Source organism: Pseudoalteromonas byunsanensis, assembly GCF_001854475.1.
Taxonomy (GTDB): domain Bacteria; phylum Pseudomonadota; class Gammaproteobacteria; order Enterobacterales; family Alteromonadaceae; genus Pseudoalteromonas; species Pseudoalteromonas byunsanensis.
The window spans coordinates 230,686-288,356 of record NZ_MNAN01000026.1; the positions used below are offsets into that span (position 1 = coordinate 230,686).

The following is a 57,671-nucleotide window of genomic DNA, read 5'->3' on the forward strand; positions in this document are numbered from 1 at the left end:
TCATAAAGCGCGTGCTGCAATTAACGCATTTGAATCAGCAGCTATTCATGAAGCTAAAAAGCAAGGGGTTGATGGCATTATCTGTGGTCATATACATCAGCCAGCAATCAAAGTACAAGATGGCATAGTGTACTGCAACGATGGAGATTGGATAGAGAACTGCACAGCTTTGGTTGAAGGTAAAAATGGTCGTATTGAACTGCTGCACTGGTCTGATATTCAACATGTTATGAATGTGGTTGAATTGGGTGAAGTTAAAGCTAATGACGCCAAAGCAGCCTAACTAAAAGTCGTAAAAGCGCAAAACGCATATTTTGCGCTTTCACATATGATTTTCTGCCGTCTATCTAAATAACACTTCCTCTTTTGAGAACCAGCGAACACAAAAAGCTAATAAGACTGTAGCTAATAAAGCTGACGCAATAACTATCATGGTTAGTAGGCCATAATCTACGGTTCCTTTGATGATTTCTTTAATCGCTAATGCTACGTTAGTTACAGGGATCAATGCTGTTTTTGCTGTCAACTCCATATTAGGCATTAGTGATACTACAATAGGCAAAAACACGCCCATGCTTAAAGGTGCCATATAATTTTGAGCTTCTTTAAAAGTGCGTGCATAGATTGAAATCGCTAACACTAAGGACGAAAATATCGCGGCAATCGGCACAAGCAACGCAAAAATCAGTAAAAAGTCAGTGCCTGTGACACTCGAAAACGCTGATTTTACCGTATCTAGCTTCACAAAGCTGATTGCGACCGACACCCACACTGCCATGCTTAATACCGTCACCGTCGCACACGCTAATGAACTCAGCAATACTGTTAAAAATTTACCGAGCACTAATTGGGTGCGAGTCACAGGTGTCAAAAGTAAGGTTTCGAGCGTCCCCCGCTCCTTCTCTCCTGCTCCCAAATCAATAGCTGGGTAACTTGCGCCCATCAATACCAATGGGATCAGCAAGTAAGGAATAAACGCCCCTAACTTTTCCCCCAAATTTTCACGCTTATCGGCCGTATCCACTTTACTGATCAAAATAGGCTGTAAAATCGCTTGTTGTTTTTCTTTTTCAATTCCTAGTTCTATAAGCGTTTGTTCACGTAGGTTTTCAGAAACCTCATTTGCCAATGAGCGCAGCCTGTCATAAATAAAATTAATGCTTTGTGCATCATTAAATACCACTTGCCAATTTGCCTGCTTACCTTTGCTCAGCTCTTTTTGCGGATCACTTTGTAAAAATATCCCCACATCTATGATGCCGCTTCGCACTGCCTGCTTTAGCTCTTCTACGCTAGAAAATGTCTCTTCGCCAGCGTATTTCTTAAAGCTCTTGTGGTAAAAAACACGCTCAGCATAGGCTTGTCCATGCTGCTCGTTGACAATGTAGTATGTATGTACCTTTTGTTCAGCCTTTAAAGTTGCCTGAGAGCCCAAAAAGCCAACTAGCGCCATGATCACCGGAAACACGAGCATAGGTAGCGCTAAAACAAAGAATAACGTTTTTTTATCTCTGATCAGCTCTAGTAATTCTTTTTTGAATACCTCAAACATGCGCGACTCCCTGTAACAAATTCAAAAATGCCTGATTGAGTTCTTGGCTTTGCCCTTTCACTTTAAAGTTCTCAAGAGTGTCATCGAAACAACTAACTCCTCTATCAATTACACATATCCTGTCGCACAGCAGCGCTACCTCATCTAAATGGTGAGTAGAAAAAATAACCGGTGTTCCTTTACTTTTAAGCTCACGAATAAAGTTGATAACGGTTTGCGTGGTCATAATATCCAACCCAGTAGTAGGTTCATCCAACACGACTACATCAGGTTGATGAACAACTGCTCTTGCGATATTTGCCTTTTGTTTCATGCCTGTTGAAAGGTGCTCAGCTCGCTTATTTAAAAAAGATCCCATATCGAGTACTTCAAATAACTCATCACAGCGCGTTTTTAGCGCTCGTCCCTTTAAACCATGAAGTTTTGCAAAATACTCTACGTTTTCTTTGGCGCTCAAACGCCCATATAAGCCCGTTGAACCCGATAGAAAACCGATTGATTTTCTACCTACAAGTGGCCTTGCTACGACATCTTGTCCATTGATATGGATTTGCCCACTGTCTGGTTTAAGTGCAGTAGAGAGCATGCGTAATGTGGTTGTTTTTCCTGCTCCATTGGGGCCTAGTAGACCCAGCACCTCTCCTCGATTACAAGTAAAACTAACATCTTGTACGGAATGGAAGTAACCATCTCGCTCTCTTACGTCAGTCGACTTACCCTTTTGTCTGTGTGCTTTGGTCAGCTTGAAGCGTTTTTTTAACGCTTTGACTTCTATCATGTGTGTTCCTTCGCTTAGCTCTGAAGTAGTTTGTATTGTTATAAAATTCTGGAGACTGATTAGCAGAGAACCAATTTGGGATGCCGAGTAAAGGCAAAGGCGATAACTGCGTGTTATCGTTAAGTACACCTTGATTCTCTATCATATCTACTAACAGTGTGTCTAAACATGCATATTGTGAGTGCAAGTCTAATTCAAAAAATGTCTCATCAACCTCAACACACAAAGCCTTTCCAGTTAGGCCGATAAATGGTTGAGTAAGCATTTCATAATTAGCATGGCCGAATATGAAAGCTTTAATTTCTTTGTCCCAACCTGATCTTTGAGCGACAAAAGCATCAACCCAACAGTGATTTTTAAGTTGCTCAGCGAAAGTGCCGTTTGTCATTGCTAACACAACACCACATTCATCAAACAAGGTTAATGCGTTTCTATGTTTACTGCGTTGCTTTAGACCATGTTTGTCAATTTCAACAATATGTTGCTTGTTTAACAACGCCTTAGTTTTAGGAAATAAGCACCAGATCATCACACCGAATAGATCATGCCAATTTTGTTCTCTGGTAGGAACTCGTCCTGTTTCATAAATGATTTGTTCATAATAACGAGTTTCATCTTGTAACAGAGCGTCGGGAACAAATTCTAGAGCTTTTCCATTGCGGTTTTGCACAGGGCCTAAAGCATTTAGCCACCCAAAGGTAGGCCAATTGTTGTGCTCATTTAACTTGAATATATGGTTTAAGTGCTCAAACGCTCCGCCGCTGAGCAATTGTGGATCGAAGGTTTCTGGTGGCGTGAACTTTTTCATTACTAACTACATAAAAATTCTTTGCGTCAGTTTACCCCAAGTTGCTCCAAGCGCCAACGCCAGATCCTGACGACTATCGCACTTGCTCGAAAGTTAGGGTTATTTATGTTTATACTTACGCCTCTTAACTAAATAACAAAAGAACAGCTATGAAATTAAAAATATCTCTCAGCGCTTTGGCTGTTGCTGTGCTTGCAGGCTGCGCAAGTACAACTTCTAACACCAATGCTGATGTGCAAGCAGCTTATGAAAGTATCAACGCTCAACAACTGGCTCAACATATCAAAACACTTGCTTCAGACGAGTTTGGCGGCCGCGCACCTTCTTCTAAAGGCGAAGAGTTGACGCTCGCTTATTTGAGTGACCAGTTTAAAGCATTAGGGTACCAACCAGGCAACGGTGACAGCTTCTTCCAAGAAGTTCCTTTAGTTTCTATTGAAGCTGACGCGAACATGACCTTAGATATTGGCGGTAAAGCATATCAATACAAAAATGACATGGTAATGGGTACCAGTCGTATCAGCCCATTGGAATCTATTCAAGAATCTGAGTTAGTGTTTGTTGGTTATGGTGTTAACGCACCAGAATACAATTGGAATGACTACGACGGCCTAGATGTAAAAGGTAAAACCGTCGTTATGCTGGTTAACGACCCGGGTTTTGCGACTAAAGATCCTAGTATGTTTACTGGTGAAGCAATGACCTACTATGGTCGATGGACCTACAAGTTCGAAGAAGCAAGCCGCCAAGGAGCTGCTGGCGCCATTATTATTCACGAAACGGCACCGGCGTCTTACCCATGGAGTGTGGTCGAGAACTCTTGGAGTGGTGAACAATTTGGTTTCCAAAAAGCTAATAACAACATGGACAGAGTAGCTGTTGAAGGCTGGGTCACCACAGATGTAGCCAAAGAGTTATTCAGCAAAGCCGGCCTTGACTTTGAAACAGCCAAAGCCAATGCGGCAAAAGGCGCTTATCATGTTGATATGGGCGATCTAACAGCCTCTGTAACTGTTAAAAGTAAAATTAAAACTTCAACGTCTTACAACTTCATCGCCACCCTGCCTGGCAGTGAAAAACCTGATGAGCACGTGATTTACTCAGCTCACTGGGATCACTTAGGTACAGATAAGAACCGTAAAGGCGACCAAATCTACAATGGTGCGCACGATAACGCTACCGGAACTGGCGGTATGATTGAAGTAGCTGAAGCATTTGCTAAGTTGCCAACTCGTCCGCAGCGCTCTATTACCTTCTTGGCTGTTACCGCTGAAGAGCAAGGGCTATTAGGCTCTAAGTTTTACGCTGCAAACCCAGTGATCCCAGCAAATAAAACCGTCGCAAACATCAATATGGATAGCTTAAACCTGCTAGGCAAAGTAAAAGATATTAGTGTTGTCGGTATTGGTAAATCATCTCTTGACGATATGCTTGCCGATGCTGCAAAACAGCAAGGTCGAGTTGTTTCTGGCGATCCTAAACCGGCTTCAGGCGGATACTACCGCTCTGATCACTTCGCATTTGCCAACATGGGTGTACCTGCAATGTACGCAGGCGGTGGTACAGAAGCGATTGATGAGCAAACCGCGGATTATCGTAAGCGCATGAGCCTTGTGCTTCGAGGCTGTTATCACCAGCCATGTGACCGCTACCGCGACGAGTGGGACTTAAGCGGTGCAGTGCAAGACTTACAGTTGTTTTACAAGGTAGGTTACGAAATTTCTCAACAGCCTCAGTGGCCAACTTGGAACGCAACCTCTGAGTTTCAACGCAAATGATATTGATTATCATTTAGATTGATATATAGTGTGACTAAGTTTTTTAATTTGGTCACACTTATGTTGCAGCTAGCGCGTTTAACTACATTTCAACTCAATTCCCATTTACGTATCTCGTTTAATATTAAGCGATTAATTTTTCCTCTACTGCTCACTCTGGCATTAATGACTGAATCGCTTGGAGAGCTAACCAGAACGACATTAGCCGACGCATATTTTCAAGTAACCGTTTTTGTTGCAAGTACACTTTATGTCTATTTTATTTTTGCTAAAAAGTTTCCCAATTTAGAACTGTCTCGTATAAAACAAAAATCCCCGCTACTTGAAATGTGCTATGCCTCGGTATTAGGTGCTCTCCCAGGCTGCGGTGGGGCAATTATCGTTGTTACTCAATATACGAAACAGCAAGCCAGCTTCGGTGCACTCGTAGCTGTGTTAACAGCCACCATGGGCGATGCTGCGTTTTTGCTGCTCGCTAAACAACCTATGACGGCCATCTCGATTATCGCCATTGGGATTGTCGTTGGTATTTTAAGTGGCTTAACAGCCAACGCATTACCAGCAAAATTTCAACCCACATTGTTAGCAAAGCAAACTAAAAGTGTAATTGAAAGCCTTGAGCAGGAAAAAACAACCTGTATTATTCGCTGTTCTCAATTCTTATTGTGGCCAAGTCTAATGTTCGCTCTACTCATAGCATTTAACTTTGAATTTGGACAATCGCAAGCGCTGCTTGAATACTTAGGCTGCACTTTGGCACTGTTGGTGGTTTTCTCTTGGGCTGTAATTCCTACCAAACAAAAGCAAAAAACTTGTGTAACTGCTCATAACAATTACTTTGAGCGTGTTATAAAAGACACTCAGTTTGTTAGTGTTTGGGTTATAGCAAGCTTTATGGTCTATGAAGTGTGCGTAAGTACATTTAAATTGGATATATCACTTTGGTTTGGCCAAATTGGTTTATTTGCACCTTTAGTCGCTATCTTTGTCGGCTTTATTCCTGGCTGCGGCCCTCAAATAGTTGTGACCAGCCTTTACCTTCAGGGCAGTATTCCATTTAGTGCATTAGTGGGTAACGCAATTTCTAACGATGGCGATGCGCTATTTCCAGCAATTGCCATGGCACCATCAGCAGCTTTAGTCGCCACTGCATACTCAGCAATCCCTGCTGTAATTGCCGCCTACATCTTTCATATATTGGTATAAAAGTGTAATGCCATGTAATTCACATTTACCAGCTAGATGACTACATTTTGTTTGTCTTCGTGCAGCACTCGACCTTCAAAAAAAAGGTGTGTTGTGCTGTTCACGAGCTGACAGAGATTAATTTACGAATTACAAAGGAATATAATTATGTCTACACAAACAGTTGGCCTTTCAAGCCCGGTTTATCAATTTCAACGCGTTCTAGCATATACATTGGGTCAGTCTGCATCAGTGATAGTTTCAGATTTAGACAGCTCAACAAACACTGTTAATGTTATTGCAAGTTCAGCAGCAACTGCGCAAGCCCTGGCTCAAATCGTTAAACCAGAGCAAAGCTTTGGCAATCTAAAAGTAGCAATTACTGTCAAAGACATTAGTGGCAATACGTATCAACCGACACAGTCTAGCTGCACAACGGACACGCTTGTTGAGTCTGCTAAAACAGCACTTATCAACAACCCTCTTATTTTTGATGTGCGCACTGTAACCGATTTCAGCGGTAAACTTGTTGCGGGGATCTCAATTGTGCCAACTGCCATTCAATTTTGGAACGACAACTTAGCAAACCCATCTTCCTTTACAACATTACTCGCTGAAAATGGATTTGAGCAGGTATTAATAGAACAGTTTAAAGTGTTTAGTGAAGGTAAGCATATTGGCAACAATTAAGACACTATTTAACATAGGAGAGTACATACCTGCTCTCCTATTACCACTCAAAAATATATGCCATCTTGCTGATGGTTTTCAGTGCCACACCATGAGTGTTTCGCTTTGCGTAAAGATGCTGCATTGATTTATCTTTTACTTCGCCAACGATGACTTCTTTGACCTGATAGCCTAATGCCGTTGCCGCCGCACTATATGCAACAAATTCCCACTTTTTGATATTGGTATTATCAACAATCACCAGAGGGATCCCCTCGCCCAGCCCATTTATAAAGCGAGCTAAATTAAGGTTGTGATATTGTGGCAGCTTAAACTTCTCAAAATGATACTCACCCGCATCATTATAAAAGTAGTCATCAGTTGAGCAGATCAAATATTGGCTTTCATCACCTGCTACTAATTCATCAGCCAGCGTTTGCGCGTAATGTGTCTTACCACACCCGGGTAAGCCCCTTAATATAAAAACTTGTTTCATCGACAATTAACGTTACCTAAGTCGTGAGCAATCAACATAAATAAGCGCGTATCATGCCACACTTTTAAAATTTAATCATGAATTACATGAACAATGTATGTTCAGCTACATCCAGCGGCATAAAAGCCCCGCTTGAGCGCTCAAAAAAAGCACAAAATCACGTTTAAAACGACTCAAGACGAATTAACTTGTAAAAGAGTTGCAATTGAGTGTTTTTTTATTGCTTTATCAAAGGTAAGATACGGCTCACGTGCCTGTATAATTTTTACAGGTACAATCGAATAATTATTAGGTAACTTATATCATTGGAGTGAAGATGAGCCACATAGCGATAACGGAGCTACTCAAGGGCACCGTTGCGGTCGACAGCCAGGTAACAGTCAAAGGCTGGATCCGTACACGCCGCGATTCAAAAGCAGGTATTTCTTTCTTAGCCGTTCATGACGGTTCTTGTTTTGATCCTATCCAAGCGGTTGTTCCTAATTCGCTCAATAATTATGATGAAGTTACCCGCTTAACGGCTGGTTGCTCTGTAAAAGTAACAGGCGTGTTAGTTCAATCAGAAGGTCAAGGTCAAGCATTCGAAATTCAAGCTAACTCAGTTGAAGTATTGGGTTGGGTTGAAAATCCAGACACGTACCCTATGGCTGCTAAACGTCATAGTATTGAGTATTTACGCGAGCACGCTCACTTGCGCCCACGTACTAACGTGATTGGTGCTGTAACGCGTGTACGTAACTGCCTATCTCAGGCAATTCACCGCTTTTTCCACGAGCAAGGTTATATGTGGATCAGCACACCGATTATCACAGCCAGTGACTGTGAAGGTGCCGGTGAAATGTTCCGTGTTTCTACACTTGATATGAACAATCTGCCTCGCACAGATAAAGGCGAAGTTGATTACAGTGAAGACTTCTTTGGTAAAGAAGCGTTTCTGACCGTATCAGGCCAGCTTAACGGCGAAACATACGCAAGTGCCATGTCAAAGATTTATACCTTTGGTCCAACTTTCCGCGCAGAAAACTCCAATACCTCACGCCATTTGGCAGAGTTTTGGATGGTAGAGCCGGAAGTCGCTTTTGCTGATCTTGAAGACATCGCAAAGCTTGCAGAAAGCATGCTTAAGTATGTATTCAAAGCGGTATTAGAAGAGCGTCGTGACGACATGGAGTTTTTCGCTCAACGTATTGAGAAAACGGCTATTTCACGTTTAGAAGAGTTCGTTGAAAAAGACTTTGCTCAGGTGGATTACACCGATGCTATCGACATTCTTAAAGATTGCGATAAGCAGTTCGAGTTCCCTGTTGAGTGGGGCGTTGACCTTCAATCAGAGCACGAGCGTTATTTAGCAGAAGAGCACTTCAAAGCGCCTGTGGTTATCAAAAACTACCCTCGCGATATCAAAGCTTTCTACATGCGTCAGAACGAAGACGGTAAAACGGTTGCAGCGATGGACGTGGTTGCTCCAGGTATCGGAGAGATCATCGGTGGTTCTCAGCGTGAAGAGCGTTTAGACGTGTTAGATACGCGTTTAGAAGAAATGGGCTTAAATAAAGAAGACTACAGTTGGTACCGCGATTTACGTCGTTACGGTACAGTACCACATTCAGGGTTTGGTCTTGGCTTTGAGCGCTTAGTTGCCTACGTAACGGGTATGGGTAACGTACGTGACGTTATCGCTTTCCCACGTACTAAAGGCAGTGCGACTTACTAAGTATTTAATGCTTTATAAAAAATACCCAGCCTATGCTGGGTATTTTTTTGCTTGCTGCATATCAAGTAGCGGCCAATAACTCGACCGCTAACGTGATACTGTTACTTAAAAACGTGCTACCCACTCTATTGAGAAAGTACGTCCCATAACAGCAGTAGTCACCGGGTATCTTGCGCGGTTAAACCAAGGGCTGCCACCGATGTAGCTTTCATCATTACGCGCTTTTGAATCACGAAGGTTATTAACCCCAAGCTTCACGTTATGATCATCATTGATCACATAGGTCACACCTAAGTTGTAAACCAACCATGGCGCCATACGCGAAGCTAATGCTCTACGATCGTCTGATGGATTACGCTCTGGATCTGGGTCTTCATAGTTCCAACTTGAACCTAAGCGCGTTTGTTGAAGTTGCACAACCCAGTTATCATTACGCCAGCCAAATTTATTATCCCAGCGTGAGCGGAAGTCGTTGTTTAACCAACTATCACGATATTCTTTGTCTATCTCGTCACCAGGGAACTCTTGGTTAACAACTTCAAGTACATGGGTATACTTCAAATCGATATCGATTAATCCGTAGTCACCTAAATCAAAGCCCGCCTTGAGGTTCATATCAAAACCCGTTTGCTCACTCAGTGATTGGTTAATATAGGTGGTATGCGCGGTATTCACCGTTAAACCAACATTAGGCGCTGTAGCATCAAAACGTTTGATACGACTGAGCACATCAGCACATAATGCTTCGTTATCAGATTGGCCATTACGGCACTCTGCTTCGGTTCTGTAGAAATGATCAGTATCCCAGCTTTCTACTTTGTCTTCTATACGTATACGGTATACGTCAGAGATTAAATCAATCTCTTCTGTGATACTCCAAACAAAGCCAAGCGTTGCAGAGTAACCTGTTTCTTCTTTAAGGTCTTTGTTACCGGTTCTAGTACCTTGATAACGCTGACCCTCTTTGAGCCTACCCGCACTGTCCATATCACACTGATAAGTAATTGCGTCGTTTTCTGCTTGCGATAAGCCAGTATCTTGGCCTGTCACTATCTGCACACATTTACTCTCTAGCCAATAATCAGTAAATGACTGATAGAAACCCGATGGCCCAGCGTAAACTTGGTGAATATCTGGCGCCCTAAAGGTTGTTCCATAGTTTGCACGTACCAGTAATTCATCTAATGGACGGTACTCTAAACCCAGTTGATAGGTAAATGCGCCATCTACTGCTGTTTCATCGTCGTAGTAATCGTAACGACCTGCGATATTAGCCTGTACTTGCTCGGTAAGAGGCACTCGGAACTCTACGGCCATACCGTAACGGTCACGCTCACCTTCCCCTTCGGTGCCAGTTAAGCCATTGCCCCAACCCGTTGTCTTATCTAGCGTACGAGGGTCTAATTTTATTGAGTAATCTTCTGATGACCACTCAAAGGCCAAGGCAAAATCAACTTCGCCTGCTGGTAATTCAAATACAGCGCCCGTCAAAGACGCATTAACCGTTGTAACCGAAGCATCAGCTTTTGAGTCGTTCACTTCAACAATCGCTTCTCTGCCTTGTGCATCTAATGGACGCCAGAACAAGTCAAAGTCTGGATTGAACTCATTCGTGGTACCTGCTAGAGGTTGACCTAGAAAATAGTCTATCGCTTTATCCGACGCTATTAGATTTTGATGCTCAAAGTTGTCTGAAGCACTGTGAGAAATAGACAACTCATAGTTCCAGTCATCCAGCACTGTTCCTCTGAAACCCGCCGCAGCATAAAGCATTTCATCCTTAAAGTGTTTATTTACATCACCCACCTCTTCTTCGGTGAATGTACGTTGCATAAACAAATAACGGTCATTGGTTGCATCCCACACCCATTGATCTGCAATGGCTATACCTTCTGGTAATCTGTCAGTGCCCCAGCTAATACCGTAACCACCGCGGTTTTGTGCTTCGCTATCCCAGTAGAGCGCTTCTGCAAAAAACTCATGGTTTGAGTTAAGTTGCCAGCTCAAATTAGTGTATAAAGACAGGTGTTCACGGTCATTGATGTATGAACCATCCCCAGTGCTATCGCGCCCACAGTAAAACCCTCTACTCGGTCTTTCAGATAGTTCATAACCGCTCCATTGGTCACATAGGTTACTACCAAATTCATCAGGGTGTAGGTAACTAAAACCCCCGTCGTAGGTCGCGGCCATAATCGAACGTGAATTAACTCTTTGATATTCTGGTTCATCTTCTGTTGCAGGACCATCATTAACGTCATCTAGCCAGTCACGCTCATATCCACGCAGCATGTCTTGTTGACTATACTCAAGCGCATAGGTCAGACTAAGATCTCCTTCACTGAACCCACCTGTAATTGAGAATTTGTTGCTATCACCGCCACCTTGGTCGGTTGTGCTATGACGTAAACGTACTGTAGTATCATCGACATTGGTTTTTGTAATGATGTTTACTACGCCTGCAATTGCGTCAGAACCATAAACCGCAGAACTACCGCCTGTCAAAATCTCGATTCTAGAAATAGCTGCAGCACTGATGGTAGATAAGTTAAATACATTGTTTTCGCCATTGAACGCGCGCGGGTAGTTAGCGACACGACGGCCATTGAGCAATACCAATGTACGGTTCGCCCCCATGCCTCTAAGGTTGACCGTTTCAGCATTCGGCGTGAAAGAGTTAGTATAACCTTGACCTTGAGTGTCACCTGTTGCCGAAGAAAGCGATTGAATCGCTTCAAAAACATTCCCAAAACCTTTCGCTTCAATATCTTCAGCGGTCATTACTACAACCGGTGATGGGCCTTCTATTTGAGCTCGGCCGATACGAGAACCAGTTGTTACGATGCGCTCAATTTCTTGTTCTTTTTGTACTTGACCGCCGTCATTTTCAGCAGCTAATACAGATTGGCCAGTTAATGCCAGACTACCCATTAAAGCCAGTCTAATCGCATTAGATAGCGTAGAGTTAAGCATATATTTCCCCTAAGTTATTTGTGAACAAAGTGATAACTCACTAGATTGCACTTGTTATTTTTTTGGCGCGCACATGGAAACACAATATTAACATAATGTAAATATCGCGTACCCAAAATAAATATACTTATAACTTGAAATTATGTGGTTCTATCGCTTTTATGGGTCACAGAATAAATACCCAAAGCGGTTAGTTTGAGATGTGTGTACTTGATGAAATAGTTAGAGTTGTAAAAACGTATGTAGCAGTTTTAAAAACCTACCTTACTTAGATAGTTCTTTCGAGGCACAGTGAGACATAAGTCACTTTGAGGCCTTATTCATCACCTTCACTTCTGTTTATGTTACTAATACACACCTTGAAAGATGTCATTTGAGAATCTATGCGGTATTTATGATCCACTGATGAAAAGTCGCCCTTGCGCTGACAATTTTGAAAGGACAAATAAAAAAGCCCAGCGCTTAAGCTCTGAGCTTTTAAAAACAAAAACTATGTTTAGTGTTGTTATTTAGTATAAGCGCGTGGTAGTTCAGAATCCGTCGTATAACGCTCACGAAGCTTATCGTGACGAGACTCAGTTGTTACCTCTTCGCCATTGATCCACATTTTTTCTACCGTTGTGCTCAATTCAAAAGGGTCTGCACTCCAAAGTACTAAATCCGCAGGCTGACCAACCGCAATCTTACCGCCATCAATGGCAAAAGCATCAGCAACATTACTTGTTACCGCTTTGATAGCACTATTGTAACTCATGCCATTAGACACAGCGATACCGGCATCAAAGCGAAGCTGATAAAGGTTGTGACTGCTGTCTCCTGCTATCGTCAGTAGCACTTTCACACCCGCTTTTTCAAGCTTACTGGCATTTTCCAACGTAGCATGCATGGCATCAAAGTCTGAAGGTAAGTTAGATACAGCACTAACAATCACCGGGATCTCTGCTTTAGCCAGTTCGTCGGCTAGTAACACCGCATCTGCGGCACCACTGATGATGATATCAAGTCCATATTCAGCCTTTAGCTTGATTATCTGAACAATATCAGCCGCACGGCTTGCTGAGATAACAACTGGCATTTCACCGTTTAATAATTGGGTTAGAACACGCTCCTCACCGCTTGGTTTGTCAGCGTCTTTTTTGTCATCTTTCTTATCGTCTTTTTTCGCTAGCTTGGCTTTTTGGCCTTCCAGCTTTTCAATAAACTGTTGGAACGACAGAGCGCGTGAGCCCTTGCTCTTTGCCCCAAGGTAAATAACAAATGCAGTATGTTTATCAGTAACGCTATCAAACTCGCCGCTTAAATTAGCCGTAAATGCTAATCCTTGGTATGCACCATCATAGTTGACAGGTGATACCACACTTTGCGTGATCCCGCCTTTTCTTGCATATGGGATCAAACTTGAACGCGCGTTAAAAGCGTAGCTTGGATCAAAGTCCAAACCCGCTTTTTCATCAGAAGCATCGCGTGAGTTTGCCACAGCACCCACTTCAACCAAACCAAGCTGATTCATTGAGCCTATAAAGCCTGGAGTTAGTACCAAACCGTTTGCATTGATTGTCTCATTGGCAGTGACATTTTCAGGGTTGATCGCTTTGATTTTTCCATCTTCAATCAATACTGTTGCATTATTTAATGTGCCCTGCTCTGTAGCAGTGTGAACAGTAACACCCGTAATGGCTGTGACTTGTGCAAATGCTGCCGAACTTGCCAGCAACGCGCCCGTGATCATAGATAACTTTAATTTTGTCATGGTGTACGCTCCTTATCGTTGGCCTAACATGAAATCGCTAACAGCTTGATACTTCTCATCTTTGCGGTCATAAACTTTCGCACCGTCGATGTAAACATGCTCAGCTTTTGCATACACGCTAAACGGGTTTTTATCCCAAATTACAACATCTGCTTGTTTACCTTGCTCCAATGAGCCCGTCTTGTCCGCAACCCCAAGGGATTTAGCCGCGTTGTAAGTTATCCATTTGATAGCATCTTGCTCTTTTAAATTGAAGCCCTTTTGGTTAGCGGTATACATTACTTTACCGGCTTCCTGATTTAGACGCTGAATGGTTGTATCTGAATCAGAGTGAACTACTGCACAAGAGTTTTTAACTGCGTCTACAATTGCCACATTCTCTTGCACCATATCGTAAGCTTCCATCTTGAAGCCCCACCAATCTGGCCATAGTGCTGCACAGTTACCATTTTCAGCCAGTAAATCTGCAACTTTATATGCTTCTATACCATGGTGGAACGTGCCTGAGTGATAATTAAACTCTTTACCCAAGTCAATCATCATCGCCATTTCTTCAGCTTTATAACAGTGGTTATGAATTAAGATCTCACCATCTAATACACCTCTAAGTGTATCTAACCTAATGTCACGCTTTGGTGCATCAGGATTCATTCCTGCTGCATATTCTTGTTCGTAACGCTCCCAAGCACGTTTATATTCTGTCGCTTCAATCCACGCTTGACGATAGCCAGCCATATTACCCATACGCGTGTATGGTGCTACGCCCTTAGCGCCATATACACGCTTAGGGTTTTCACCACAGGCCATTTTTAAACCATAAGGTGCATCAGGAAACTTCATACCTTGCATAGTATGTGCTGGAACGTTTTTCAATGTAACACTACGCCCGCCAAATAAATTCGCTGAACCAGGTAAAATTTGTAACGTTGTGATCCCACCTTCGCGAGCTCGATTGAAACCTGGGTCTTGGGGCCATACTGAATGCTCAACCCATACCTGTGCTGTATTTGGGCTTACCATTTCATTGCCATCTTGGTGTGATTCAACCGCTGGGCTTGGATAAGCACCTAAATGCGAATGCACATCAATGATCCCAGGTGTTACCCACTTACCTTGAGCGTCAACCGTGGTATCTGCTTGCACATTAAGATCAACACCAATCTGACTTATTTTACCATCGACGATATAAACATCGGCACTGTCTAAACGCTCCCCCGTACCTGTTAGAACCGTCGCATTTGTGATCAAAGTTGCGGTTGCAGGCATAGCTTTATAGGTGCTTGGGTAAGGGTTTTTATCGATATTTACTTTATCTTTTTGCGGGCCTTTATCTTGGCAGCCCGCCAGTGCAGCACTCAATGCCAACACCAATATGGAAGGGGCAAATTTTTGCATTGTTTTATCTCTATTGTTTTTATTTCAATTGAACTTTACCTAAACGAAACGAAAAATGCGAAGTAAAAACCTCAAATTACATTTATACGCGACGAATGTTTGTTTTTTTACACTACCGTGCAATGTACTCTCGATAAAGCTTAGCAAGCGCCGCGTCGATGTCTAACTTTGCGTCCTGTTTCATCAAGCGCTCAGTGGCTCTGGCGACAAAATCTGAATTCTGTTTATGCTGCTTAGCAAATGCTTTGATTTTTTCTTTACCAACATCTAGCACCTTTGGTGCACTATATCTGTGTTGATACTGGCTCAAAGCCTTGTCAAAGTCACCTGCACATTCTTTCACTAGTAAATCGTAAAAACGGCTTTTTTGCACGCCAAATGTATCGAAGCAGTAACTTAAGGCATCATCAAAACTTGTAAATTCTTGCTCATTAACAATAAAGCAGTCTTTCGCTGCTGGCTTAATCTCACTTGCATCTTCACTAGATAAGATAAATGGTACAAATGCCAAACGTGAGGCAGCCTCTCCTCCTAAGCTCATTCCTGCAGCGATGCTGTGCTGAAATTCAGGGCTCATCTCATCGAGCTCTGCTTCATGCCACATATGATAAACTTTTAGGGCTTTGGCATATTTGCCCGCTAACTTTGTTTTCAGCTTGTCAACACGTTCTGCGAGTGTCAGCACGCGCTCATTGTGCAGCATTGCATAACATTCATAACACGCGGGAACACTAATAAAGTCAGCATTTTCAGAAAACTCCAACACCAGCTCAGCATGTTCTAAAGGCGGGCAGTAATCAGTGTCAGTTGCTTCACACCCGCAGTAGTAGCAACGATTAGCATCCTTGACTTGTTTGGCAAATCCTTGTTTATAGTAATGTTTGAGTGTGTTGTTATTTACCGTCATTAAACTCTCATATTCTTTACATTCAACACTAAAATGAAAACCATTGATTATGTGCGCACAGACAGATTGTAAACGCCAATAATCGCCAGAAGACCCGGCTAAAAATTCTTTTACAATTGCAATTTTTTCTTTTTATTTCTGAACGTTACTTGGAAATTGCAACATTTTAATACTTACTTACATTGTTGCGAGTTTACTTAACAACCCGTCACAGAGTTATGGTCAATACTGAATAGGCACTTAAATTCTTTGAACGGAGAAATACTATGAACAAACTAGCCACCCTATGTAGCACCGCTTTGTTAAGCACTGTGCTCGTCACAACTGTACAAGCAAAACAATTCGTCGCAGCTGACGACTCTCTGGCAACAGATTTATGCATGGCCATCGCCAGCAACCACACTTTGTCTTTGAGAAAAACCATGGATGAACATCATGTTAGCGTTAGAGTAATGCAAAACAAGCTCACCTGTAACGGCCTATCTACAACAAAGTTTACGTCAAAACATGAGTTGAGCAATACCGCTAAACTACTACATTTAGACCTGACAACTCACACTGAGATCCACGATTTATCTGCAAAAGCACAACATGCTGATGTATTGGTTGTTTCTGGGTCTAAATAATGGTTACATGCTTTCTTTGAGCACTGTGCTCGCTTCGCTATAGCACAGTGTTCTTCTCAACTAAGCCATCAACGCAGCAGCTAAACCAAATAAACCACCAAATACACCACCCCAAACCACTAGCCAGCCTAAGTGAGTCCGTATCATGTTTTGAACAATTTCTTTGACCATATCTGGAGTTAGTTCTTCCAAACGTTGCTCCACTGCATTTTCAATTGTTGAAAACACCATTTCTGCACTGTGACCACTGCTTAGTTCATCACTCATCAACTTTTTGAATTTGTCTTCTTCTGTAATTTCAACTAACGCATCTTGCATTTTTTCTACAAATGAAGATTTCATTGGCTCAAGCGCTTCATTGCCACCAAACATCGCCAACATACCTCCGAATTGGGAGGCTTCGATAACCTGTACGAGTTTGTCAAAAGCGGGACTCAAATCAACCTTTTTAATCACTGGGCTTAAGTCAATTGAGTTTTGCTGTTTTTCAAGCAGCGCAGCTACTTTTTCTTGACTGAAAAACTCTTGTAAAATAAGTACGCTAATTGACTCTTTAAAGTGCTGAAATTTGAGCTTAATAACGCCAGAACCATACAAAAAAGGTACTTTTTCAAATAACATGTGGATCGCCAGCAAGTTTGTCATAGCGCCAGACAAAGCAAAAATGCCTATTGAAAAAATAATGGGAAGCGATGAAAAGTGGCCAATAACAACGAAAAGCAATGCAAGTGAATTGGTGATGTAACTTTTGTTCACTACAACCTCCTGATTAACGAACCGCAGCATTTTATACTCTACGCCCAACAAAATATAGCGCTGTACAACTTTCTTTAATGATGTCAGGCAGTAAAAAACCATATTATTCTTCACTAACAGTTGAGATCCCCCATATTTCAACCATAGTTTGATTAAGATATGTTTTTCTGTTCAGGATGTCTGCGATGTGGAACGCCGTTAATCAACAAATATCTGAAGCATTACATCAACCCTTTGCATTTAACTACAAAGAGCAGCTTCGTGGTTGTGACAATGAAAAGCGATTTTATATTGCCAACGACGAGCACAGATACATCGTCAAAGTTGATTTGCTTAGCGCCTTAGAGCGGTTTGAGTCTGAATCAAAGGTGCGAGACCTACTGATTAGGGATAGTGACTTTTTGGTCGCGGATACCGTAACCATTGGCACAACATTAGAATTCTGCTTTATGGTACTCGAAGTTATTCCTAAGCAAAGTGAACAAGAAAACTGGCAAGAGTGCGGCGTATTGTTGGCCAAAATGCATAACAGATTCGAACAAGAAATGTTTGGTTTAGAGCAAGACAGCTATATTCATCATCTCATTCAACCTAATCAATGGCATAAGAAATGGGAGACTTTTTTTGCTGAAGAGCGCATCGGTTGGCAACTTCAGCTTCTCAAAGAAAAAGGCATTGAGTTTGTCGATATTGACGATTTTGTTATTACCATCAAGTCACTCTTACCACACCACAGTAAACCATCACTTCTACATGGCAATTTTTGGAAAGGTAATATCTATTTCAGTGATGGCAAACCTTGTGTTGATAACCCCGCTTGCTATTACGGAGATAGAGAAGTTGATCTTGCTATGAGCGAGCTATTCGCCCCTCTACCCGAGTCATTTTATGAGGCGTATCAAGATGTTTTTGAGTTAGCTGCGGGCTATGAAATAAGACGTCCAATTTATCAACTTTATCCTTTATTGTTACACGCCAACTTGTACGCCGGAGACTATTTAAACCAGGTGCAAACGAGAGTAAATGAAATATTAAAATAGCAGTAATAAAGCTTTCATCATTGCAATTGCTGCTATAATTAAGCAAGTACAATGGCGATAGGCATTTGCCTTTTGGAGAGCTAAATGAAAGCGCTATATGAACAAAGAATTACATGCCCACATTGTGGTCATCATGTTTATGTGAGCCTTGATGCCAGCGAGGGTGACCAAGACTTTTATGAAGATTGTGCAGCTTGTTGTAATTCAATTCATTTTAATATGCATATAGATCAGTCAAGAAACAAATTAGAACTGCATATAGACAGTGATGACGAGCAAATATTCTAGTTTGACTCTTTTTCAATAAACATGAGGCAACTATGTGTGTGCCAGATGCGCTATTTGCTGTTCTGTTTACGTAGATAGTTCTCAACCGTTGAGACTATGGTATAAGTTTGCTGGTCAACTTCAATATTTACCCTATTCCCTTCACGCAAGCGTCCCAAATTTGTAATGTTTAGAGTTTCAGGGATCAAATGCAGCCAAAAGCCTTCATCATCTATTGCGCCCACCGTTAAGCTCGCGCCGTTAACACAAATAAAGCCTTTGTATAGAATGAATTTCATCCATTGTTCTGGTAATTGCAGGTATATCTTACAATTATCTTCATCATTGATAATGCGCTGTGCTAAAGCTGTACAATGTACGTGACCAGATACGATATGACCGCCGATTTCAGTGCCAAATGTAACGGAACGTTCGTAGTTAACCCTTGCTCCTCTTCTTAAAGAGCCCAAGTTAGTTAATTTTAATGTTTCGTCGATCACATCAAAATAAACCTGACCGACCACGTCCTGTCGATGAATTTCGTATTTCACAACAGTGAGGCAACAGCCGTTAATCGCGATACTCGCGCCTATATCTAGATGTGTTAAATATTCAATGCCAACAGATATCCCCAACCGCAGCACACCTTCTTTTTGTGCTGTACTAATTACCGTAGCTTGCGTTTGTACAATACCTGTAAACATAACCGACCTTTACATTTAAAATCGCCAATATCATACAGCATTAATGAGACTCTCAGAAGCATCCCTTTGATACAAAGCAGCAGTTTTTAATCAAATTCATCTTGTTCGCTCGCTATAAACAAGCACTATTGGTTACAATAGTATTTTTATCGGTGATAATGATGAAGTTTAGTCACTGGGAAAGTAAGCGCCTTTTACAACTTGCAACCCCCGTATTTTTTGCACAAATTACGCTTATCTTGATGTCTGTGGTTGATACCATGATGGCAGGCCAGGTAAGTGCTAATGATTTGGCTGCGCTTTCTATTGCAACAGGGGTTTGGAACCCGCTAACATTTTCTCTTCAAGGTCTAATACTTGCACTTACTGGTATCGTCGCTCACTGTCATGGAGCAAATGATAGCAGTGGCATAAAGTACTATTTCCAGCAAAGCATTTACTTGGCCATCTTACTTACTTCTGTAGGGTTTGTGTTAGCCGAATTTACCCCACTAATATTTGAGCGCCTAGGAACCAGTGCATCTATCACATCGCTATCACAGCAATACATTGACTTCGTTAAGTGGGGAGTGTTGGGGTTCTTACTCTTTTCTATATATCGTAATGTTACAGAGGGAGTTGGGTTCACCAAGCCTGCGTTTTATATCAGTATTGTAGGTCTTATCGTAAACGTGTTTGCAAACTATGTATTCATTTATGGAAAACTTGGTATGCCAGCATACGGCAGTGCCGGCTGCGGTCTAGCAACCACCTTGGTATTCTGGGCTATGGCGATTTCACAATGGGTCTATTGCAATCGTAGTAAAACGATGCGTACGCTTTCATTACTTAGTGACTTTACTAAGCCACAATTTTCAGGGATCAGTTACCTCGCCAAGCTTGGCATCCCTATTTGTCTTGCGACTTTTTTTGAGGTGACTCTTTTTGCCTGTATCCCTTTGTTTATAGCTGACTTAGGTGCAATTGCCGTGTCCGGGCATCAAATTGCGGCCAATGTTACCGCCATACTGTTTATGATGCCTCTAAGTTTATCAATGGCAATAGCGATACGTATTGGAAACTTAGCTGGGCAACAGGCACATGAGCAACTAAAAACAGCTATTTTTACAAGTTTCTGCTTGGCAGCGATGATCTCTGTGTTTGTCGCCCTCATCACCCTGATTGGCAGAGATAGCATTGCTTGGTTATACACTAATAATGAGGATGTTGCGTTGTTGGCATCTAGTATCATAGTTTTGGCCTGTATTTATCAGTTACCAGATGCATTGCAAGTAGCTGCACATGGTGTATTACGTGGTCTAAAATACACAAAACCAATTACTTATATTACATTTGTGTCTTATTGGCTGGTTGGCTTTTCCCTTGGCTATATACTTGCGAAAACAAACTTAATCGTACCAGCGATGGGACCTATCGGTTTTTGGATTGGGATCATCGTCGGTTTAACTGTCGCAGCGATATTTTTATTACTCAGTGTGAGGGCTCGTCTTGCGTATATTTTGTCTGATAATCAGTAGCTTAATATTGGCTGCGGGCTGTACGCCCGCACCCAGTGAAATCTACAACGAATATCAACAAAGGTTGGCTAATGTTGTTGATAAAACAGCACCAAGCCAGAATGTTACTCTGAAACCTCTTGAAACACCAAGTTTGGATAAACCGGTTTCAAAAGCAACCATTTCATTTTTAGAGCTTGCCAGTTTAGACCACTGCAAACTCATGAACACTATTGCCCAGAACAATAATCAACTCGGAAAAGTCAGACAGCCCAGTGAGCAATTAAAATATACAATAAGATTTATCAAGCAAACACAAAGCTGTCTTGCTGATTCACCGGCCTTAAAACCCGCACTAAGAACCAAGCTTGATGACGCATTAAACGAAAAAAAGGCTCAACTACCGCAATATTTCGAACGTATGATTTTCCATGAAAGAGAATTGGCAAAAATGTCTTTACTAAGCAGTCAAGAAATTGGTCTGGAAGATCACAAAGATGCTATGAGTGAGTCACTAGAAGCCCTTACCCAGCTTGCAAATGCTTACCTGAAAATACGCTCAGATGAATTAGACATTAATCAATTAGACGAGCCAGATGAGCTCACTCGCTCATTAGCAAAACTCAACAACAACTATTTTGTTTCGCGATTAATCAACTCAGTACGCAAACAGATAGTGTTAAATCAAGCGACCACAACTTGGCTTCACTCGTTAGATATCAGCAACGAACTATGCAAACCTGGTAGAAACCTTCAACAAGCAACCATCTTGAGCAATGTATTTAATCGCTTTTACTTGTCTCAATTGCAAGCCTATCAATCTAAGTTAGCCAACATGTTACAAAATACCTCACCGCATCTATACATACTTTGGCAAACAAGTGATGAATTAACTTCATTATTTGATGTTGAACACCCGCAATCTTATTATCAACAACTAAAGCGAAGTACAGTTGAACATGTTAGGTGGTGGCAAGGTTTCTACAAAACGTGCAAAATACAGCCTTGATGCACAAAAAAACTGCAAACAAACAAAAATTTAGCAAACGCGCTTGATCCGATTGCCGAGTCGCTATATATTAGCCGCCGTTGCCTTGCAATGTAGTACGACCGTAGCTCAGTTGGTTAGAGCACCACCTTGACATGGTGGGGGTCGGTGGTTCGAATCCACTCGGTCGTACCAAATCTTCAATACAACCGTAGCTCAGTTGGTTAGAGCACTACCTTGACATGGTAGGGGTCGGTGGTTCGAATCCACTCGGTTGTACCACTCTTACACTTTAATCTCCTAAAATTTACAAAATGCACAATGTGCACGTTGTAACGTAACGCACACATTATGCTTTTTGTGACTCTGTATTATTTACCCAAAGATAAGCTGTAGTTACCAGCGCCCGAGTATGAATATACAGTAATACGATAGTATCCGCTCGATGCTTGGTATGTGATAGATTCATTGGATGTTGGCGATTCAGAAATAGCAGCTTGCACCCAACGTCCGCCCTGCCAAACTTCTAGTTTTAAATCAAAATCGGCGTTACTAGGTCCTTCTAAAGTCATATCCAACGTGCCACCTGCATATTGGAACCAAGTGCCATTTGGCACGATTGCTTGTTGACCATTTGCCAAGTAACCGGTGTACACTTCTCTATCTGGTGGCGTTGTTTGGCCAATTTCAAACGACATAGTTTGTGCAACATCGCTGATATTACTGATAGACAAGCCAGAATCGTTGCCATTCCACCAAAGTGCATTTGTACCACGACTGCTTAAGCTATTTGGGTAAGTCGATGAAAACTCGCCAGCGACGTTATATAGGTCGTTACTGTCTCCTCGGTTTACTTTGTTTTCAGGATCGCGATTACCATCTGCATGCTCCATTTGCACGTAAGGATGCCATTCGTCTGAGTTGTTTCCTGCACTATCAACATGCCAAATAGCTAGACCTTCATCCAATTGCTCCAAGTTTTGACCTGAGCGATGAATTGTCTCAATATAAAAAGCCTCATTTCGGTTACTAGGGTTGGTCCATTTATACGACGCATTACTGCCTGATGTATGAGTCAACGTTCCCTTAGGTGCATTGGCATTGATCGCAGGATTCAGCTCTGTAACGGTATCCCAGCCAGCCAAATTTCTAAAATGTGCAACCGGCGGCGTTGGTCTATATTTGTTTGTTTCACCGATTGCGCCGAATCCCATTACACCAAAACTGGCAACAGACCCCTGAGAGCTGCCATCATAATCATATAGATCTGGCCAGTTTGTGATTAAATGACCTGATTCATGCACAAATGTGCCGATCGCTAAACTGTCTCTCATATCAGTGATTTGGTAACGGTCAGTACATACCCCGTCAGCACAAAACCTCGGACTCAAGGTTGCCATATGAGGCCATAAACCTTTCGACCAGCTACTATCTGAGTTACCAGCATAGAAAATGTTAAGACCTTTAATTTGACGGTTACCATTTACTGACAATGATGAAAAATCAAAACCCTGTGTATTTTCAAGCCAGTTCAGCGCTTCTTTGATAAGCTCTTGTGAACGAACGGTAGAGGTATATCTGTCATCTGTGTAATAGGATTTGTTTTTCTTCGCGGTGTAGTACGCAGTTACTGTGTTGGTATAATCCAGCTTACCACCAGAGACGCTTCTAAAATATCCTCTAACAGACTGAGCGTTACCGAAATCCTGATAGTCTAAATCATTCAAAAATGACTCAACTTGCTGTTTGCTAATAGTGCCCGCATGATCAGGAAAGTCTATAATAATAGTCAAGCCCTTGATATTCCCACTCGATTGAGTCGCAAAATCATCTTGTGTAGCCACTTCACTGTGGGTCTGCATCAGTTCATCTGACGTTTGTAATCCTTGACCAAGCATTCTACGTTTAGCCGATTCGACTTTTCTAGCAATTGCTTTTGAACTTAAACTACGCTTCGCAGAACGGATAGACACCGCTTTGGTAAGTTTATTACTGACAAGTACACCTGTAGAAAGTAGCTCTTCTCCATCGTCAGAAACGTTGGCATAGGCTAAACCATTAAGGTTTTCATCAAACACGACTAAACGACCATCAGCCGAACGCTGTAACGCAAAGTAGTCATTACCATCTAGACTAATGTTTACCACTTCGCCATTAGGCTGTGTATAACTATAATGATGGTCTTTATATGGAATTGCTGAATAGCTCAAAGAGGATATTAAGGCTAAGGGCGCTAACGCGAGTTTTGTAAATCGATACATGTTGTGTTCCTATTACGGTTTAATGGAAACATATTTTTAACACCAAAAACACACTATATCAATAATTGAAACCCTATATTTTGGATGTTTTTAGAACACTTTGTTCCTATATATGCAACTTTTATATCCCAACTTAAAAATACCAAACTAACATCAAACCATTATTTTGATATAACAAACTACTCTTTCTTCAGTTCTATGTTGAGAATCATATTTATCAAACAATAAAAAAGGTCGCACAAGGCGACCTTTGTTAAGGTTAATTAAATAATTATTTCGGTGTTGCAGTAACAGTCAGTGTTACACCACTTGCTGCTGAGTACCCGTATAGGTCGATGTACCAAGTGCCAGACTGTGGGTTTTGGAAGTCACATGACTCATTATTACCGCTCTCATAAGGACGACAATCATAGTTTGAAGTCGTTGACTGAGCGCCGTGAGTTACATATAGGTCAGCATCACCGCTACCACCTGAGATTGCCACATTAAGGTCAGCATAGCCATCTACTAAGTCTAGTGTGTAACGTGTCCAGCTTCTACGTGCAACGCTGATGTTACTTTCAACTAGGCTGATAGGCTCAGCACCAGGTGTAGTTGTGTCACCATCTGTATAGCTAGCTACCAGTGATACACCAGAGAATGCGCTGTAACCTTTAACCATAACATGGTAAGTACCGCCAGATTGAGTCAATGAACAGCTTTCATTGTTGCCACCAGCATAAGGACGACACTCGTAGTTTGAATCGCTAGGCTTAGAACCGAACTGTACGTACAAGTCAGCGTCGCCTGTGCCACCACTCATATTTACTTTAACATCTGTAGCACCCGCTGGTACTTCAAAGGTGTAAAGTAGCTCTTCGCCTTTAGAACCTGAAAGACCAGTTTTTGCTACGCCATTCTCAAGTTCATTACCTGTTACAGGACCACCGTCACCAGCACAACCCTTTTCAGTGATATAATCGATAGCGGCTTTAGTTTGCACTAGGCCGTAACCGAATTTAACGTCACGACCAGCTGCACCTAAGTCTTGTGCAGTTGCAGTTAACACAGTACGGATCTGCTGTGCTGTACAACTTGGATGGTGACTCCATACCAACGCTGCTACACCTGCAACATGAGGTGACGCCATTGAAGTACCGCTCATCAGGCCATAGTTGCTAGGGTCTAGATTTACTGATGCTGTCATGCCAATGTTGTTAAGCATTTGTGCGCCGTCAGTATCAGTTACAGTCACTGCTGGAATGGTAGTTTGGTTAGTGTCACCTAAAGTACCACCGAATGCACCAGAGGCGTTGTTGTAAATAATTGCACCAACACCACCGCTGTCTTCACAGTTTTTCACTTTATCATGGAAAGAAATGTTACCACGTTCGATCAAACATACTTTACCGCTTGCGCCTGTATCGACAGCTTCACCTGTTGCAAAGTTATAAAGCGGCGCATTTGCATTACCTTGGTTTTCCATACCGTTTGAGTCATAAGACTGACCTGCAACGCTAAGAGAAACAACTGAGCCTAAGCCTTCTGGGTAAGCCGAATTTACGTCAACACCTGGAGCTGCAATCTCTACTTGGCTGTTCTTTTGCGAGAAGTCAGCTAGGTCTTTATTATTATCAATTGCCGCAACTGACATTACGGAGTCGTAAGATGCTGGATAGCTTTCTACGTCAGTTGTATTTGTTGGTACACCGTCATTACCCGCCGCCGCGATAAGTAACATACCTGCATCTGCTGCAGCTTGAATACCGTTACGTTCAGTGATGCTTGAACCTTCACCACCTAAACTCATGTTTACAACATCAGAACCTGCGGCCTGACACTTGTTGATTGCATCAACTAACTCTGAAGAATAACCCCAACCATCATCGTTAAATACTTTGATGATATGCATCGAAGGATCTGTACCGATAACACCGCGTACACCAATACCGTTATTCAATGCAGCGATTGTACCCGCTACGTGAGTACCGTGTGGACCACCATGATCGTACCAGTTACCTGTTCCTGAATCACTTGTACCTGAGATAGTATCGCCACGTACACCCATATCTTCATGAGGAAGGTCAAGACCCGAATCGATAACACAGATTTTCTTACCACCGTTGGCAGCAGAAGCAACCGAGTCATCGACTAAATCAGCCTGAACCATTGCAATACCGTATGGTTGAGTTTGTAATAGGCGACGAGGTAAATCTTCTTCAACATATTCAACCTGACTATCCGCACCCAATGCAGCTAATTGAGCTTCGCTTAACTGTGCTACAACAGCGTTCAGACTTGCTTTAAACTTCGCATTTTGAATGCCTAGCGTCGCCATACGATTAGCAGCTGTTTGAGGCATGTGCTCAACAGCCATAGTTCCCATTCCTGACGCCATTGCGATGTCATTGTTTTTATATTTAATGATATAGCGCTTAGGTAATGGAGACTCTGCTTTGTCAGCAGCAAGTTTAAGTGGAGATGCCTGTAATGATGCAGATACCGCTAGCGATAACATCGTAGTAGCAAATAGTGCTTTATTGGTGGTTACTTTCTTCATTGGAATAATCCATGCTTGTTATTATTTTCGTAATGAAATGTATCAAAAAATAAAATAATTAACATAGCTAGCTACAACGCTTTGTAAAGAATTGTTAATGAATCCGTCATAAAAATACAATAAATATATAATTTACATTCACTTATAATTTTCACGTTGCACTATTTAGGACTAGAACAAATACTCGAAGTATCTCATAAAACGAAATTAAGTACCTTTATTGTTAACAATGATTACCTAATAAAGGAAAATTTCCCGCCTTACCAAATGGGAATTTAGCAAAGAGTAACTATAAAGTTAAAAGTAAATATTTCACTTTATTCGCCACTAAAACTCATGGTGCCAACGATGCAAAAAGTTTTTCCCTTGCTGTAGGCCTAACAGATAATCATGCTGCAATACTGACACTGATGACCCCAGTACCATACTTTGTAGAGGTCCATTTGGCGCGATTTGAATAATCTCTAGATCACTGGGAGGATTGTTAATAAACTCCAACGCTTGCGAGTACCTGCTTTGGTGATAGTGATACAAATCAAGCATACGTTTAGACTGTTTAAGTCGACTCATTACCGGCTTTAACCTATCAAGTATTGGCATTGCGCCATTGTGATGTTGCTCAAATGTTCGGATCACTAGGATTTTTCTAGCCCCCTGCTTGTAAGCCCACTCTACCGGTAATGGATCCGCTACACCGCCATCCATATAAGAGCGTCCCGCGATATTGACCCCTCCTTGATATAGAAATGGAATTGCACTTGATGCTTTTAAGTGTTCCAACAAGTTGTCATGCCACGTATGAAGATAGGTCGCCTCGAGAGTTTCCGCATCGGTAGCAACAGCGTAAAAGTAATTGTCTTTAGCCAAGTAACTAGGATTGGTGATCACCTTTAACTTAGGCGAATGATTAACCTGCGAAAAATACCAATCTAAATCAATAACTTTACCACCAGTAAAAAACTTACTAGGCTTAAAAAAGGTTTCTGCTGTTGTTAGCTCTTGTATCGCATTTCTGGCACATTGTCGTGCACGAGCTGAATAGGCAGCTAAGTTTTGTGCCCCAGCAGAGACGCCGACTTTTAAATGGAATGGCCAAAAATCATGTTCGATAAAAGCATCTAATACGCCTGCGGTAAAGATACCTTTTTGCCCGCCACCCTCAGCAACCAAAGCGAATTTCTGTTGCTCAGCGCACGGGGCTTGAGTTGTGTTTAAAGAGAGTTCTGCTTGCATGTTTGACCCTATAAATTAATTTTATATCTGTTCAAACTTCACACAATCTAAGTGCCCTATTGAATATACTGACTATTATGACACGTTGTAATTCTATTCAAATGGGCACTTTGTACATTTTGTGCGGCTTCTTTTAATTTTTCCACATAGCTTTTAGGTGCATTTTTATGTGCAGCTAAATACAGTTGAGCACTGAGTTTGGGAACATTTAAAACCATCTTCCATGTATGCTCTGTCCCCATCGCCTGTGCCATTTGTTCTACAAAACTTTGCGCCCCAAACAAAAAATCTATTCTACCTTTTTCCAGTAGACCTCCTGCTTGGTTTAAATTACTTAATGACACCAAATTTGATTTATCAAACCCCTCACTTTGTAAAAATTGCTCTGAAGGTTGGCCTGTTCCTACACCGATAATGTAATGTTTTAGGTTATTCAGCGAATAATGTGGAACGGGTTTTACACTGCCCGAGCGCTGATAAAAGCCAACTTTTAATTCACACAGTGGCATTATCCATTGATAGTGTTGTTCTCTTTCAGTTGAGCGTGCCAAGGAGTATAAAAGTGCCGTGTTAGACTCATTAGCTTGTTGAACAGCCCTGTACCAAGGTAATACATGGATTTGATAGTCAATTTGTGCCTGAACCATTAGCAGTTTAACCATCATCGTTGCTCTGCCAACGACCTCACCGCGATCACCCAAAAACTGATATGGCGGAAAGTGCTCTGTATATATATCTATTTTATCTGGCACATACGCGCCACAACATGCCGAAATCATCCCTAATACAGCCCAACTAAGAGATTTCATCGTCTGGAATTACCGCTGTACTTTCTTTTAAGTATAACGCAGCGTTGTGATCTTGTTAGCAAGGGTATAATTTTTGCGGAGATTATCTGTTAAACGTCAGTCATATCATTGTGACTCAATGAGTTCATTGGTTGGCTAACGGTATTTATTTTCACATAAAAAAGCCCGAAGTAGTTAACAACGGGCTCATGTATTGATTCTAGAAAACTAAGCTTTGACTTTTGCAGCGCGCGCCTGATGTAGCTTTTTATAGCTGTCGATAAGTCTTTGGTGCTTATCTAAACCGCCTAAGTTCATATTAGTTGGCGTTAGACCGAAGAAGCGAACCTCACCATTTACCGAGCCCACAACATTGTCCATTACTTCCTTGGTAAACATGCGTTCAAAGTTTGCGATAAAGTCTTCAAGCTCAAGCTCTTCATCTAATACAACCTCAAGCACTGCATGAACCGCTTGATAAAACAGTCCTCTTTGTACAGTGTTGTCGTTGTATTGTAAGAAAGATTCAACTAAATCAATGGCGTCTTCAAGCTCACCCAGTGCTAGATAAATCAGAATCTTAAGTTCAAGAATGGTCAATTGACCCCAAACCGTGTTTTCATCGAATTCAACACCAATGAGGGTAATAATGTCAATGTAGTTATCAAGCTGGCTTTCTTCTAAACGCTCAACCAAACTGACCAGCTGGTCGTCGTTCAAAGCATGAAGGTTTAGGATGTCAGAGCGATATTGTAGAGCTTTGTTGGTATTGTCCCAAATCAAGTCTTCTACAGGATAGACTTCCGAGTAATCAGGCACCAAAATTCGACACGCCGTACCTAAGTCTGAAAACTCAGCCACATAACATTCTTTACCTAGGTCCTTTAAAATACCAAACAGTGTTTCACATTCTTGTTCATTGCTACCTGAAAAGTCCCACTCACAGAACTCATAAGCATGTTTTGCACTGAAAAAACGCCATGAGATCACACCGGTTGAATCAATAAAGTGCTCTACAAAGTTTTCAGGCTCTGATACTGCCATGCTATTAAAAGTCGGCTTAGGCACATCGTTTAACCCTTCAAAACTTCTGCCTTGCAGTAGCTCAGTTAGGCTGCGCTCTAATGCCACTTCAAAACTTGGGTGTGCACCAAACGAAGCAAATACCCCACCTGTTTTTGGGTTCATGAGCGTTACACACATTACCGGAAATTGCCCACCTAGAGAGGCGTCTTTAACCACCACAGGGAAGCCTTGTTCTTCTAATCCTTTAATGCCAGCAACAATGTTTGGGAATTTATTTAATACGTCGGCTGGTACATCTGGCAGCACAATTTCTTGCTCGATTATTTGGCGTTTAACTGCACGCTCAAATATCTCAGACAAACACTGTACCTTAGCTTCGTTAAAGTTGTTACCCGCACTCATACCGTTGCTTAAAAACAAGTTTTCAATTAAATTTGATGGGAAGTAAACCGTTTCACCATCAGAGTGACGCGTGTAAGGTATAGAACAAATACCTCGCTCTGTATTACCCGAGTTAGTATCAATTAAATGCGAACCGCGCAACTCACCCTCAGGGTCATAAATTTCACGACAGTATTGATCTAAAATACCCTCTGGCAACGAATCATCGTCGGTTAATTTGAACCATTTTTCGTTTGGATAGTGTACAAACTCACTATTTGCAATATCTTGACCTAAGAATTGATCGTTATAAAAGAAGTTGCAGTTTAAGCGCTCAATAAATTCACCAAGGGCCGAACATAGTGCACTTTCTTTTGTTGCACCTTTACCATTGGTAAAGCACATTGGTGAAGCGGCATCTCTAATATGTAGTGACCACACATTTGGTACGATATTACGCCAAGATGAGATCTCGATCTTCATACCAAGATCAGCCAAAATGCTCGTCATATTGGCAATGGTTTGCTCAAGTGGTAAGTCTTTACCTTCAATAAATGTTGTTGATGCACCATCAGGCGTAGTCATCAACATAGCTTGTGCGTCTTCGTCTAAGCTCTCAACAGTCTCGATTTTAAACTCAGGGCCAGTTTGCACCACTTTTTTGACCGTACAACGGTCAATCGAACGTAAAATACCCTCGCGGTCTTTATCAGAGATATTTTCTGGTAACTCAACTTGGATCTGAAATATTTGATTGTAACGATTTTCAGGATCAACAATGTTATTTTGAGAAAGTCTAATCCCCTCAGTCGGGATCTCACGGGCATTACAATACACCTTAACAAAATAAGCGGCACATAACGCAGACGACGCTAAAAAGTAATCAAATGGGCTCGGCGCAGAGCCATCACCTTTGTAGCGAATAGGTTGGTCGGCAATAACTGAAAAGTCGTCAAACTTAGCTTCTAATCTCAGGTTGTCGAGAAAATCTACTTTAATTTCCATTACAGGATCCCATGTTTTCTTGCTGACGCGCTCAAAGCTTTAAACACTGGTACGTCGTTCATTAAAATCTAATGGCGCCAATTATCTGCTTTTTCGCTTCAATAGTCTTGGCTTTATTAAAAAAAGCTTCATTTTATCGTTATTTTGATGGGTTTATCTGGGTATTTTATCAATTAAAGATGAGATCACCGATGAACCGGTGAAGAAGTGCCCCCAAACAGGAAAATGTCACTCTTGTTAATCGAGCTGCGCCACAAAAGTAACTATTTAAACAAGTTACCATACGCAGTGCTTCTAAACCAACTATCCCAATGTCCTTACATCCTAAACTCTATATAGGTCCATACGAAAAGAAGAATAGTTGGCAGTAAAACATTCGATGACAATATATTAAACAAGCTTTGATTTTCACCAGCATGCACAAACGAGCCTTGCTCAGAAATAGTACGGTTTGCTCTAACCTCACCCATGGAGAGAAGCTGCGCTCGTGCAGACATACTCACATTCATAGTGCCTCTTTTACAAATTACGCTGAGTATCTACTAGGTGTGCCTAACAAGCACATTACGTTTTACCCCTCCCCCTACATTATGCGACAATAGATGCTGATGTTTTGCTAATACAGTTAGTTAATAACAAAGAAAAGCTGACTTAACATAATGAACGCGAAAGGTTAAAGCCCTATATGGCAACACAAGAACAAAACCTAACTGGCCCTACTATTTATTGGTATGACTTCGAAACTTGGGGGGCGTCACCGCAAAAAGATCGCCCGAGCCAGTTTGCAGGTATTCGCACAGACCTTGATTTGAATATCATAGGTGATCCGCTTATTGAATACTGTAAGCCCGCGCCTGATTATTTACCTCATCCTGAAGCCTGCTTGATCACAGGTATTACACCGCAACACGCGTTAAAGCATGGCCTAATTGAAGCCGAGTTTATGGCAAAGATTCATGCACAATTTAGTCGCCCAGATACCTGTGTTGCAGGATACAACAGTGTTCGCTTTGACGATGAAGTAACACGTTACAGCTTATATCGTAACTTTTACGATCCGTATGAGCGTGAGTGGCAAAATGGTAATAGCCGCTGGGATATTATTGATTTGGTGCGCGCCTGTTATGCATTGCGCCCTGAAGGCATAGAGTGGCCACTAAAAGAAGATGGCTCACCAAGCTTTAAACTTGAACATTTAACGGTTGCCAATGGTATAGAGCATAGTGCGGCCCATGACGCTCTAAGTGACGTAACTGCAACCATTGCACTGGCAAAGCTCATTAAAGAAAAGCAGCCTAAGTTATATCAATTTTTCTTTGGCTTACGCCACAAAAAAGCGCTGCTTGATATGATTGATGTGTACAACATGCAACCTTTGGTACACACCTCTTCTCGCATTCCTGCAACGCAAGGCTGCACAACATGGGTTGCGCCTATGAGCTTCCATCCAGTGAATAAAAACGCTGTGGTTTGCTTTAATTTAACTCATAACCCTCAAGTTTTGTTAGACCTGTCAGTTGAGCAGCTTCGCGAGCGGCTGTATACCAAACACAGTGATTTGGCCGAAGGAGAATTACCTGCCGGGTTGAAACTTATACACGTTAATAAGTGCCCTATTTTAGCGCCAGCAAAAACTTTACTCCCTGAGAATGCGGCTCGTTTGGGCATAGACAGAGAGCAATGTCTCGAGCACTTAAAAATTCTTAAAGCGCACCCTGAACTTAGAGATAAAGTCGCGCAGGTGTTTGCTGAGCAAGGCGACTTTAGCAGCACAACCAATCCTGATTATCAGCTATACAATGGTTTTATCAGCAAGGCTGATAAGGCTAAGTTTGCCATTATTCGCGAAGCCCAACCACAAGCACTTGGCTCTTTAAATTTAAGTTTTGAAGACGCCAAGTTTGTACCCATGCTATTTCGCTATCGCGCTCGTAACTGGCCAGAAACGCTCAGCCCTCATGAGCTTGATATGTGGCGAAAATATTGTCAAAACAAACTAATGCATGGTGAAGATAACCCATCTATTAGTGCTGAAGACTTTATGCTGACGTTAGAGAACTTAGTGCATGAAAACGAAGGCAACGAGAAAAACCTAACCATTTTAAAAGCCCTCTACCATTACGCACAGAGCTTATAACTTACCCATAAAAATGCCGAACAATTGTTCGGCATTTTTATTTTTACTAATTAACGACGCAAATTACTTTTTGTCGTGAATAGCATCCAAACGTGCTAACAAACTTGAGGTGTCAAAGCGACCCCCACCAAGCGCTTGCACGTCTGCATAGTATTGATCAACCATTGCAGTAAGTGGCAAAGAGGCACCATTGTTGCGCGCTTCATCAAGAGCTATGCCCAAATCTTTACGCATCCAATCTACTGCAAAACCAAACTCATATTCACCGGCCAACATGGTTTTGTAGCGGTTTTCCATTTGCCAAGAGCCAGCGGCCCCTTTTGAGATAGTCTCAATGACTTTTTCGCCATCCAGTCCGGCTTGTTTTGCAAAGTGCAGACCTTCAGCTAACCCTTGCACAACACCCGCAATACAAATTTGATTCACCATTTTGCAAGTTTGCCCGCTACCTACTTTACCAAGTAACTGAGAGAAGCGGCTGTACGCTGACATGACAGGCTGTATGCGCTCAAATGTTGCTTGCTCTCCACCAACCATAACAGTGAGGACACCATTTTCAGCTCCAGCTTGACCACCTGATACTGGCGCATCTAAAAAGGCAACCCCTTGCTCAGCAGCTTTGTTTGCAATTTCAATTGCCACTTTAGCGGATGTCGTTGTGTGATCCACCAGAATCGTACCAGCATTCATGCCAGCTAATACACCCGACTCACCGTAAACAACCGAACGTAAATCATCATCGTTACCGACACACAAAAATACAATGTCGGCATCTTTGGCCGCAAGCGCTGGCGTAGTTGCGTGCTCACCAGCATATTGCTTTGCCCAGTCCTGCGCTTTTGCTGTCGTACGGTTATACACACATACTTGATGACCCGCATTTGATAAATGGCCAGCCATTGGGTAGCCCATTACACCTAATCCGATGAATGCTAATTTCATTGACATAATTCTGTCCTATTTGACTGCTATGGTATCGAGAATGGAGTTTTTATACCTAAGTCAAACTGGTATAGCAAATTAAAAACAAGAAATATCTATGAAAAATCTTATCATCAAAACTAGCGAGCAAGGAGTCTAAACGCTATGGAAACTATACATCGATACAGCGTTGGGCTTATTAATGGCGAGACTCTCGCATTAAAACAGCTTCAAGGCAAAACCGTATTGTTAGTGAATATCGCCAGTAAATGTAGTTTTGCAGGTCAACTCAGTGCATTAGAAAAACTATATCGTCAGTACAAAGCATATGGCTTTGAGATTTTAGCGTTTCCTTGTAACCAATTTGGCCGCAATGAACCTCTTGAAGGGGCTATGCTGCATGAGTTTTATAAAAGTCATTTTGGTCTGACATTTAAAGTCTGTGACAAAGTTCAAGTTAATGGTCCTGACGCGCATCCTCTTTTTAACTATTTGAAATCTAACACAAGAGGAATAGCACAAAACCGAGCGATTAAATGGAACTTTACCAAGTTTTTAGTAAACTCTCAGGGAGAGTTAGTTTCTCGATATGCACCGAGAACAAAACCTGACACCCTAAAACCCGTGATTGAGAGCCAATTAAATGATGAAAGTAGCCCTATTCAGTTCGCAAAACTATGAAAAACCATTCTTCTCACAGGCACTGAACAAACACCCTGACATAGAACTTCATTATGTTACAGAATCGCTGAACGAACAAACCGTCTCATTGTGCCAAGGTTTTGATGCAGTGTGTGTTTTTGTTAACGACAGCATAAATGAAGCGGTACTTTCAAAACTCGCTGAATATGGTATTCAAGCTGTAGCTCTGCGCTGTGCTGGGTTTAATAATGTGGATATCCAAGCTGCTAATGCACTGGACATTAAAGTCGTTAGAGTGCCCGCTTATAGCCCAGAAGCTGTCGCGGAACATTGTATAGCATTGATGCTCACTCTAAGTCGCAAAACACATAAAGCCTATAATCGTGTACGCGAAGATAATTTTGATTTAAATGGTTTGCTGGGCTTTAACTTACACAATAAAACAGTTGGTGTCATTGGAGCGGGCAAGATTGGTCAAGCATTAATATCTATACTTAATGGTTTTGGCGCAAATGTATTGGTTTATGACCCAAATGTTGGGGAAGGTTCATATACCCTCACTTCACTGGATATGCTTTTAGAGCAAAGTGATATTATCACCTTGCACTGCCCACTAAATACTAATACCCATCATATGATTGACGACAATGCGTTTGCCAAGATGAAGCATGGTGTAATGTTGATAAACACCAGTCGTGGGGCATTAATTGATACTTCCGCCTGTATCCGAGCATTAAAGAATCGTACATTAGGTTATTTAGGTCTGGATGTTTACGAGCAGGAATCTGAGTTATTTTTTAAAAATCGCAGTGATGAAATTATTCAAGACGATATATTCTCTCGGTTAATTAGCTTTCCAAATGTGCTAGTTACTGGCCATCAGGGCTTTTTCACTCAAGAAGCATTGGAGCAAATTGCCGCCGTAACATTATTTAATTTAAATGAAGTAGCGCAAGGTAATACCCAGCTAACCAATCAAGTACCTTGAACAAACACTCTCAATGAGCTCTTTTAACGCTTATTGAGAGTTATGCCTTTACCCAAGTAATAGTACAGCTACACCAGTTAGTGCTATGCAACCTCCCAACGCCATATTAAATGTTACAGGTTCACGCTTCATAAAACCTATTGTCATGACCATCAATGGCGCAGTCGCAAAAATAGTTTGAGCAATAGCGGGATCTGTATATTTGACCGATACTAATTGCAACCACAATCCGATGAAAGTACCAAAAAAGATCGCAAAAAATAACCAGCGTTTTCCCTCCACTCCGCTCATTTGAACCGCTTTACCAACGCTGTGCTCCCTCATCCAAGCTACAACTATCGCAACTACAAAGGTACCACTAAGCAAGCGAATAATAGCTGCCCAAAGACTGCTAACCCCTTGCTCTTGCATCGCCCCCTTTGACATTACCATTCCTGCTGCTTGGCATAACGCTGCTAATAGCGCAAAGCTTAACCCTTTGTAATATAGTTGCTTTTCAACCGTCGGCAAAAGTTGTTTTGGCTTAACCGCGATAAGTACTCCCAGTGTGGTAATAGCTATACCCAACCAAGCTTGAAGCGACAGATATACGCCTAAAAGGAAAATATTGAGCAACCCAGCAATCGCCGGAGCGAAAGACTCAACTATTAATGTTCGTGCGGCGCCAATATTACGCAGCGCTGCAAAATATGCACTATCTCCTATTGCAATACCCAAAACGCCACTGGCTACTAACCAATACCAGCTATTAACTTGCATCGGGGCTCGCCAGTCCTGCATGGCTAAAATAACAACCAGCATCATCAAACCCGCGACTACCCCTTTACAGAGGTTTAACTCCAGCGGTGATAAATGATGACTAAAGCGTTTATATAAAATGGTGGAGCTTGCCCACACTCCTGCTGCCAGTATTGCTGCCGCTTCTCCAATGCCCATGATCAAAATCTGTATTTTTAATTTTTGAGCAATTATGAATGGGCTAGCTGGGAATACAAGTAAATCCGTTGAACTGGAACATTGCTTTATACCCTTGCAATTCTACGCAACTAAATTTATGATTTCTAAAAAAATACAGACTAAACTAAGACTTACCACCTTTGCGATATGAGTCCCTTAATGTGGCAGTATACAAATTCTTCTTTATAATTTTAGCACTATCGCTTATCCCCACTTCTCAAGCGCAGCAATGCCGACAGAGTGTTAAACTTGGTATGGTAGATGACTGGCCACCTTTAACCTACTTTGATAATGATAAGGCTGCCGGGTTGGATATTGAAATCGCGAAAAAGGTATTCTCTAGCATTAATGTATGCTTAACCTATGTGAAGCTTCCCTCAAGTGCACGGGCGCTGGAACAGATGCAAAGCGGACAAATCGATGTCGCTGTCATGGTTAGCTATACACCTCAACGGGAGAAGTATGGGTATTTTTCCAAACCCTACCGACAAGAGAAAATGAGATTATTCAGTACGTCACCTGCGAGGCCAATAGATAGTATTGTCCAGTTACTGGATGAGGCAAAAAGCATTGGTCTAAGCATTGGTTCATTCTATGGTGAAGAGCTCGCTTCATTAGCACGCAATTCCAAGTATCAACAGCAATTAGTAGGAATTTCCAGTGCGAATCGGCGATCTGATATGCTCGTTAAAAAACGCGTTGATTTTATTATTGATGACTTGATAACGGGCTTGTACATTACAAAAATCAGAGGTTATGAGCAAATAAAGCCTTGGCCTTATGTTGTTCATGATAATCAAGTACATATTTTACTAAGACGTAGCGAAGGCAATTTGGCTCTGCTGAGTGATATTAATCAGGCTATCACTCACCTGCAACCCGAGATAGACAAGTTAGTGGCTGGCTATACAAAACACTAACTTAGCACTCAGATCACGACCTTACTGTGACCGGTTGGTTGAATGGCGCGCTCCATTGCAAGGATCAATTCACTTACTTGTTGCTCAAGCTCACCATTGTCAAATTCATCTTTGAGCATTTTATCTATTTGAGTAGCTATATTTTGTATTTCTGTGCATTCAAACATACCCGCAGTGCCCTTCACAGCATGTATAGAGCGACGTAAACCATCGATATCGTGATATTTCATTTGATTTTGGATCTGTACTTTTTGCTCATAAAGCCCTGAAATATATTTACTTTTAAGTTGCTCAAATTCATCGTTTGGAATATCAATGTCATCCGAAACCGCAATATGAAGATAGTGACCTATTTTTTTATTAAACTCATCCCTGTCAATTGGCTTAGCTAGATGATCAGTGAACCCAAGTTTAAGGTATCGTTCTACTTCATGCTGCATAGTATTTGCGGTTAAAGCGAGGATCGGTGCGGTACACCCTGTTGCTTGTATAAAGTTCAGCGCCTGCTCTCCATCCATTACTGGCATCTGTATATCCATCAATATTAGGTCAAAATCTTTATCTAGCACTGCTTGAACCGCCAGTTGACCATTTTCAACAGCAGTAACATTTAACCCCATTCTTTCAAGAATACGCTGTATAAGCCGACTGTTATCACTATGGTCTTCAGCGAGTAATACATCTCCTTTGAGTTCTCGGTTCTTTTCATTCTGGTGAATGTCGCAAACAGGTGATTGACTCAGCGTAGCTTCCTCTAAACTGTGTACCCAACGCGTATTTTCTGTTGTGAATAGTCCCAGTGTTAGAGTAAATGTCGTCCCCGAGCCAACTTCACTTTCTACTGTTATGTCGCCGTTGAGTTTGTTCGCCAAATTCTTAGAAATATTGAGTCCAAGCCCCGTACCTCCATACTTACGCGAGGTGGACGAATCTGCTTGGTAAAATGCGCTAAAGAGCTCTTTTTGCTCAGTTGATGTCATGCCAATTCCCGTATCTTTTACAGATATTTTCAGCACATCTTCTGAACACGCTACCTCTAAGGTGATCTTGCCAACTGAGGTAAATTTCAAGGCGTTGGAAGTCAAATTCAACAAGATTTGCCTTAGTCTAGTTGGGTCTATCACAATAAAGTCAGGTAACGGAAAGGTATAATGTAGCTCGAACTCGAGTCCTTTATCTCTGATCTGTTTGCCCAATAAAGATTCAACATGAGTAATCGACTTGAACAAATTGGCTTCGATGAGTTCAATCTCTAACCTGTTAGCTTCTATCTTCGACATATCCAAAATATCGTTTATCAAACCCAAAACATGTCGTGAGTTTTGTAAAATGACATTAATCGCATGATTTCTCTCATGGGGTTTTATATCGCCAAGTATAATGCCATCAGCATAGCCAATGATGGAGGTCATTGGGGTTCTGATCTCGTGACTCATGTTGGCTAAAAAGCGGCTCTTGGATTCGCTAGCATCCCTAAGTTGAGACGCTAGTTGCTCTAATTCATAGGTACGTTTGAGCACCTTATTTTCTAGGTTTTTGTTCAACTCAACATTTTCTTCATTGGTGAGTCTGAATTTATCAGCAACTGCAAATGCAAGTAACATCGCATCCAACGCGGTACCAAATAGGCCAAGTAAATACAAATTTAGTGTTGATGGCGGTAAAATTCCCAAGTTGGTTAAATTACCAATCATGTTTGGCACCATCATCGCTATATATGCAAGTACAAAATACCGTGCAGGTTTAAAGCCTTCTAGCATACGCAAAATGCCTATATACATGCCTAAACACAGTGCACTGCCAGTCATCACTGTGGCCCATAAAAATCCAAAGCCAGGGAATAGGATGCTAAATGGTAATCCCAAAGCAGAAATAATTCCTAACCAGATTGACGTAACTGACAGATTTGGATGCTTTTCCTTTAATTTCAATAAGCTATTATAAAATAGAATGTTCGTGATCGGCGCTAATGTAAAACCAAGCCAATGCAAGTGTGCAGAGTAGACACCAAATAGCTGGTCTGAAATATGAAAGAAGTGACTCCAACTATATACCCAAACGGCTGCGAATAACGCAAAGTAAAGATGGGTCAAATCCTTTGAGCCTATGTAAATCAGTAAGTTATATAGACCCAAAATAATGCCGACACTAAAACACAGAGTCATTAGTAGGTTTTCTCTAACAACTAACTGATTAAAGTCTTTTGTAGGTTTGATGACTAACTTTGTCGGTGTATAGAAAAAATCACTTTCAAATACAGTAACTAAGTAATAATTTATGTTGGGCTTCAGGTGTATCGTATTGCCATAATGAAATGCAAACTCATTTTGGTTTTTGCCACCAGAGAAATAACGCTGAACTTCACCAGACTCACTGTATATTCTCGTTTCAATATTTGCCAATACAGTATTATAAGGATAAAGCACCAAATCATTTAAGTTAGATTTGTTAGATATTTGAGTAACTAGCCAATATCTACCAGAAAACAACGCCCGCGATGGTAATGGTTTTAAATTATTGGCCCATTCATCCACCGCGTTGAAATCAGCAGGAAAGCGCGTGCTATCCTCAGAAACTAGTAAGCGTGCGTGATCGTGCAAGTTAACATCTTGTTTATCTATCGAATACTCAAAAACATCAGCGGCACTAAAGTTCGCAAAAACAGAGCCGACAATGTAAATCAGTATTCTTATCAATGAACGCATAAGATGCCTTAGCTTTATAAGTGCCTTACAATAAGCACTGTTAAACCTTCATTAGTTTAACCTTTATCTTAAAATCGATAACTCACATCAAGCCCGACCCGACGGCCTTCCCCTTTAAAGTCTTCAAGCATACCTAAAAAATTACGTAAATCGAACTTTAAATGGCTATATTCTTCGTCAAACAAGTTTTTTGCCCATATATTAGCCTGCCACTTTTGTGTTTCATAGTGGGCATTGAGCCTCCACAATACGTAGCCATCTTGCTTTGCATAATCTGTCTGTAACTGGTCAAAGTAATACTCTGATTGGTAATCAAAGCCAAGGCTGGTTTTGAGAGTACCCGAAGCAATGCTGTATGAATATGAGACCTCACCATTAATATTCCATTTTGAGGTAAATGGAAGGCGGTTATCCGTCAGTGAGACACCTACAGGGTCTATAAACTCTTCAAATTCAGCGTGTGGGATATAGCCAACTCCAAGCTGTATTTCAAGCTGTTCCGTTGGTTCAAAGAACAAGTCAGCCTCAGCTCCGTAAATTTTTGAATCAGCAACATTTTCGAGTAATTGCAATGGCACGGCCCCAGGTATTTTGGAAGGCTGATTCATAAATACTTGTTGGTCTTTATAATCGTAATAAAATAAAGCGGCATTTAATCTAAGATTTTGTTCAACAAATAGTAACTTAGTACCAATTTCATGCGCATTTAACTTTTCAGCACCGTAATCTGCTTGTTCTGCTTGCTCAGGACTCGACAGATACCCACCGTTATAACCGCCGCTTTTAAACCCATTTGCAAAGCTATAATAAAGCATTTTATTTGCGTCAAACGTGTAATTAACTGCAAATTTACCCGATAACCCATTATCATCATTGCGTCCTATTACATGATAAAACGGCAGCACCACATCATTCATACTATTTGGATCGACCACACTAATGTGCGAAAGTGAGTCATACTCTATTACTTCATCACTATATCTTAATCCGAATGTAACAGCTGTGTCTGAGCGCCACTGCCATTCATATTGCGCAAATGCTGCCAGCACCTTAGTGCGTATTTCATTGTCGTACATGAATGTAGCTGAGTTTCCCCCGTTTTCAGTCCCCCTGAGAACGCGCAGAATGTCATTGTAGTTATCTTGGTAGATCCGCTCATCCAAATGGAACAAGCCCGAAGTTAAATAGCCCTGTTCATACTCTCTGTGATAACGTAGCTCGTTATTGAGCAACTCCGTCTTTAGTCCTAGGTTCCCTTCACATGCCTGTAATGGTGAACCATCACAGTTAAAAGCATGTTCTCTATTTAGTCGGCTAAAGGCATTTATCCATACCAGTTGGGACTTATCACTTAACTGATATTCCACTTCTGCAGTCCACCCTTTACCAATACTGTGATGGGGAGAGTCGTTGTTTACATTTACAGCCCAAAAATCATCACTACCATCATTAAAGCCAAACAAATCTGTACATTGTCCAGATGCGGCCTCTTGTGGCGAACAAAACTCAAGCGTCTGTGGGTTCTTAATCGCCCCAATATTACCTACTGGCTGTACGATGCCACTCCAATGACTGTAATTAGTTTTTAGATAAACACTGAATTTGTCCCATTGTCCAAAGTAGCTTAATCTAAGGTCAGACTGTTCCATATTGGCTTCTGGAGCGGTTGGGTGAAGGTTATATGTGGTGTAATCATATTTAACATGGCTGAGCGCAACTCGAACTGCTGACTCATCATTAAGACTGGTGTTATACATTCCTTGTATTTTGCCCCATTGGTCACTGCCGATACCAAGAGTTAGTTCACCATAAGTGCCAGCATCTGGACGTTTACTGCGGATAAGTACAGCTCCACCGGTACTGTTACGGCCAAATAAGGTACCTTGTGGGCCTTTTAATACTTCTACTTGTTCAATATCAAAGAAATTAACAAGTTGATTATTCGCTGACCCCACCGAAGCACCATCTACGTACATAGCTACAGGTGAGGTATTCGCGGTGTTGTAATCCAGTAAGCCAACCCCCCGAATGTTGATAGCTGGAGGAGTGCCCTCTGCGGCATTTTGGCTCACCTTCATATTGGTTACAAAGCTACCTAACTCAGTAGAATCCTTGACTCCAGCGACGCCTAGCTCGTCTCCTTTTACTGGCGTGATTGATACACTTACATCATTAAGAGATTGTGCTCGTTTTTGAGCATAAACCTCAATCACTTCAATTTGTTGATCATCCGTGGCAAAAACAGGTAAGTTTAATACGCCTAAAACTGCGGAACATACAAGGCTCAATGGGAGAGTCTGTTTCATATCCTTACTCTTTTATACAATTCATTAAGTTAGTGCAAAAAAGTATAGTCTATTTACAGATCTCCCACCAAGAATATATGGGGTACATATTTACTTTCTATGCCCCATCAGGTTCGAAACCATTTTCTCCTGATATTTCATTAGGTAATCCACATATTGCTCGAGATGTTTGCATACCAGCCATCACTGCTGCCTCAACACAACCTGCATTGACACCTGTTTTTATCCAATCCCCTGTCAGATAAAGGTTTTCAAAAATACTACCATCGGTTGCTAAGCGATATCGACTACTTCCCGTTACCGACAACACATAACGCTCGCTGGGGTCAACGTTGACACGCCAGTATTGATAATTAAACCGAGCAATGTTTAACTCTCCAGCTGGCGCATACAGCACAGACCAATTAAATTGGTTACTGTCGTTGTAAGCATTAGGCCAAAGAGGCTGCATTTGGCTTTGTAATTTCTCAATTGCGTTAGCTTTAACTTTTGCCGTCTGTTCATGAACAAAATTATGCTCACTGCGCGGTGGATAGTCTGCACATGTAAATGCACTGCAAAAATAAGCAATATTATCAGGACCATCGCTTGGCCAGTCTTCAACACTTAATAAATTTGACATCGCCGCCCAAGTATCAAATGGTTGCGAAAACGCACTCAATATTGGCCGCTCTTCACTGGGTGGAGAATAGTTGAAACCCAATTGTTCATCGGTTTTATTCAGCCATAATTGGAATGCCTGTGTGGCAACGGTCTTCACTTTTGTTGCTTGTCCTTTTAACTTGTTATCTAATTGAAGTAGCTCAGGGCATAGGTGCTCCAATGCAGCCACAGAAATACCAAAAATAACTTTGTCAAAATCAACGCCACGCTTGAGCGTTTTGGTAGGTAACGGATTGCCGAACTGTTGTTGATAAACACTAGGCCAATCTGACCAGAACGATTCTAGGTTAATATCATGATCACGAATTAATTGTGCTTGCTCTGGGAGCACTTGATCTAACAAGGGTTTGCTGGGCCAACAAGGAAGACCCTTAACGAATACAAAAGGCTGGTAAGATTCATCTACCAAGGTAACTTGCTGTGTTATATGTATTTGTTCTACGACATCTTTTCCTTGCTCGTTTATACCTGGCCGTAATGAGCTAACCTCATTGAAAAACTCAAATTTCACACCTCGGCTTTGTAGCAACTCGTAGATCGGAGCAAAAATAACATCCCCCATTCCCGCTTGCATCTTCCACATGACTCCACCGTGGTAGCAAAGCATTAGCCTTAACATCGCCAAGGTAGCTACACCGGCTTCTACATCACCTTTGGAAAAATCACCATCTACGTAGCCAAATACCAAGTCATAGAACCCTCTAACAGGCGCTGACTCAACGGTGTAGTGCTCGTTTGCACCATTTTTTGCAAGCCAATCTTTAAAGTCGATATCATTGATACTGCCAAACCCATTAGCAAAGACTCGGTCTTTCAAAAGGCCTATAACCACCGCGATTCCAAGATCGGCACAAACATAGGCTCTACGGATGTTTGGATTCTCATCTAACAACTCTAATGCTTCACTGTTAAGCCAGCGTTTTAGTTTTCGGACCACATACCATACAACTAGCCTATCTTTGCTGTTGCTCATATCTTTATCTGCGGCACGCAAGGAAACTAAGCGCTGTAATTGTTGACCCAAAAGGCCTGGAGTCGACCAAATTTCTCTAAGCTCGTCGTGCGCACTTTGGAAAAAATCATGGACATCGTCTTCAATGTCGTCAAATGCGCTGCTAACTTGCGACGCCAAATGTTGGAGCAAACTACGATCTCGACGTTTCGTGGTCTGCAATCGGGTTTGTTTGTGATGCTTTGAAATTTCCGTCTCCAACGTTCCGATAAACTTTCTAAGCCAGGCGATCGCAAGCTCTATAAGCTGCCAAAAATGGAGATCCAATGTACCATCAGCCGGGTTGCCGTTGATCACTGGAAAGTCAATTGGCCACGTTTCCCACTCGTTGTCTATGTACTCTTCAAGCACTACAAAACTATGAGGTTTAAACGCATCCTGCCAAGTGCTCAATGGCATATCACTGGGTCTGTTCAGCTTGTTGTAGACATTCTCAATCGCTCGAAACGAATTGACGTACGCTCCGAACCACACGTGTAAGCCGTGCTCTTCAATGCGCTCCCCAATCTGTGAATTTCGACCACTGGCGCCTTTTCCCCCTAAACGCCAGCCTAATTGATATACAGTGATATCATATTTTTGTTGCCAATCGGGTTGCTCTGTTAAATAAACCGCAGCCGTCATTGCTGATACTCCACCGCCGAGTATCGCGATTTTTTCTTGACTCATGATTTTTATCCTTGCTCAACAATTACGCGCCGCTGACGATTTCATAGGCACCGTCTTGATCAAAGTCCATAGAGACATAGTACGGAAGTTTGGCCATTTGCTCTCCAATGTCGATACCGAACATATCGTTAAGTGGAAAAGCATCCAAACGGTTGATGGTTACTTTAAATTCATCCTTCAAAAAGCCCATTTTATGAATGCGCTTTATTTCTGAAGGAGAATGTACGACCGCTTTGTACACGGCATTTTCAGCAAAGCCATCAGGGAATTGTTTAAACAGAATTTGGTCCATTTGGGGGTGTGTGAAGCCGGATAGAAACTGCTTCAGTAAATCAGCACTAATATTGATTTCATCACAGCTTGAATGTAATAAATCAGCCACTTCATGGCCTATTTCGAATAGCTCTTCAAACCAACTATCGTCATCTGAGTGCCTTTTAATATTTAGTAACTCATGCCAGGCCATTTTTGTATCAGGGCTGTAAGGGTTAAAAGTCTCCATGCTTAACGAGAAAAAATCAGCTTTCTTGTGAGACTCTGGCATTTCATAACGGCATTGATACTTATTATAACCCCATGTTTCTCTTCCATTTATCAATGCGTTTATATTATTGACTGTGATAAAGGCTGGGTACCAATATAAATGGGTCATTTTGTTAGTTGCACTGTCTATTTGAGCTATTGGCAACCATACAATGATGTCTGTTTCTTGCATCCAGCCGTAACTTCTGAACGGCTCTACTTTGGATGCAATATTTTCGATATCGGTGAAAGTGAGCAAGCAATACGAGGACAAAGCTCTAAAATGAAACTCGCTATTACTTATGCTATTGAGAGTATTATCTACATAGCTCTGTATAGAAACATATGTACCTTTAATGAAAAAGCCATACATCATAGCATTAATCATTCTACAAGGCGGTTTGGCGATTGGGTTTCCCAGAAAGTGCTGGTAGGTGCCGTATTGCTCTTCGCTCATGGTTTATTCCTTCATTTTGTACCTGTTAATCCACTTCTAGCTGCTCCTGTTCAAGTGAGTGCTGAAGCATGACAATTTGCTGTTCGCACAAGTGAGTATAGTGAAGGTATGCATATTTGTTGAACTGATTAGATAGTGCGTTCATAAAACCGTGGTTATATCGCGTTCGAGTACAATTAACATTCGCCATTTTCTGTAGCGTCTGTATCACGGGAGTCAGTTCAAAATGCTCTTCTTGTTGTGGAAACAACAAATCTACCTGACATTTTGGTTGAACATCGACATAGTTTCTAATTTGTCCGGGGTAAAATCCGATAAGTTTTTTAGGCTGACCACTTTGCATATGTGCTATAGCACGCCATGCAGCAGAGGCACCAGCACTGAAAGCGATAACAAGCTGGGGACGGTGTAGTGCAATCGCCCTTTCTACTTTGCTCATATAATTATCATGACCAACAGTATTGACGAATTGTGTATACACGTCTTCTTCATCGCGCTGACGTATAGATTGCTTTGTATCATAGGGGGAGCAAATGACAATGCCACCGACAAGTTCATTGGCAAAGGCGTCTAAATTGGCTGTGTGGCCATATATATCACTGACTATTAGCGTTACCATATCGATCTATCCTTTTTATAAGTAGGTATTGCTGATGAAATGTTACGCCAACTCTTTATTTTATCGGATATAGATATAATTGTATATTAAACTCAGCGCCCATTATTGCGTGCATGTCCATTGTCAACGGGCTCAAATATCTTATCAATTTTTATAGCTGGCTAATTAAATCTAGCAGTACGAACACGTTTGTAAACACTTTTAAAACGAATATTTTACATGCTGGATAATGATTAAAATATGACTAATTTGAGACACTTTTAAGTGCGGCTTCTCTTTGCCTTGTATGTAGCACCTGAATGTGTCTAGAAGGCGCTTATAGGCGCACAGCCAAGTGCGCCTTCCTCACTTATTCACTATAAAAATAACTTGTTTTTTCAAGTTGAATTGTACTGTCTTCTACCGAACTGACGACAAAAGTTACTTTGTGAACTTTATGCTTTAGGTTGTGCTGATCTGCGGTAATAGTAACGGGAACCAATAACATTTGACCTGCCGCGATTTTTATATCGCTTGGCGCAACAAGGTTTGCCCCATAGAAACCGTTTAGTCCAATGTTGTAGCTTAATGTCTGTTGAGTTTTGTTGATGATACTCAAGGTGTATGGGTTTTCTACTATCCCCAGGTAGTCTAAACGATACAACACATTTCGGTCTCTTATCACAGATACTTCAAGGGGGGTTCTAAGTGAAAGCCACACCGCCATCGTAGCAATTACTACTCCAGTTAAAACAGCATATCCAACAAGTTTCAATCTAAATGGTTTAGTGAGTTTTCCAGCCATCTGGTGTTCACTTTTGTAGCTGATCAACCCGTTTTTGTAGCCGAATTTGTCCATGGTCTGATCACAAGCATCAATACATAAACCACAGTTAATACACTCATATTGCAGGCCATTGCGAATATCAATTCCCGCGGGACACACTTCAACACACAAATTGCAATCTACACAATCACCTAAGCCGAGTTTTGATGGATCATCCTTTCTTTTGCGACGACCTCGCTGCTCTCCGCGTAAAGAGTTATAACTGACCACTAACGTGTCTTTGTCGAACATTACTGATTGAAAACGTGAATAAGGACACGCCACTGTACACATTTTTTCTCTTAAAAACCCAGCATTTCCATAGGTGCAAAGCGTAAACAAGAATACCCAGAAACTAACTAATCCGGACCACTGCAAGGTGAACATATCAGCGTAAAGCGTTGATACAGGGACAAAATAAGCCATAAAAGATGTGGCGGTGAGCAATGACATCAACAGCCAAATGCTATGCTTGGTGAGCTTTTTTCGAGTTTTACTTAAATTCCAACCGCCTTTATCCATCTTAATGCGTTGATTACGCGTTCCTTCTACTTTGTGTTCAACCCATGTGAACATCAGCATCCAAACTGTTTGTGGACAAATAAACCCGCACCAAACACGTCCCAACCAATTTGTAACAAAAAACAGTGCAAAGGCGCCTGCCATAAACAGCCACGCCAGCAACATAAAATCTTGAGGTAAAAATGTTGCGCCAAAAATCCTAAATTGCTGATGCGCCACATCAAACAAAATGGCCTGCTGTCCTTGATAGCTGAGCCAAGGGAGGCCAACAAAAATAAGCATTAGAAACCAGCTTAGATAGCGCCTGATGCGTTGAAAGTGTCCTTTTTGCTCACGAATATAAATTGGCCCTGAATGTTTATAGGGCTTGATGATGAGGTCTTCTTCTTTGATGTCAAACTTCATAATACTTCTGCTTGTATTTGTTAATAACGAACACAAGCAGTTCTGCAACTTTCAGACCAAACTGAAACTTAATTTAAAGTATTGATTTGTATAACTTTAATATCATCTGCACAGACAAGAATCGTGAAATATCACGAAATAACGCTAAATATCACGATTTCTTTCAATGCCTAGCTTTTTCATTTTTGAACGTAACGTACTTTCATTCAACCCCAGTTTACTTGCTGCACCATTGACCCCAGCCACTTTCCAAACACAAGATTCCAACACACCTAGAATATGCGCTCGTTGCGCTTGCTCTAAAGACAAATCCTGCTTGGGTTCGTTCGATGATGCAGTTGCCTGCGATGATAATGGTTGTGACAACTGTAACAGCTTGGATGCACTTAAAATGGCTTCTCGTTCTAATACATTCTGTAATTCGCGAATATTACCAGGCCAATCATAGCGCTGAAGTTTACTGAGTGCACTTTTCGACACCCCTTTAAAATGCTTACCAAGTCGCTTGTTCAACTGCTTAATTATATTGGCTGACAACACAGGTATGTCTTCTTTTCGCTCTCTAAGCGCTGGTACTTGTATGGGGAATACGTTAAGCCTGTAATACAAGTCCATACGAAAGCTTCCTTGCTCTACCATCTGCCACAACGTTCGATTGGTTGCAGCAATAATACGAATGTCTACAGAAATAGTTTGACTGCCTCCGACTCGCTCAAATTCCTGTTCTTGAATGACACGTAATAATTTGCTTTGCGCTTCTGGTGACAACTCACCTACTTCGTCTAAAAATAACGTTCCGTTATTCGCCAGCTCAAAACGGCCCTTACGTCGTTCGTTAGCGCCTGTAAAAGCCCCTTTCTCATGACCAAATAGCTCTGATTCAAGCAAACTTGGCGTAAATGCCGCACAATTGACTCGGACAAAAGGTTGCTCAGAGCGGGCGCTTAAACGATGTAAATTCCTGGCAACCAACTCTTTGCCTGTCCCGTTCTCCCCCTGAATAAGTACGGTACTGTTGGTTTGACTCACTAATTCAATTTGCGCCAGCATCGCTTTAAAAATGTGACTACAGCCCACCAAACCAGACTCCTGCCAGTCCTGATTCAGTTCAGCGAGTAGATATGCATTTTCATCCTGAAGCTGCTCACTCAATAGCTGGACTTTATCCAAGGCATTGCGCAAAGCCTGTTCTGTTTCATGTTGTTTAGATACATCACGAAATATTGCAACCGCACCTATCAACTTGCCATCTCTGTAAATAGGCGTAGAAGTATACTCAACTGGAAAACTCGACCCATCTTTGCGCCAGAACACTTCGTCCGTTACATGGCGACGTATTCCATCAAACATAGTGCAATATATTTGACATTGTTCAGCGGGGTAAGGTGTTCCATCAGCATGGCTATGATGATGATACTGGTGTATTTTTTTCCCCAGCAACTCTTCAGCGCGCCACCCTGTCATGCGCTCTGCAGCCGGGTTAACGAATACAGCATTACCTGAGAGATCAAAGCCATAAATCCCCTCTCCAACCGCATTTAATAGCAACTCTGAATCACCTAGAAAATGATTAACTACACTAGTCATAACTCACCTCGCGAAATATCACGACAAACTATATCACGACAACCAAAGTAAAGTTCAATAAAAAATATAACCTCGACACTTAGCCAAATTGTGCCCTGTACTCGTTGAGTGTTTTCCCATATTGCTCCTTGAATATACGGTTGAAAGATCCAATATCTTGATAGCCAACTTGCCACGCTACATCATTTGCATTCATTCGCGTGGTGCGTAACAGTTGCTTTGCCTTTTCCAATCTGGCCAACCTGACATAATGAGAAGGTGTAAGTCCTATTTGTTTTTGAAAGCGCCTGATCAACGTTCGCTCACTGACACTCAGCTGCTTAGCCAAAGAGTCCACTGTCAGTGCGCCTGATAAGTTGTTCTTGATGTAATTTTGCAACAACAATAACCGTTCGTCCTGATGTAGCTCAAATGCACCTATTTGCATAAATGGTTGCTGTGAAGTTGTAAGTTCAGGAATAGCCAGCCACGACGCTAATTCATCCGCAAGTTCAATACCACAGGTTTGACGTATGAAATGAAGCATCATCGTAAAGTAGCATTGTGCAGCCCCAGATGTGATCACCTTGCCATCTTGTAAATACACTTTTTCCTGACTGACTTTCAGTTTTGGAAAATACCGCTGAAAAAACGTCTTAAGCCACCAGCTACTGGTGACATGGTAGGGATCTAAAAAGCCGCTGGTTGCTAAGTAACATACAGATGTACAGGTAGCTATTGTATACTCACTGCTCTGCGCAAGCTTATTAATATGCTCCCTGTACGGCACGAATGTATTACACGCCTGCCATAGTTTTTTCTGACCTTGAAATTGACTGCCAATCCACAGCATAACATCGGCACTGTGCAAGTCAGCTAATTTAATATCGCAAGCTATTTCCAAGCCCTGACTCGTCCTGACTTTTTCGGCCTCAATGCCTACTAATTGCCAGCTAAACACAGACTTCTTTGCCAGCGTATTTGCAACATTTAGTATATCTATTACTCCCGTGATGCCTGTTGCTAAAGCACCTTCAGGGCAAATAATAGCCACATGATACATATGTCAGTTTTACCGTTTAAAATGTCATAAATGACACGTTAACGCGATTGATAACTCGGGTAAAGTAAATTTAGTTTTCAACAAGAGGGTGTAATTATGTGGGTTCACTATCCGATTATGTTTTTAATTTTCTTAATGTGCTTTTTATGGTTGCTGACAACAGGCTTACGCATTTGCGCTTTTAAAAGTAAGCGTGTTTCAGTGTATGACATTCAATTTGTAGCAAAAAGCAACTTTGAACAAACGACCGCATTGGCTGGAAATAGCTATGACAACCAGTTCCAGCAATCAACTCTCTTTATTGTTTTGCTGTGCTTGCTAGACCAACAAAATATTGAGGGACACTTTTGGTTTGTGGTCAGTACATTTTTTGTTGTTGCTCGTTACTGGCACTGTTTTGAACACATCGTGTGTAGAAACCTTTTGATGAGAACAATCGCTTTTGCACTAGCCAGTAGCTGTTTCTTTATCGCCTGGTTTGCATACCTGTATGTCAACATCACAGGTATTGTCTCACCTTAAAATTGTTTCAGTTAGTTAAACGCTGGGTTTTAAAAGGACTTTTAGCCCAGCACTAAACAGTGATAAAATAGTATCTTGCCGTGAAATTCAACGCCTAGGTCAAATTTTTTGAATACTTCTACCTACATCCCAGAGTCCTTTTTAGCTGACGTTAAGAGCTATATTCCTGAACACCTGACAATTGAAGATTTCGTAAAAGCTTGTCAGAGCCCCTTGCGCCGCTCAGTACGCGTCAACACCTTAAAAATGTCGGTTGAAGAATTTAAACAATATTGCCACACCAATGATTGGCTCATTGATGCTGTACCTTGGTGCGATAATGGTTTTTGGCTAACACGCCCTGAGGCTGAAGAAGAAAAATTACCCATAGGTAATACTGAACTACACCTAAGTGGTTGTATCTATGTGCAAGAAGCAAGCTCTATGTTGCCACCTATGGCATTAGCTGAAGCTCTTGAGGATAGTCAAGTTGTGTTAGATATGGCAGCTGCCCCTGGGTCTAAAACATCACAATTAGCAGCAATGATGGATAACCAAGGTGTATTGATTGCCAACGAACTCTCATCCTCACGCGTTAAGGTGCTAGCAGCCAATATGAAACGAATGGGTGTTGCTAACTGTGCACTGTCTCATTTTAACGGCTCTATTTTTGGCGACTATATGTTTGAGTGCTTCGACAGCATTTTGCTTGATGCACCTTGCTCTGGTGAAGGTACCGTTAGAAAAGATGCAGATGCGCTAAAGAACTGGTCACTTCAGTCAAATATCGACATAAGTGATGTTCAAAAACAGCTTATCCGTAGCGCATTTTTTGCTTTGAAACCAGGCGGTACGCTCGTTTACTCAACCTGTACACTCACGCCTGTGGAAAATCAAGCCGTCTGCTCTTACTTGCTAGAACAGTTCAAAGGGCTGATAGAAATAGAGCCATTGGATAAGCTATTTGATGGCGCTGAAAAAGCCACGACTGATCAAGGTTATTTGCACGTATGGCCACAGATTTTTGATAGTGAGGGCTTTTTTATCGCAAGATTTAAAAAGACGGGCTCTGTGGACAATCCGGAGCAAAAAATAAAAAAAGGAGCGTTCCCATTTACTGCCACTGATGTGAAATTACAAAACACGTTCCATTGTTATATCAAAAAGCATTTTGGTATCAAAACATTAAGCGGCAATTTAATGACCCGTGATAAAGAGTTATGGCTGTTCCCTGATGCTTTAGAGCAACTACAAAATAAGATTAAGTACGCAAGACTAGGCATACAAATTGGTACAACTCACAAAAATGGGGTACGTCTAGAGCATGAATTTGCTACAGCTCTTGGTCATCATGCGACTGACAACACTCTAGCCATGAGCCAACAACAAGCCTGTGATTATTTTCAAGGAAAAGACATCCGTCTTGCACAACCCACAACAAAAACCGGCGAGGTTATTTTAACCTTATGTGGTGCTCCCGTTGGCTTAGGCAAATGGCAAAAGAATAAAGTAAAAAATAGTTTACCACGTGATTTAGTCAGCAATGCGCAGTTAATAACTTGGGTATAACTTGAAGATATCTTTTGGGTATTTTTAGACTAAATAGGAATATATAGCTTAACTCATTGATTTAAATTAACTTTAAATATATTTCATATGTTTGTAAGTTTTGTGAATAGTTAACTACACTTAAATTACTTTCTACTTCTCCCTAATGTATAGAAGGTGTTTTTAAGTAACGCATTGGCTCATATGAGCCATCCCCTAAACCCAGAGCATCCCTTTGCTCTGGGTCTTTTTTTGCTTAACATTTATCAACAATCAATCAGCCCGTTGACGGCACAATGGCCTTAAAAAACGCAGCATGGCATTTAGACCAACCGACGTACTTCTCACATCGGTGCTTGATGGAAATGGACCACCATGGTTCATAGAAGGACATACTTCTACACCTGTAGGCATCTGATTTTCAATTAATCTTCCTACTTTGTACTGTAATGACTCAATCACCTTAGCATGATTAATAAAATCACCATCAGTACCATGGATTGACGCCGTTAACTGCCCTTGTAAGTTATCCACAAGCTGTAGTAATTGCGCTTCGTTTTCGTAGGTAACCAACATCGCACACGGCCCAAATACCTCTTCATGCAATGCACTATTAGCTAAATATGTATCTGCATCGGTGGCAAACAAATGGGCATTGGCATGAAACTGCTGTTGTAGTAGCCCCTGCGCCAACAAGGTTACACCCGATGTTGCTTTGAGTGTCTCCACGCTTTGTTTAAAACTGTTCACAATGTTGGGTGATAACAGCGTATCGGACTGACTACTACTTAACTGTTGCTTCGCAGTCTCGATAAACACATCACTGCCTTTGGGTACTACCCACAATCCAGGGCTTGTACAAAATTGACCATTACCCATCAGTAAAGACTGACATAATTGCTGGGCCAATGCTTCACTGTGCTGTGCCGCATGTTCGGCAAAAATCAACTGTGGATTAATACTGCCAAGTTCGCCATAAAATGGAATATGCTCAGCACGTTTACCTATGGTATCCATTAATTTTTGAGCAACAGTAAATGACCCAGTAAAGCCAACTGCTTTGATTGGGTCCGCAGCCACTAACTGATGTGCAATGTCATAGTTTTTTGCTTGGATCATTGAAAAAACCCCAGCAGGCATGTTCGTTTTGGTAATTGCCCTGTCTATTGCTTTGCTCATCAATTCACTGGTTGCAGGATGTGCCGTGTGACTTTTCATGATCACAGGGCATCCAGCTGCCAGCGCGGATGCTGTATCACCACCTAATGTAGAAAAAGCATATGGAAAATTCGATGCACCAAAGACTGCAACCACTCCTACCGGTAAATGACTTAACTTGGTATAAGGCTTTGGTAAAGGCGTTCGGTTCGGGTCCGCCTTGTCTTGTTGATCTAAGTTAAGAACCCCATTGCTGCTTTGCTCCAAGGCATGGGCGAAAGCGCGCAGCTGATTAATGGTGCGCCCTCTTTCCCCTTGTAATCTGGCAATTGGCAAGTTCGTTTCTTCATGAGTCACATGGATTAATGCCTCACCAAGTGCTTCTATTTCATCCGCGATAGCAAATAAAAACGTGGCACGTTGTGCAAAGCTTGTTTGTCTGTAGCTAACAAATGCCTGCTCCGACGCGGTTATCGCATCGTTCAGCATCTGCGAAGTCGCTTCGTAGATAGGGGTTGTTAACGGCTGGTTGTGTTTTGGAGAAAAACCAAAAAACGCCTGTGCATTTTCGGCTTTTTGCCATTGTCCAGCTATGTAACTTGCACCACTTATCTCCATGGTTTGCTCCTGTTATTTCGTTTGGGTTAAATCACTTGGAAGCCAAAAGCATAGGGATCACTATCATCCACGCTAATGTTACTAGTACCTGTTACTTTTGACCATCCTCGGATACTGGGTAAAATTGCTGACTTTCCAGCCACTTCTGTTACACCTTCAATACAGCCCACAAACTGACTGCCAATATAGCTTTCATGTACGAATGACTGTCCAACCTGAAGTCGTCCTTTGGCAAACAACTGAGCCATTCGCGCGCTCGTGCCCGTTCCACAAGGTGAACGGTCTATAGCTTTGTCACCATAAAACACCGCATTGGCTGCGCTCGAATCCGCATGTTTTGGCTGTCCGGTCCAAAGTACATGCGATGCGCCATTGACGGTTGCATCTAGCGGGTGAATACATTGCAAAGTTTGATTAATGACATCACGCACTGTGGGGCTGTGCTTTAATATCTGCGCTGCATTCCAGTGCTCTATTCCCGGAAAGTTTGGCTGAGGCTCAACAATGATGTAAAAGTTGCCGCCATAAGAGACATCAACCTTCAAGCTACCTAGCTCTGGCACCTCAATCATGACATTTTCATGAGCAAGATAAGCGGGTACATTGAACAGTTTGACCCACTTCACACTGCCATCTTCCATCAAATACTCAACGTCAACTCTGCCGGCTGGCGTATCAAGCTTCAGTTTGTTGTTGTGGGTTGGTTGAATAAGGCCCTGCTCTAATGCAAACGTCACAGTCCCTATCGTGCCATGACCACACATAGGTAAACAGCCTGATGTTTCAACAAATAAAATGCTTGCATCACCATCACAGGTTGTAGGCGGATAAATAAATGAACCTGACATCATATCGTGACCTCTAGGCTCAAACATCAACGCCTGACGGATCCAGTCAAACTCAGCCATAAAGTGCTGGCGCTTTTCACTCATTGTGTCACCCCGCAAATTGGGGTGACCACTGGTGATCAAGCGCACAGGGTTGCCACAGGTGTGGCCATCAATACATGAGAATGTCCCTTTGCGCATACATGTTAATCCAGTTTGAACTTACTAAGATCAATACGTGTCGTCATCGCTTCGTCGTATAAACGATTGATCATTGCTTTTTCATCTTCAGGCAAGCTCAAACGCGGCGCACGCGTCACTTGTGAACCTCGACCCGCCAATTGTTCAGCATACTTAATACACTGTACTAATGTCGGGATGGTATCTAAACGGAGTAAAGGTAAGAACCAACGCCAGATCTCTTTTGCTTCTTCATAACGCCCTTGACGTGCGAGCTCATAGATAGCAACTGACTCTCTGGGGAATACGTTGGTAAGGCCAGAGATCCAACCAGTCGCACCTAACATCAGGCTCTCAAGCGCGATATCATCAACCCCGCCGAAAATAATAAATCTATCAGCAAAAGCGCTTTGTAGTTCAGTGATGCGGCGAGTGTCAGTCGTCGCCTCTTTGATAGCTACAATATTTTCCTCATTCGCCAGTACCTTCATGCCTTCGATTGAAACATCAACCCCATAGGTTACTGGGTTGTTGTAAATCATCACAGGCAAAGACATGCTGCGCGCCACTTGTTGATAATGATAAATTGCTTCTCGCTCCGTTGAGCGGTACACCATCCCTGGAAGCACCATTAAACCGTCAATGCCAATTTCTTCTGCATCTTGGCTAAACTCTATAGCAAACTGAGTGGTTGTTTCTGCAACACCTGTAAGTAGAGGAACACGGCCTGCTACCACTTCTTTTGCAGCTTTTAGAACATCGCGCTTTTCTTCGGCGCGTAACGAACAATTTTCTCCGACAGTACCCAGTACGATGATGCCATGTACACCTTCGTTAATCAGCGCATCTATCATGCTCTTTGTTGTCTCAAAGTTAATACTACCGTCGTCATTGAATTGAGTGGTAACTGCTGGGTAAACCCCTTGCCATTCGATCATTTTATTTGTTCCTCATTGGTTTTTGTGTTTACCATCTTAGGTATATTGTATACAATAATCAATATTCAATTGTAAAAATTATTTTTATTAACCCTATTAAAAATACAATTGACAGCTTAAAAGATTGATTTTTAATGACTAAATTGCACTTCGCTTAGCAGAACAAAATCTTTCCGATGGTTAAAATACACAGATACAATTTGGTAAATTTTCATGTTCAACTTCCAAATCGTATCCCGCAGAGGAAAAATGCATGGCCCAACAAAAACAACATATTGCAGTCATTGGCGCGGGTATAGTCGGCTTATGTACAGCGAAAAGGCTTCAGGATTTAGGCTTTTCAGTCACATTATTTGACCCAACCGGTATTGCGCAGCGCTGCTCAAAAGGCAATGCCGGACACTTTGCATCAGAGCAAGTATTTCCACTTGCCAGCGCAAAGTTACTCCCCAAACTACCTGGTATGCTGCTTAATCCCCTTGGTCCTCTTAGAATTGATTGGCGCTATGCATTGAAAATGCTGCCTTGGTTTTTGAGCTTTCTATTGAATATGCGCCCTACTTCATTTAAAAAACATACACAGGCGCTCAGAGCTCTTAATGAATCCTCTCTGGCAGCTTACCAAGAGCTACTCGCTGATAGTGACTATGGCTCACTCATTACTAAAAATGGCTCGCTGCTCACTTTTGAAACCAGTTCATCAAAACGTGTAGAAAAAACCTATCTAGCGTTTAAAGCGCAAGGCGTTTCAATAAAGTGGTTAAAAGGCAAAGAAATACAAGCGTTAGAACCGACGCTAAGCAGCAATGTAAAACATGCCTTACTATTTTGTGATGTTGGGCATACCACTGACCCTCATGTATTGTGTCGTCACATTTATCAACGATTTGTTGAAAATGGAGGCCTT

At 41.8% G+C, this 57,671-nt stretch carries 46 protein-coding genes and 2 tRNA genes (2 of these 48 only partly in view); 19 read left to right on the plus strand and 29 right to left on the minus strand.

Translation table 11 applies throughout. The features are described 5' to 3' along the window. A protein-coding gene (locus tag BIW53_RS04660; RefSeq protein ID WP_070990678.1) for a UDP-2,3-diacylglucosamine diphosphatase crosses the window boundary here: on the plus strand, positions 1-283 show its final stretch. Its footprint begins 518 nt before the window's first position; the window shows 283 of its 801 coding nt (coding positions 519-801); its start codon lies off the left edge, out of view; the stop codon is at positions 281-283. A gap of 60 nt (positions 284-343) precedes the next feature. Here the strand turns inward: BIW53_RS04660 and BIW53_RS04665 are convergent, their stop codons facing one another. From BIW53_RS04665 to BIW53_RS04675, 3 genes are read right to left on the minus strand one after another with little or no spacing between them, the layout of a single operon-like run. Beyond that, the gene (locus BIW53_RS04665; RefSeq protein WP_070990680.1) at positions 344-1,552 is read right to left on the minus strand and encodes an ABC transporter permease; all 1,209 of its coding nucleotides are present in this window, start codon (positions 1,550-1,552) and stop codon (positions 344-346) included. Next, positions 1,545-2,330, minus strand: coding sequence for an ABC transporter ATP-binding protein (locus BIW53_RS04670; protein WP_070990682.1), 786 nt, complete (start codon positions 2,328-2,330; stop codon positions 1,545-1,547). Before BIW53_RS04670 ends, BIW53_RS04665 begins: the two co-directional genes overlap by 8 nt. Next, on the minus strand, positions 2,266-3,138 hold the full coding sequence (locus BIW53_RS04675) for a DUF3025 domain-containing protein (protein ID WP_070990683.1): 873 nt from the start codon (positions 3,136-3,138) through the stop codon (positions 2,266-2,268). The genes BIW53_RS04670 and BIW53_RS04675 overlap by 65 nt, the downstream gene beginning before the upstream one ends. A 149-nt stretch (positions 3,139-3,287) precedes the next feature. Between BIW53_RS04675 and BIW53_RS04680 the strand changes: the two genes are divergently transcribed. From BIW53_RS04680 to BIW53_RS04690, 3 genes are all read left to right on the plus strand, one after another. Further along, positions 3,288-4,916: a M28 family metallopeptidase gene (locus tag BIW53_RS04680; protein ID WP_070990685.1), complete on the plus strand. Its 1,629-nt coding sequence runs from the start codon at positions 3,288-3,290 to the stop codon at positions 4,914-4,916. A gap of 60 nt (positions 4,917-4,976) precedes the next feature. Next, the gene (locus BIW53_RS04685; RefSeq protein ID WP_070990687.1) at positions 4,977-6,122 is read left to right on the plus strand and encodes a putative manganese transporter; all 1,146 of its coding nucleotides are present in this window, start codon (positions 4,977-4,979) and stop codon (positions 6,120-6,122) included. Between the two features lie 147 nt (positions 6,123-6,269). Continuing rightward, complete coding sequence (locus BIW53_RS04690; RefSeq protein ID WP_070990689.1) at positions 6,270-6,791, plus strand: hypothetical protein; 522 nt, start codon at positions 6,270-6,272, stop codon at positions 6,789-6,791. A gap of 40 nt (positions 6,792-6,831) precedes the next feature. Here BIW53_RS04690 and BIW53_RS04695 read toward each other — a convergent pair whose 3' ends face one another. Next, positions 6,832-7,266: an AAA family ATPase gene (locus BIW53_RS04695; protein WP_070990690.1), complete on the minus strand. Its 435-nt coding sequence runs from the start codon at positions 7,264-7,266 to the stop codon at positions 6,832-6,834. 316 nt (positions 7,267-7,582) lie between these two features. On the opposite strand from BIW53_RS04695, the gene asnS reads away from it, so the two are divergent. Beyond that, positions 7,583-8,980 carry an asparagine--tRNA ligase gene (gene asnS, locus BIW53_RS04700; RefSeq protein WP_070990692.1) on the plus strand — a complete coding sequence of 466 codons (1,398 nt, stop codon included), beginning with the start codon at positions 7,583-7,585 and terminating at the stop codon, positions 8,978-8,980. A gap of 105 nt (positions 8,981-9,085) precedes the next feature. On the opposite strand, the gene BIW53_RS04705 is transcribed toward asnS, so the two are convergent. The 4 genes from BIW53_RS04705 to BIW53_RS04720 form a co-directional block, all read right to left on the minus strand. After that, positions 9,086-11,953 carry a TonB-dependent receptor plug domain-containing protein gene (locus BIW53_RS04705; RefSeq protein WP_070990694.1) on the minus strand — a complete coding sequence of 956 codons (2,868 nt, stop codon included), beginning with the start codon at positions 11,951-11,953 and terminating at the stop codon, positions 9,086-9,088. Positions 11,954-12,458: 505 nt separating this feature from the next. Beyond that, a complete protein-coding gene (locus BIW53_RS04710; RefSeq protein ID WP_070990695.1) occupies positions 12,459-13,703 on the minus strand; it encodes an amidohydrolase family protein in 1,245 nt (414 codons plus the stop codon). A 12-nt stretch (positions 13,704-13,715) separates the two neighbouring features. Next, on the minus strand, positions 13,716-15,098 hold the full coding sequence (locus tag BIW53_RS04715; RefSeq protein ID WP_070990696.1) for an amidohydrolase: 1,383 nt from the start codon (positions 15,096-15,098) through the stop codon (positions 13,716-13,718). A gap of 112 nt (positions 15,099-15,210) precedes the next feature. Next, on the minus strand, positions 15,211-16,005 hold the full coding sequence (locus BIW53_RS04720) for a hypothetical protein (RefSeq protein ID WP_070990697.1): 795 nt from the start codon (positions 16,003-16,005) through the stop codon (positions 15,211-15,213). Between the two features lie 266 nt (positions 16,006-16,271). On the opposite strand from BIW53_RS04720, the gene BIW53_RS04725 reads away from it, so the two are divergent. Next, positions 16,272-16,631 carry a DUF3718 domain-containing protein gene (locus BIW53_RS04725; protein WP_070990698.1) on the plus strand — a complete coding sequence of 120 codons (360 nt, stop codon included), beginning with the start codon at positions 16,272-16,274 and terminating at the stop codon, positions 16,629-16,631. A gap of 60 nt (positions 16,632-16,691) precedes the next feature. Here BIW53_RS04725 and BIW53_RS04730 read toward each other — a convergent pair whose 3' ends face one another. Then, complete coding sequence (locus BIW53_RS04730; protein ID WP_070990949.1) at positions 16,692-17,387, minus strand: DUF445 domain-containing protein; 696 nt, start codon at positions 17,385-17,387, stop codon at positions 16,692-16,694. Between the two features lie 185 nt (positions 17,388-17,572). Here BIW53_RS04730 and BIW53_RS04735 point away from each other — a divergent pair, with 185 nt between their 5' ends. Both BIW53_RS04735 and BIW53_RS04740 read left to right on the plus strand, forming a co-directional pair. Next, positions 17,573-18,427, plus strand: a complete 855-nt coding sequence (locus BIW53_RS04735) for a fructosamine kinase family protein (RefSeq protein ID WP_070990699.1) — start codon at positions 17,573-17,575, stop codon at positions 18,425-18,427. An 84-nt stretch (positions 18,428-18,511) separates the two neighbouring features. Then, a complete protein-coding gene (locus BIW53_RS04740; RefSeq protein ID WP_070990701.1) occupies positions 18,512-18,715 on the plus strand; it encodes a CPXCG motif-containing cysteine-rich protein in 204 nt (67 codons plus the stop codon). A gap of 50 nt (positions 18,716-18,765) precedes the next feature. On the opposite strand, the gene BIW53_RS04745 is transcribed toward BIW53_RS04740, so the two are convergent. Beyond that, a complete protein-coding gene (locus tag BIW53_RS04745; RefSeq protein WP_070990702.1) occupies positions 18,766-19,398 on the minus strand; it encodes a riboflavin synthase in 633 nt (210 codons plus the stop codon). Positions 19,399-19,559: 161 nt separating this feature from the next. On the opposite strand from BIW53_RS04745, the gene BIW53_RS04750 reads away from it, so the two are divergent. From BIW53_RS04750 to BIW53_RS04765, 4 genes are all read left to right on the plus strand, one after another. Then, a complete protein-coding gene (locus BIW53_RS04750) occupies positions 19,560-20,915 on the plus strand; it encodes an MATE family efflux transporter (RefSeq protein ID WP_070990704.1) in 1,356 nt (451 codons plus the stop codon). Beyond that, positions 20,887-21,903, plus strand: coding sequence for a DUF3080 family protein (locus BIW53_RS04755; RefSeq protein ID WP_070990950.1), 1,017 nt, complete (start codon positions 20,887-20,889; stop codon positions 21,901-21,903). Before BIW53_RS04750 ends, BIW53_RS04755 begins: the two co-directional genes overlap by 29 nt. 97 nt (positions 21,904-22,000) lie before the next feature. Then, a tRNA-Val gene (locus tag BIW53_RS04760) sits at positions 22,001-22,077 on the plus strand. Positions 22,078-22,087: 10 nt separating this feature from the next. Beyond that, positions 22,088-22,164, plus strand: a tRNA-Val gene (locus tag BIW53_RS04765). An 89-nt stretch (positions 22,165-22,253) separates the two neighbouring features. On the opposite strand, the gene BIW53_RS04770 is transcribed toward BIW53_RS04765, so the two are convergent. The 6 genes from BIW53_RS04770 to BIW53_RS04795 form a co-directional block, all read right to left on the minus strand. Further along, positions 22,254-24,143 (minus strand): M6 family metalloprotease domain-containing protein, encoded by a 1,890-nt coding sequence (locus tag BIW53_RS04770; RefSeq protein WP_070990706.1) that lies wholly within the window; start codon positions 24,141-24,143, stop codon positions 22,254-22,256. Between the two features lie 271 nt (positions 24,144-24,414). After that, positions 24,415-26,682 (minus strand): S8 family serine peptidase, encoded by a 2,268-nt coding sequence (locus BIW53_RS04775; RefSeq protein WP_070990708.1) that lies wholly within the window; start codon positions 26,680-26,682, stop codon positions 24,415-24,417. A 327-nt stretch (positions 26,683-27,009) separates the two neighbouring features. Beyond that, on the minus strand, positions 27,010-27,915 hold the full coding sequence (locus BIW53_RS04780) for a patatin-like phospholipase family protein (RefSeq protein ID WP_070990709.1): 906 nt from the start codon (positions 27,913-27,915) through the stop codon (positions 27,010-27,012). A 56-nt stretch (positions 27,916-27,971) separates the two neighbouring features. Further along, a complete protein-coding gene (locus BIW53_RS04785; RefSeq protein ID WP_070990711.1) occupies positions 27,972-28,724 on the minus strand; it encodes a substrate-binding periplasmic protein in 753 nt (250 codons plus the stop codon). 207 nt (positions 28,725-28,931) lie between these two features. After that, the gene (locus BIW53_RS04790) at positions 28,932-31,115 is read right to left on the minus strand and encodes an OsmC domain/YcaO domain-containing protein (RefSeq protein WP_070990713.1); all 2,184 of its coding nucleotides are present in this window, start codon (positions 31,113-31,115) and stop codon (positions 28,932-28,934) included. 317 nt (positions 31,116-31,432) lie between these two features. Next, positions 31,433-31,624: a hypothetical protein gene (locus BIW53_RS04795; protein ID WP_070990714.1), complete on the minus strand. Its 192-nt coding sequence runs from the start codon at positions 31,622-31,624 to the stop codon at positions 31,433-31,435. A gap of 176 nt (positions 31,625-31,800) precedes the next feature. Between BIW53_RS04795 and sbcB the strand changes: the two genes are divergently transcribed. Further along, positions 31,801-33,252, plus strand: coding sequence for an exodeoxyribonuclease I (sbcB, locus tag BIW53_RS04800; protein WP_070990716.1), 1,452 nt, complete (start codon positions 31,801-31,803; stop codon positions 33,250-33,252). Between the two features lie 63 nt (positions 33,253-33,315). Here sbcB and BIW53_RS04805 read toward each other — a convergent pair whose 3' ends face one another. Beyond that, a complete protein-coding gene (locus BIW53_RS04805; RefSeq protein ID WP_070990718.1) occupies positions 33,316-34,200 on the minus strand; it encodes an NAD(P)-dependent oxidoreductase in 885 nt (294 codons plus the stop codon). 138 nt (positions 34,201-34,338) lie between these two features. On the opposite strand from BIW53_RS04805, the gene BIW53_RS04810 reads away from it, so the two are divergent. After that, positions 34,339-34,854 (plus strand): glutathione peroxidase, encoded by a 516-nt coding sequence (locus BIW53_RS04810; protein ID WP_070990719.1) that lies wholly within the window; start codon positions 34,339-34,341, stop codon positions 34,852-34,854. Next, positions 34,820-35,803, plus strand: a complete 984-nt coding sequence (locus BIW53_RS04815; RefSeq protein ID WP_070990951.1) for a 2-hydroxyacid dehydrogenase — start codon at positions 34,820-34,822, stop codon at positions 35,801-35,803. Before BIW53_RS04810 ends, BIW53_RS04815 begins: the two co-directional genes overlap by 35 nt. Before the next feature lie 48 nt (positions 35,804-35,851). On the opposite strand, the gene BIW53_RS04820 is transcribed toward BIW53_RS04815, so the two are convergent. After that, the gene (locus tag BIW53_RS04820) at positions 35,852-36,739 is read right to left on the minus strand and encodes a DMT family transporter (protein ID WP_070990721.1); all 888 of its coding nucleotides are present in this window, start codon (positions 36,737-36,739) and stop codon (positions 35,852-35,854) included. Between the two features lie 182 nt (positions 36,740-36,921). Between BIW53_RS04820 and BIW53_RS04825 the strand changes: the two genes are divergently transcribed. After that, positions 36,922-37,680 carry a substrate-binding periplasmic protein gene (locus BIW53_RS04825; RefSeq protein WP_139158779.1) on the plus strand — a complete coding sequence of 253 codons (759 nt, stop codon included), beginning with the start codon at positions 36,922-36,924 and terminating at the stop codon, positions 37,678-37,680. A gap of 8 nt (positions 37,681-37,688) precedes the next feature. Here the strand turns inward: BIW53_RS04825 and BIW53_RS04830 are convergent, their stop codons facing one another. From BIW53_RS04830 to BIW53_RS04865, 8 genes are all read right to left on the minus strand, one after another. Continuing rightward, complete coding sequence (locus BIW53_RS04830) at positions 37,689-40,385, minus strand: ATP-binding protein (RefSeq protein ID WP_070990722.1); 2,697 nt, start codon at positions 40,383-40,385, stop codon at positions 37,689-37,691. 68 nt (positions 40,386-40,453) lie between these two features. After that, on the minus strand, positions 40,454-42,691 hold the full coding sequence (locus tag BIW53_RS04835; protein ID WP_070990723.1) for a TonB-dependent receptor: 2,238 nt from the start codon (positions 42,689-42,691) through the stop codon (positions 40,454-40,456). Positions 42,692-42,788: 97 nt separating this feature from the next. After that, a complete protein-coding gene (locus BIW53_RS04840) occupies positions 42,789-45,035 on the minus strand; it encodes an NAD(P)-binding protein (protein WP_070990724.1) in 2,247 nt (748 codons plus the stop codon). A 22-nt stretch (positions 45,036-45,057) separates the two neighbouring features. Further along, positions 45,058-46,014: an acetoacetate decarboxylase gene (locus BIW53_RS04845; RefSeq protein WP_070990725.1), complete on the minus strand. Its 957-nt coding sequence runs from the start codon at positions 46,012-46,014 to the stop codon at positions 45,058-45,060. 25 nt (positions 46,015-46,039) lie between these two features. Next, positions 46,040-46,633: a hypothetical protein gene (locus BIW53_RS04850; protein ID WP_070990726.1), complete on the minus strand. Its 594-nt coding sequence runs from the start codon at positions 46,631-46,633 to the stop codon at positions 46,040-46,042. A 349-nt stretch (positions 46,634-46,982) separates the two neighbouring features. Then, the gene (gene ccoG, locus BIW53_RS04855; protein ID WP_070990727.1) at positions 46,983-48,365 is read right to left on the minus strand and encodes a cytochrome c oxidase accessory protein CcoG; all 1,383 of its coding nucleotides are present in this window, start codon (positions 48,363-48,365) and stop codon (positions 46,983-46,985) included. 144 nt (positions 48,366-48,509) lie between these two features. Next, positions 48,510-49,952 carry a sigma-54 interaction domain-containing protein gene (locus BIW53_RS04860; protein WP_070990729.1) on the minus strand — a complete coding sequence of 481 codons (1,443 nt, stop codon included), beginning with the start codon at positions 49,950-49,952 and terminating at the stop codon, positions 48,510-48,512. Positions 49,953-50,031: 79 nt separating this feature from the next. Then, the gene (locus BIW53_RS04865; protein WP_175442091.1) at positions 50,032-50,985 is read right to left on the minus strand and encodes a GlxA family transcriptional regulator; all 954 of its coding nucleotides are present in this window, start codon (positions 50,983-50,985) and stop codon (positions 50,032-50,034) included. 105 nt (positions 50,986-51,090) lie between these two features. Here BIW53_RS04865 and BIW53_RS04870 point away from each other — a divergent pair, with 105 nt between their 5' ends. Both BIW53_RS04870 and rsmF read left to right on the plus strand, forming a co-directional pair. After that, a complete protein-coding gene (locus BIW53_RS04870; protein ID WP_070990732.1) occupies positions 51,091-51,516 on the plus strand; it encodes an MAPEG family protein in 426 nt (141 codons plus the stop codon). A 108-nt stretch (positions 51,517-51,624) separates the two neighbouring features. Continuing rightward, positions 51,625-53,064: a 16S rRNA (cytosine(1407)-C(5))-methyltransferase RsmF gene (gene rsmF / locus BIW53_RS04875; RefSeq protein WP_070990734.1), complete on the plus strand. Its 1,440-nt coding sequence runs from the start codon at positions 51,625-51,627 to the stop codon at positions 53,062-53,064. Positions 53,065-53,316: 252 nt separating this feature from the next. Here the strand turns inward: rsmF and BIW53_RS04880 are convergent, their stop codons facing one another. From BIW53_RS04880 to BIW53_RS04890, 3 genes are read right to left on the minus strand one after another with little or no spacing between them, the layout of a single operon-like run. Further along, positions 53,317-54,819, minus strand: coding sequence for an aldehyde dehydrogenase (NADP(+)) (locus BIW53_RS04880; RefSeq protein ID WP_070990735.1), 1,503 nt, complete (start codon positions 54,817-54,819; stop codon positions 53,317-53,319). Positions 54,820-54,845: 26 nt separating this feature from the next. Continuing rightward, positions 54,846-55,847 carry a 4-hydroxyproline epimerase gene (locus BIW53_RS04885; protein ID WP_070990736.1) on the minus strand — a complete coding sequence of 334 codons (1,002 nt, stop codon included), beginning with the start codon at positions 55,845-55,847 and terminating at the stop codon, positions 54,846-54,848. A gap of 5 nt (positions 55,848-55,852) precedes the next feature. Beyond that, positions 55,853-56,764 carry a dihydrodipicolinate synthase family protein gene (locus BIW53_RS04890; RefSeq protein WP_070990737.1) on the minus strand — a complete coding sequence of 304 codons (912 nt, stop codon included), beginning with the start codon at positions 56,762-56,764 and terminating at the stop codon, positions 55,853-55,855. Between the two features lie 253 nt (positions 56,765-57,017). On the opposite strand from BIW53_RS04890, the gene BIW53_RS04895 reads away from it, so the two are divergent. Continuing rightward, on the plus strand, positions 57,018-57,671 hold the 5' portion of the coding sequence (locus tag BIW53_RS04895; RefSeq protein ID WP_070990738.1) for an NAD(P)/FAD-dependent oxidoreductase. The gene runs 591 nt beyond the window's last position; the window shows 654 of its 1,245 coding nt (coding positions 1-654); it begins with the start codon at positions 57,018-57,020; its stop codon lies beyond the right edge, outside the window.

Coding starts and splice junctions, on each gene's coding strand:
- BIW53_RS04665 (WP_070990680.1), bottom strand. CDS start 1,552: ATGTTTGAGGTATTCAAAAAAGAATTACTAGAGCTGATCAGAGATAAA.
- BIW53_RS04670 (WP_070990682.1), bottom strand. CDS start 2,330: ATGATAGAAGTCAAAGCGTTAAAAAAACGCTTCAAGCTGACCAAAGCA.
- BIW53_RS04675 (WP_070990683.1), bottom strand. CDS start 3,138: ATGAAAAAGTTCACGCCACCAGAAACCTTCGATCCACAATTGCTCAGC.
- BIW53_RS04680 (WP_070990685.1), top strand. CDS start 3,288: ATGAAATTAAAAATATCTCTCAGCGCTTTGGCTGTTGCTGTGCTTGCA.
- BIW53_RS04685 (WP_070990687.1), top strand. CDS start 4,977: ATGTTGCAGCTAGCGCGTTTAACTACATTTCAACTCAATTCCCATTTA.
- BIW53_RS04690 (WP_070990689.1), top strand. CDS start 6,270: ATGTCTACACAAACAGTTGGCCTTTCAAGCCCGGTTTATCAATTTCAA.
- BIW53_RS04695 (WP_070990690.1), bottom strand. CDS start 7,266: ATGAAACAAGTTTTTATATTAAGGGGCTTACCCGGGTGTGGTAAGACA.
- asnS (WP_070990692.1), top strand. CDS start 7,583: ATGAGCCACATAGCGATAACGGAGCTACTCAAGGGCACCGTTGCGGTC.
- BIW53_RS04705 (WP_070990694.1), bottom strand. CDS start 11,953: ATGCTTAACTCTACGCTATCTAATGCGATTAGACTGGCTTTAATGGGT.
- BIW53_RS04710 (WP_070990695.1), bottom strand. CDS start 13,703: ATGACAAAATTAAAGTTATCTATGATCACGGGCGCGTTGCTGGCAAGT.
- BIW53_RS04715 (WP_070990696.1), bottom strand. CDS start 15,098: ATGCAAAAATTTGCCCCTTCCATATTGGTGTTGGCATTGAGTGCTGCA.
- BIW53_RS04720 (WP_070990697.1), bottom strand. CDS start 16,005: ATGACGGTAAATAACAACACACTCAAACATTACTATAAACAAGGATTT.
- BIW53_RS04725 (WP_070990698.1), top strand. CDS start 16,272: ATGAACAAACTAGCCACCCTATGTAGCACCGCTTTGTTAAGCACTGTG.
- BIW53_RS04735 (WP_070990699.1), top strand. CDS start 17,573: ATGTGGAACGCCGTTAATCAACAAATATCTGAAGCATTACATCAACCC.
- BIW53_RS04740 (WP_070990701.1), top strand. CDS start 18,512: ATGAAAGCGCTATATGAACAAAGAATTACATGCCCACATTGTGGTCAT.
- BIW53_RS04745 (WP_070990702.1), bottom strand. CDS start 19,398: ATGTTTACAGGTATTGTACAAACGCAAGCTACGGTAATTAGTACAGCA.
- BIW53_RS04750 (WP_070990704.1), top strand. CDS start 19,560: ATGAAGTTTAGTCACTGGGAAAGTAAGCGCCTTTTACAACTTGCAACC.
- BIW53_RS04770 (WP_070990706.1), bottom strand. CDS start 24,143: ATGTATCGATTTACAAAACTCGCGTTAGCGCCCTTAGCCTTAATATCC.
- BIW53_RS04775 (WP_070990708.1), bottom strand. CDS start 26,682: ATGAAGAAAGTAACCACCAATAAAGCACTATTTGCTACTACGATGTTA.
- BIW53_RS04780 (WP_070990709.1), bottom strand. CDS start 27,915: ATGCAAGCAGAACTCTCTTTAAACACAACTCAAGCCCCGTGCGCTGAG.
- BIW53_RS04785 (WP_070990711.1), bottom strand. CDS start 28,724: ATGAAATCTCTTAGTTGGGCTGTATTAGGGATGATTTCGGCATGTTGT.
- BIW53_RS04790 (WP_070990713.1), bottom strand. CDS start 31,115: ATGGAAATTAAAGTAGATTTTCTCGACAACCTGAGATTAGAAGCTAAG.
- BIW53_RS04795 (WP_070990714.1), bottom strand. CDS start 31,624: ATGAATGTGAGTATGTCTGCACGAGCGCAGCTTCTCTCCATGGGTGAG.
- sbcB (WP_070990716.1), top strand. CDS start 31,801: ATGGCAACACAAGAACAAAACCTAACTGGCCCTACTATTTATTGGTAT.
- BIW53_RS04805 (WP_070990718.1), bottom strand. CDS start 34,200: ATGTCAATGAAATTAGCATTCATCGGATTAGGTGTAATGGGCTACCCA.
- BIW53_RS04810 (WP_070990719.1), top strand. CDS start 34,339: ATGGAAACTATACATCGATACAGCGTTGGGCTTATTAATGGCGAGACT.
- BIW53_RS04815 (WP_070990951.1), top strand. CDS start 34,820: ATGAAAGTAGCCCTATTCAGTTCGCAAAACTATGAAAAACCATTCTTC.
- BIW53_RS04820 (WP_070990721.1), bottom strand. CDS start 36,739: ATGGGCATTGGAGAAGCGGCAGCAATACTGGCAGCAGGAGTGTGGGCA.
- BIW53_RS04830 (WP_070990722.1), bottom strand. CDS start 40,385: ATGCGTTCATTGATAAGAATACTGATTTACATTGTCGGCTCTGTTTTT.
- BIW53_RS04835 (WP_070990723.1), bottom strand. CDS start 42,691: ATGAAACAGACTCTCCCATTGAGCCTTGTATGTTCCGCAGTTTTAGGC.
- BIW53_RS04840 (WP_070990724.1), bottom strand. CDS start 45,035: ATGAGTCAAGAAAAAATCGCGATACTCGGCGGTGGAGTATCAGCAATG.
- BIW53_RS04845 (WP_070990725.1), bottom strand. CDS start 46,014: ATGAGCGAAGAGCAATACGGCACCTACCAGCACTTTCTGGGAAACCCA.
- BIW53_RS04850 (WP_070990726.1), bottom strand. CDS start 46,633: ATGGTAACGCTAATAGTCAGTGATATATATGGCCACACAGCCAATTTA.
- ccoG (WP_070990727.1), bottom strand. CDS start 48,365: ATGAAGTTTGACATCAAAGAAGAAGACCTCATCATCAAGCCCTATAAA.
- BIW53_RS04860 (WP_070990729.1), bottom strand. CDS start 49,952: ATGACTAGTGTAGTTAATCATTTTCTAGGTGATTCAGAGTTGCTATTA.
- BIW53_RS04870 (WP_070990732.1), top strand. CDS start 51,091: ATGTGGGTTCACTATCCGATTATGTTTTTAATTTTCTTAATGTGCTTT.
- BIW53_RS04880 (WP_070990735.1), bottom strand. CDS start 54,819: ATGGAGATAAGTGGTGCAAGTTACATAGCTGGACAATGGCAAAAAGCC.
- BIW53_RS04885 (WP_070990736.1), bottom strand. CDS start 55,847: ATGCGCAAAGGGACATTCTCATGTATTGATGGCCACACCTGTGGCAAC.
- BIW53_RS04890 (WP_070990737.1), bottom strand. CDS start 56,764: ATGATCGAATGGCAAGGGGTTTACCCAGCAGTTACCACTCAATTCAAT.